Below are 43527 nucleotides of genomic sequence, written 5' to 3'. Positions count from 1 at the left end.
CCCGGCAGACGGTCGTAGACCTCCTTGCCCCGGCCCGGACGTCGCAGGCGGTTCTCTATGTCCACGAAGCGCAGAATACGCTCCTCTTCGGCAACATAGAGATCCCCTTTGTAAAAAGCGATCGCCTCAGGGTACTCGAGCCCCTTAGCGACCACGTAACGCTTGTCTACACGGCCATCGGCGTTACTGTCCGCCAAGGCCTGAATGCTGCCAGACTTATAGGAGCCGACAAACAGCGTACCCTCATCACCCAGCGCCATCTGCTTGGCATCACCGAGATCCGAGGCATATAAGGAGAGTCCAAATCCCTTGGTGACTGTGATCATGATGGGCTGCTCGGCACGTACCGTCAGGGCCACGCCCGATGCCACCATGGCAAACATCGCACTCAGAAAATAACAACTAACTCTTTTATTATGCATTATATTAAGCTTGTCTAACGATTTATCTTTTTATTTTAATGACATAGCTATAGCTGGGCTAAGTCGCCTTTGGTTTCAAGCCAGGTCTTACGATCGCCAGAACGCTTCTTGGCCAGCAACATGTCCATGATGGCCAGGGTGTCCTCGGCATCATCTATGGTTAACTGTACCAGTCTTCGGGTGTTGGGATCCATGGTGGTCTCCCTCAGCTGCAGTGGGTTCATCTCACCCAATCCCTTGAATCGGGTCACCTGCACCTTACCCTTCTTCTTCTCGGCAGTGATGCGATCTAATATCCCCTGCTTCTCGGCTTCATCCAGGGCGTAGTACACCTCTTTGCCCACATCCACCCTAAACAGCGGCGGCATGGCCACATAAATGTGTCCCTTCTCCACCAGCACCTTGTAGTGCTTCATAAACAGGGCACACAGCAGGGTGGCAATATGCAGACCATCCGAGTCGGCATCGGCCAGGATACAGATCTTGCCGTATCTGAGTTCGGAGATATCGTTGCTGTCCGGGTCACAACCTATGGCGACCGAGATGTCGTGCACCTCCTGAGAGGCCAGCACCTGCGAGGCCTCCACCTCCCAGGTATTAAGAATCTTACCCCGCAGCGGCATGATCGCCTGGAATTCACGATCCCTGGCCTGCTTGGCACTGCCGCCTGCCGAGTCACCCTCCACCAGGAAGAGTTCGCCTCGCATAGGGTCTTGGCCGCTACAATCGGTCAACTTACCCGGTAGCGCAGGCCCAGAGGTCACCTTCTTACGCGCCACCTTCTTGGCCGCCTTCAGGCGTTTCTGGGCGTTGCTGATGCACATCTCGGCCAGGGCCTCGGCCTGATCCGTATGGGTATTGAGCCAGAGGCTGAAGGCATCTCTGACGACACCCGATACGAACGCCGCGCTCTGACGACTGGAGAGTTTCTCTTTGGTCTGTCCGGCAAACTGAGGGTCTTGCATCTTGATCGACAGGATAAAGCTGCTGCGATCCCAGATATCTTCGGGTGATAGTTTGATCCCTCTGGGGATCAGGTTGCGAAACTCACAAAACTCGCGCATCGCCTCCAGCAGTCCCTGACGGAAGCCATTGACATGAGTCCCCCCCAGCGGCGTCGGGATCAGGTTGACATAACTCTCGTTGAGGGAGTCTCCGCCCTCGGGCAACCAGGTGATGGCCCAGTCTACCGCCTCGGTATTGCCCTGCATGCTGCCGATAAAAGGTTCCTGGGGCAGCGTCATGGCGCCATTGGTCGACGACTTGAGGTAGTCGGTCAGGCCACTCTCGTAGCACCACTCTTCGATATCGCCCGTCTGCTTGTTGGTAAACTTGATGCGCAGCCCAGGACAGAGTACCGCCTTGGCTCTTAGCAGATAGATAAGCTTGGGAATCGAGAAGTTAACCGAGTCGAAATAACTGGCAGTCGGCCAGAAATGGACCCGCGTGCCCGTGTTGCGTCGACCACAGGTACCTGTCACCGTCAGGTCATCTACCTTGTCACCGTGGGCGAAGGCCATCTCATAGACCTGACCGCCCCTTCGCACCGTGATCTCGACGCGATTAGAGAGCGCATTGACCACAGAGATCCCCACCCCGTGCAGACCACCGGAAAACTGATAGTTATTATTGGAAAACTTACCGCCGGCGTGCAGCTTGGTGAGGATAAGCTCTACCCCAGGTATCCCCTCTTCGGGATGGATGTCCACCGGCATGCCGCGGCCATCGTCGATCACCTCGAGCGAATTGTCCTTATGCAGTATCACGTCAATTTTGGTCGCGTGTCCCGCGAGGGCCTCGTCGACACTGTTATCGATCACCTCTTGTCCCAAATGGTTGGGGCGGGTGGTGTCGGTGTACATACCGGGGCGACGTTTTACCGGGTCGAGTCCATTAAGGACTTCAATTGCATCTGAAGTGTATTGGTTAGTCATAGCGCACACAATATATTGTTATTCAGGCCATGTTGCGGCCCTACATGTCTATTTGTCAAGAAACAGGAAATCACAGATCCCTGGCATCTGCTGCTCATAGCCGACGAAGCTATGATCGCCTCCCGCCTCGATGAGCATCTGACAACATTGGTATTTATTCACGGCTTGCCGATAATCAAGCACCTCATCCCCTGACTGCAGTAGCACCAAGAATCGATCGGGATGTGAGATGGCCGGCGTATCGTATTGTGCCACCTCTAACTTGTGCTCAGGGAGAATCTGATAATCCTCTTCTGTGTAGGGATTGTACTGGGGACCGAGGAACTCATCAAACAGCTCGAAGGGTTTCACCGCAGGATTAACCAGCACGGCTCGTCCGCCATAGTGCTCCGCCAGATAACTCGCAAAATAGCCGCCAAGGGAAGAGCCGATAAAGCCGAGGCGTTCCCCACGTGCCAGCGCCTGATCGACGAGTTCAGTCAGCAGTGCCATGGCCGCCTTGGGCGTGGCGGGGAGTTGAGGTTGAACTAAATTGATGGCGGGAAAATGCTTGGCAATATATTTGGCAGTGACCACACCTTTGTCTGAGTGCGGTGAACTATTGAATCCATGAATATAGAGCAGCATATGTCCTCGGCAGTGAATGATAAAAAGGCGATGTATCCCTTACACGACGGCTTACCGGCCAGAACGGCACTGAACCTATTCTCTGCCACCATGTCTTTGCCGCTTAGTGCCAGTCGCTTAGTTTGAGTAGCTTAGTTTCAGTCGCTTAGTTTGAGTAGCTTAGTCTCTCCAGCTCGCGTCGGGCATCCAGATGCTATCATCCACGCGGCAATTAACCAAATATTAACCCCATCGATGCTTAGCAAGCTGCCTGCCTAACAGGGCAACCGAAATGGCCGCCTAATAACCGCTGGAGTCGTGATCCGGTGAAAACTTGTTGCCGGGCACTCGATAGACGTTGGCCTGAATGCTGCCATCTGGTCTTAATTCAAGCAGGCGATAACCGGGTTGCTGGGCATCGAGGGCGAAATAGGGAGACTTGGGCTTAAACTGGATGCAGGTCGAAGGCGTAGCCATCAGCTTAACCGGGCCACTCTTGCCCTGATAGAACTGATCCAGGCTCTGATGCACATGGCCCCATAACAGGCCCTTGACCTGAGGCAAGGCCGTGACTCTATCGAGAAACGCTTCACCATTGTCCATGCAGTGTTGATCCAACCATTTGCAATCCACCAGAATCGGATTGTGGTGCATCACCAACAGGGTATGTAGCTCAGGATGAGCGGCCACCGCCGCCTCAATCAACTCCATCTCACTGTCGGCCATATGCCCGCCAGGTTTTCCCCTAACGGTAGAGTCCAGCATGATGATCTGCCACTTTCCCACCAGGATGCGCCTATCGCCATAGACCCTGGGGCCCTGCATGTGCAGATGCATGATGCGTGGATCGTCGTGATTGCCCGGCAGGTAATGACAAGGAAGGTTTAACTTTTCAATCGCCGCAACGAAGTTATGGTAAGACTGATTGGAATAATCTTGGCTAATGTCGCCAGTTGCCAACAAGAGGTGTGCCGGATACTCAACGGCCTTAATGGTGTTCAACACTGCATCTAAGCTATGTGCGGTATTCACACCCAGCAGCTGCGCCTCGGGATCGGCAAAAAGATGAGGGTCCGTCACCTGGACCAGCTTTACGCTCTCATCATGATCGATGGAATAAGAGATAGCCTCTTTTAGCACATTAAAACCCTAAGATTCGGACTGACAAATGATGCGGGCATGGTTGTCAATCTTGAGTAACTCTTCAAGAAAAGCATTTACCTGATACTTTTCGTCTCTATGGTACATACGTATATTTGGATAATCATATACTGGTCTTAATCGATAAATCTGTCGACTAGTTAACACTTCTGCTAATTTAGCGTCATGGTAAACACGCACTACAACTTTAGGAGTATCAACGTATTGCGCGATTTTTAGCGGGCGGGAGATCTCAATTAATTGGGTATATTGGGTATTTTCCAGCAGCTTAACCTCGAGGCAGCCAAAGTCTCCTTCGACCTGCCATGACTGTCCTTGCTCATACCCCGCGGGTAGCCAGCGTAATATATTGAAATAGTTGCGACTGCACAAGGCGAGAAAACGACTCACGTTTGCCTGGTAGTCTGGCTTTCTCTTATTTAACGACAGGCTCACTTGGCCGCCCTTAGATCTTGATGGTGAAGCTGTAGCCACTGCAGACCGATCACAGTGGAAGCGTTGTTGATGGTGCCGTCACACAGCAGCTGATAGGCCGCCTCACGCGGCATCACATGCACCTTAATGTCTTCGTGCTCATCGTCCAGGCCATGCAGACCATCGGCCTGACTAGCATCGACCCGTGCCCAGTAGAAATCGAATCGCTCGCTGGTGCCGCCGGGGCTGGAAAAATATTGGCTGACGTAGTGCATCTCACTGGCCACCAAGCCTGACTCCTCGAGCAGCTCACGGTGAGCCACCTGCTCGGCCGACTCCCCCTCTTCTATCATGCCTGCCACTAACTCGAGCAGCCAAGGCGTGGGCGCGGCGTTAACCACGGGAATCCGTATCTGCTCAATCAGCACCACCTTGTCACTCACAGGATCATAGGGCAGCACCACCACGGCATGGCCACGCTCGAAGACTTCGCGCACCACTTCCGGGCTCCAGCCACCGGCAAACAGCCTATGTTTGAATCTGTACTCCTCCATACGAAAGAACCCCTGAAAAAGGGTTCGTTTTCCCAGCATCTGTACATCTTCATTGGTGAATTTCTGACTCATGACTCGTCCCGCGACTCAGTTAGTAATTGCTTATCTCCAAGGGCTCTCAATATACCATGTCGACCACTAAAAAATGCAGACTTACCGTTAAAAACTGTTACACTTCCTAGTTGACTTAAAAATGGTTAATTTCTTAATATCTTAACCTTAATAAGTTTAGATGTATCGGGAAGCGTCGGGAAGCGCAAACCGCTTCGCGCAAATGATTTGCGCAGAAGCATCACTTAACTTTATTAAGTAAATGGCTCCCTCAAGGAGTGTTTATGTCTAAAAAAGGACAGCTAATGAAATTTAAGATCCGCACCTTATGTGCAGCGTTGACTCTTGCGGCAACGACTTCTGCCGTGCAAGCCGACGATCTACTGCAGATATATCAGCAGGCCCTTACTAATGATCCTATTGCGCTCCAGGCTCAAGCGCAGCGCGACCGTCTCTACGAACAGATCGAAGAGAACCGCGCTCCCTTGCTACCTACCATCAGCGCTAGCGTCGGCTATGGAAAGCGCTGGACGAATGTTGATGATAGCGTGTACAACAGCGGACTCGATGCGGGAGTGTCACTCAATCAGGTGATCTATGATCACAGCGCCTGGGTTGGACTCGACCTTGCTGAGCTGGCGGCTTCACAGGCCGATGCAGCCTATGCCTCGACACTTCAGTCACTCATCATTCGCGTAACAGGCGCCTACTTTGACGTCTTAGCCGCGAAAGATAACTACGAATTCAAGGGTGCGGAAAAACGCGCCATCGAGCGTCAGCTCGAGCAGACTAAGCAGCGTTTTGCCGTGGGCCTGACCGCCATCACCGACGTACACGAAGCCCAAGCCCAATACGACTTGGCCCGTGCATCGGAAATTTTGGCAGAAAATCAGCTCATTAACAGCTACGAAGCCCTAAGAGAGATCACCGGCATAGACCACAAGTCTATCGATGTGCTGGATACCACACGTTTCACCGCTGTACCGCCAAGCCCAGCCAAGCCAACGGATTGGTTGAAGATGGCCGAAAACAGCAGTGTGGATCTGCTAACGACGCGTATCGGTAAAGACATCGCCCAGCAGACCATCTCGCTCTATAAAGCGGGTCACATGCCATCTCTGAGCCTGAACGCAGGTTACACCACTAACCTGGATCAGAAGAATCAGACGGGTGATTTGAACGATTACGACAACGCCAACGTGGGCCTGAAACTGAGCGTGCCTATCTTCGAAGGCTTTAAGGTCAGTTCTAAAGTCAACCAGGCGCAATACCAGTATGTAGAAGCCAGCGAAAAGATGGAGCAAACCTACCGCAAGGTGGTTAAAGATGTGCGCAACAACTTCAACAACGTTGGCGCCTCTATCAGCTCTATCCGCGCCTATGAGCAATCTGTGGTCTCTTCTGAGAGCGCACTTAAGGCAACTCAGGCCGGTTTCGAGGTAGGTACCCGTACTATCGTTGACGTGCTGAACCGTACCCGTGACCTGTATGACTCTAAGCGTCAGCTCTCAAATGCCCGTTATGGCTACATCAACTCTATCCTGGCGTTGAAACAAGCCACTGGCACCCTGAGCGAAGACGATGTCATCGCCATCAACAATGGCCTGAAGGCACCCGAAGTCAGTCAGTAAGACAGCCTAGGGAAACCTACAGCCATAAAAAAACCGCCTTAATGGCGGTTTTTTTATGGCGTTTTTATATGACTATAATAAACGAGTATAAAGACTCACCCTTAAAAGACGAGCTCAACCCCGGCGAAATAGCCTTTAAACTGCATGTTGGCCGTCACACCATCAAAGTTGTTCACGTCGAAGTTAAAGTCACGGTAGCCGACACGCAGCTTGGTATCGAGCGCCACGCCATCAAACTGCCAGCCCAGACCCAATTGATAATCGTAAACGCTGCTCTCATCTATGCCCTGCATCACATCGGCAAAGCCATACAGACCCAGACCTGGAATACCCACCTCGGCATTGGCGTAAGCCATGACCACACCATCGCTAAGATCTTTTTGTGAATAGGCACCGACAACGCCAGATGGCGAGATCTGATGTACGCGGAAAGAACCATGCATCTTCTTGTAGGCGGCACCAAGATCCAATGCCACTATGTCGTTATCCAGCAGCTCATAGTAGAGCACGAAATCGGTATTGCTCAGGTTGCTCGCCGTGGTCACGTCGCCGCTAAATACGCGATCGCCGAATGCCCAATCGCCGGCCAGAGTCGCCTTGCCGTCGGCATCCAGACGGTTTTCACGGATCTTTAGGTTAGGCACTAAAGGAATAGGATGCTCGATGGCGACCCAGATACTACCCTGAGATGAAGAGCTGTAATCAAACTCCTGTTGCGCCTGGCCCTTCTGCGCGAAGGTGCCCTCCGTGTCGGCGTTCCAGTAATCGCCGCCCACTTTAAAGCCAACTACAGTAGCCGCCTGTGCAGACGTCGCTGCCAAAGACCCGAGCAGAGCACATGCAAGTAGTGTTTTTTTCATCTAATTAGCCTTGAGTCAATAAGTTAGTTAAATCGATCACCGCGGCATTTGCGCGGGAAATATAATTGGCCATCACCAAAGAGTGGTTGGCCACTATGCCAAACCCAGATCCGTTCAACACGATCGGGCTCCACACAGGCTGCTGCGTCTCTTCCAGCTCACGAATGATCTGCTGCAAGCTGACCTCAGCATTTTTCTTCTTCAGTACATCGGCAAAATCCACCTCGATCGCCTTCATGAAGTTCAGCAGTGCCCAGGTGGCGCCGCGGGTTTCATAGAAGACATCGTCTATCTGCCACCAGCTGGTCTTGATCTCCTGGCTGGCTAAGTTAGGTGTGGACTGGCTGGCCTCTGTGTCACCGGCCAGATCGGTATTGATACGCTCCTGCCCCACGCTGGCAGACAGACGCTGAGACATACTACCCAGACGTTTCTGCACCTCTTTGAGCCATTCGTTGAGGTTGTCGGCTCGGGCATAAAACTGGGCGTCTGGGTTGTTGGTATCGGCAATACGGGCACGATAGAGCTTGAGCAGCTTGATGGCGTCACGATACTCGCCCTCTGCGCTCGGTACCAACCAGCTGGTGTGTTCGATATTCAGCTTAGAGTGGGCCGCCAGCAGATCTTTATCGGCAGTCGACTGTGACTGAGAGCGGCTAAATTCCTTGCGCATGATCAGTGCCAGGTCCCTCGCCTGCTCGATGGCGCCAAACTCGAAGGCCGGCATGTTATCCATAAACAGCGAAGGCGGCATCACATCGTTGGACAACCAGCCACCGTTCTTATCGAGGAGGGTTTCCATCGTCAAAATCAGAGAGGTGGTGGTCGCGTAGCCCACTATCTTATGACCCGTCTCGTTATTGAGCTGGTAGGGCTCGATACTATCTGGCTCTATGCTCCACCATACGCTGATGATATAGCCAATCAAAAATAAGACGGCCGCCACCAGGCTGACCCGTTTCCATGTTACCTGCATACTCTTACTCCATTAATGGTGATGATGGTGCTGGCCATCATCTTGTGTCGCCATCGCTTGCTTGCTGACCGGCAGCGTTACCTGCTTCTCGCTGCCATCGCTAAACTTTAGCCTCAACACCACTTCCTGTCCTTCCGTCAGCGGCTTTTTTAATCCCAATAACATCACATGCTTGCCCGAAGGCATGAGCTCAAGGTTGCCGTGACTAGCCAGGGTAAACTTGGGTAATTGGCGCATCTTCACCACGCCTTCTTCTTCCACCAGGGTGTGCAGCTGCGCCTCGGCGGCCACCTCGGTCTCGACGCCGACAAGATCGACCTCAGGCCCGTGGTTCATCAGGGTGAAATAGGCGGCGCTATTGGGCACGCTCGGTGGCATGGCCCTGACATAGCCATCGACAAACATGACGTTTGCCAATACGGAAAATGAAGTGCATGATAGCAGGACAAAATTAAACGCATGTTTGAAAATCTGTTTCAATGCCTTAAACTCCTTTTAACCCCATTTGCCATATAAGGATTATTGACCCATGAGTAACATTCAATTTCAGGATGAGCAGGGCGTACGCATCATCACGATCAATCGCCCCGAAAAACGTAATGCGCTTAACCTTGAGATGTATACTCGGCTCACAGAATACCTTATCCAAGGGGAGTCAGACAACGGAATTAACGCCTTTCTCCTCAAAGGTGAAGGCGATTGTTTCACCTCGGGCAACGATGTTGCTGACTTTTTAAAAAATAGTGACTTAGGACCAGATCATCCGGCATTCAAGTTTCTGTTCACCCTGCTGGATCTGACTAAACCTTTGGTCGCCGCGGTCAGCGGCCCGGCCGTCGGCATAGGCACTACCCTGCTGCTGCATTGCGACCTCATCTACGCCGACAATACGGCTAAGTTTCAGCTGCCCTTCGTCAATCTGGCGCTGGTGCCTGAGGCCGGTGCCAGCCTACTGCTGCCCCGTCTAGTCGGGCAGGCCAAGGCCAGCGAACTCCTGCTCCTCGGTGAGGCCTTCGATGCCCAAAGCGCCCTAGAGATGGGACTGATTAATCAACTCGTGCCAGGCGATGAGTTAGTCAACCACGCCCTGGCACAAAGCCTTAAGCTGGCGCAGAAGCCACCGCAGGCACTCAGGGCCAGCCGCCGGCTGCTGCGTGGCGATAGGGCGCCAATAAGAGAGCAGATGCTAAAAGAGTTGGAAGAGTTTGCCGTTCGCCTGCAGAGTGACGAGGCCAAGGCGCAATTTAATGCCTTCCTGCGCAAATAGAAAAACGGGCCAGGCTAGTCGACCTGGCTGGCTTGGCCTACGCCCCAGGCGGCGAGCAATAAGAGAATAATCGGCCAAAACAACGAGAAGCCGGCAAATAACATGGCGATGGCACTCAGCACACAGAAAGAGGAGACCAGGGCGATAAAACTAAAGGCCAGGGTGAGCCAGAGTAACATAATCAATAACAGGGCACTGACCAGCGCCGTACTCCACAGGCCAATGTCGATCCACTGGGGAGACTCTAGGCTGATATAAAACCAACGCGCTTCAAAATAATGTCCTAGCGTCAAAAGCACCGCTGCAACAAAGAGGAAAACCCCCAAGGCCAGCAGGATATCCAGCGCTTTTTGTACTTTTGGAAAATTCGTACGTCCCTTCACGCTCATCATCCCTAAAGGCTAGTAGCCTGGTTTCCATTTCGGCAACACCAGCGCCAAGACAAAATAAACTAACAAGACGAAGGCCGGATTCATAAAGGCTGCCACGGCCCACACCACACGTGTCCACAGGCAAGACCAGGCAAATTTGTCTGCCGTCATCGCCGCCACACCACATACCATGCTGCGGGGATTCTTTAACCTTCTAACCAGATCATCGATATTCATAATACTTGTCCTTCACTATCAACAAAATCGTGAGCCCCGGCTATAACACCTTATGCCATTTCAGGGTACAGACTAAGGTTGCGCAGAGCGCGAAGCTCAAAACAGGGAGCAGTAACAGTGCTGCCAACTCAAACAGATAAGTCATAATGATTCCCTAATCAGTGGTATTCCTTAACCAAAGTGATTACTTAACCAGTTTATTCCTTAACCATTGCGCTCTTCATTGGCGCCTCTTCTGTCTTAGTCGCCGTTTCAGCCAGCTTAAGGTTGGTATCGAATAATGATCCGACAGCTGCGTCTGCAGTGAAAGCGTCAGCTCTTGCTGAGCGGTCACCATCATCTCCTGCATCTGAGTCGCCAAATGACGCTCCAGCTTGGCGGTGATATCTGTAGGGATAAAGTCATCTGCCGAGGCAGAGAAGCTAGCACCTACCAGTAGAGAGGCGATTAGCGATACTTTAGTTAGCTTGTTCATGATGTCTTCCTTTCCATTTCGTTTATGACATCTTGGATAATACAAGGGGTGTGCCAACTTTCTTAAAGCCACACAAGCGCTTGATAATTAATGGTTTATCAATTTACTTTGGTGAAAGACTTAGGCGAAGGCAAAGGCGGTGAGATGAGAAGATAGTGAGTTTCACCACCGGCTGGTAATTTTCACTAACTTTAGTGACAAGTCTAAAACTTAGACAAAAAAAGCCGCTAAGTTATCAGCGGCTCTTTTAGAAAATGATGAGATAAGCTTCTATTTAATCAGCAATTATTTAAGATCCATGCTAGCCCTAGCCTGATGTACCACCTCGATACCGGCGCCAGCCTTATGGGCATTCTCACTCAAATAACGACGCCAGGCTCGAGATCCCGCCTCGCCCTGATACAAACCTGTGATGTGACGAGTGATATGATTCAGGCGACCGCCGGACAGGAGATGTTTCTCTATATAGGGAATCATATTCTCCAAAACGGCATCTCTGCTCAGCACAGGCTTATCCTGACCGCAAAGCTGCTGATCCACCTGAGCCAATATGTAAGGGTTCTGATAGGCTTCACGCCCTACCATGACACCGTCTAGCTGTTTTAGGTGCTCGCCGCACTCCTCCAGGGTCTTGACCCCGCCATTGATGGAGATGCTCAGCTGAGGATAATCCCGCTTGAGGCGATATACCCTGTCATAGTCAAGCTCAGGGATCTCACGGTTTTCCTTGGGGCTCAGCCCCTGCAACCAGGCCTTGCGCGCATGAATAATAAAGGTGTCGCAGCCTGCCGCGCTCACCTTGTCGACGAACTCGGTGAGAAACTCATAGCTGTCCTGCTCGTCGATGCCGATGCGGGTCTTCACCGTTACCGGGATATCGACCACCTCATTCATGGTCGCCACACACTGGGCCACTAAATCTGGCTCCGCCATCAGACAGGCACCGAAACGACCATTCTGCACGCGATCCGACGGGCAGCCGACATTCAGGTTAACCTCATCATAGCCGCGCTCGGCCGCCAGCCTGGCGCACTTGGCCAGGTCTTCAGGATTAGAGCCTCCCAGCTGCAGCGCCAGCGGATGCTCCTCCTGGTTATAGGCCAGGTAATCGCCCTTGCCATGAATGATCGCCCCGGTGGTGACCATCTCGGTATAGAGCAGTAGCTCAGAGGACATCAGGCGCGCGAAATAGCGGTAGTGCCTGTCGGTCCAATCGAGCATGGGCGCAATGGAGAAGGTACGATTAATAGCAGTTGGCATAGTGGCAGATGACATAAATAAGGGTAACCCAAGTTTAGCAGTCGCCCTCTCTCGGGCTGGGCGCGCATTTTACACCGCATGACAACAAATGAACACTCCCCCAAGGAGGCAAGACCTGCCTCACACCTAGAAGCTCATGGTGTGGTGAGACGATAAAAACGAAAAACCCTGCCTAGGCAGGGTTTTAACACTAAAATTCGCGTTTGTAGCATTCGCGATCCGCTTAGAACGGGATATCGTCGTCCCAGCCGTCATCCAGATCCGGCGTGAAGTTCTGTTGTGGCTGAGGCGCTGGACGCTGCTGCGGAGCCTGCTGTTGCGGTGCGGCCTGTGGCTTAGGCGCATAGGCTGGTGCCTGTTGCGGCTGAGCGCCATAACCTTGCTGCTGTGGTGCGGCCTGTTGCTGGGCACCATAACCACCTTGAGGAGCCGATTGCTGAGGCTGTTGCTGACGCTGTGCCGGCGCAGATTGCTGGGGTGCGTACTGGTTCTGGTTTTGCTGTTGCGGCGCACCATAACCTTGCTGACCACCCTGACCACCTTGGCCACGGCTATCCAACATCTGCATCTCGTTAACGTTGATCTCTGTCTTGTAGCGATCTTGTCCGGTCTGCTGATCCTGCCACTTGCTGGTCTGCAGCTTACCTTCCAGATACACTTTCGAGCCCTTCTTCAGGTACTCACCGGCGATCTCCGCAAGACGACGGTACATTACAATGTTGTGCCATTCTGTACGTTCTTGCATCTGACCTTGTTGGTCTTTCCAAGACTCACTGGTCGCCACTGTAAAGTTGGCTACGGCGTTGCCGTTTGGCATGTAACGAACCTCGGGATCTTTCCCCAGGTTACCGACCAAAATTACCTTATTGACACCACGACTGGCCATTGAAATCTCCTGCGATAATCTTATAAATCTAAATTGGGTACAGATGCTCGGCCATATTCGACCGTGGATCTGTTAATTGGAAGAGCCTAACACAGCTCGCGCCTGTCTCAAATCGAAATGCTCATCAACTTTCAAATAAGCGACCTTCTCCTCAAGTACGACTATGGCTTCGGCCACGCCGGGTAGTTGCGACAGCTCGGTTGCCATGGCACGGGCCTGTTCCTTGCCTTCGACTTCGGCTTCCAGGGTATAACTCTTTAATAAAACCGGGTTTTGCATACCGAATGTCAGCAATAACCAGAGGCACATCAGACCGAGCGCCACCGTAAAGACACCCGCCGCCCCCAGCAGCTGATAGGCACCACCGCCTAACAGGCCGCCACAGAAGGCGCCGAGGAACTGACTGGTCGAATAGACCCCCATGGCCGAGCCCTTGTCGCCCACTGGGCAGAACTTGGCGATCAGGCTCGGTAGCGAAGCCTCGAGATAGTTGAAACCGGTAAAGAAGAGCACCACGGCGACGCTCAGCACCACCAGGCTATTGGCAAACAACGCCATGGCGGCCAGTGCGGCAATCATGATCAGCAGTGCAATCTGAAAGGTCGCCTTAGTATTTTTCTTCTTCACCCCTATGATGATAAGCGGCACCATGAGGAAGAAGGCCCCCACGAAGGCGGGGAAATAGAGCATCCAGTGTTTCTCTTTCGCTAGGCCCGCATCCACCAGATCCAGCGGCAGCGCTACAAACACTGCGGTCAACACCAGGTGCAAAATGAAGATACCCGCATCCAGTCTAAACAGCTGCGGATCGGTGAGCATCGCCTTGAGCTTAGCCGGCGCCGCGACGGTATCGCCCTTGGGTGCCTGACCAATAGGGTTAGGCACCAACAGCTGCACTATCACCATCCCAAGCAGCGCCAGGCCCGCAGTCATGGCAAACAGACCGGAGAGACCAAGATGCTCGGCCACGATAGGACCCACCAGCAGAGAGAGTGCGAAGGAGAAACCAATGCACATGCCTATGATAGCCATCACCTTGGTACGTTGCTCGTCCCGGGTCAGGTCGGCGGCCAGCGCCAACACGGCCGCGGCAATCGCCCCCATCCCCTGCAAGGCTCGTCCGGCGACGACGCCATAGATGGAGTCGGCCGAGGCGGCCAACAGGCTACCCAAAGCAAACAGGGCCAGACCGATGAGAATGATAGGTTTACGGCCATACTTGTCCGATAAGATCCCCATGGGGATCTGCAAAATCGCCTGGGTCAGGCCGTAGGCCCCGATGGCAATCCCCACCCACAGGGGGGAGAACCCCTCAAGATGTTGTCCGTACAACGCAAAGACAGGCATGATCATAAACAAGCCCATCATGCGTAGCCCAAATACACTGGCTAGTGAAAACGCGACTCTTTTCTCAGTCTTAGACAGTCCATTATTGGCCATTGTTCGCCCTGATCTGTATTCATAAATAAGTCGCGCAGTTTATCACGAAGCGATGAAATAGCTCAAAAAGAAAAGCGGAAGATGCGAGCAAAATGCACAATTGCCTTCTGCCCATGACCAGATCACACACTGGGCTTTTCTATGACCTGACTCAATTTTTATGCGATAATCAGTCTCTTTTTCGGCACAACCAGAGAGACAGATGGACAAGATTGAAGTTCGTGGCGCCCGTACCCACAATCTCAAAAACATCAACCTGACGATCCCCAGAGATAAGCTAATCGTGATCACTGGCCTGTCGGGTTCGGGAAAATCCTCACTCGCCTTCGATACCCTCTACGCCGAGGGACAGCGTCGTTATGTCGAATCTCTGTCGGCTTATGCGCGCCAGTTCCTCAGCCTGATGGAGAAGCCTGATGTGGATCATATCGAGGGCTTGAGTCCGGCAATCTCCATCGAACAGAAATCCACCTCCCATAACCCGCGCTCCACCGTGGGTACCATCACAGAGATCTACGACTACCTGCGCCTGCTGTTTGCTCGTGTGGGCGAGCCTAGGTGTCCGACTCACAACCAGCCCTTGGCGGCCCAGACCGTCAGCCAGATGGTCGACAAGGTACTCACCCTGCCCGAAGGCAGTCGCCAGATGCTGCTGGCCCCGGTGATCAACGACCGTAAGGGCGAGCACGTCAAGCTGCTGGACAGCCTGGCGGCTCAGGGCTTTATCCGCGCCCGTATCGATGGCGAGGTGTGCGACCTGTCCGATCCGCCAGCCCTTGAGCTGCATGTCAAGCATACTATCGAGGTGGTGGTGGATCGCTTCAAGGTACGTGACGATCTGCAGCAGCGTCTGGCAGAATCGTTCGAGACAGCGCTGGAACTCTCCGGCGGTATCGCCACCGTCGCCTCCATGGACGGCGACGGTGAAGAGCTGCTGTTCTCGGCCAACTTTGCCTGTACCCATTGTGGTTACTCTATGGCGGAGCTGGAGCCGCGCATCTTCTCCTTCAACAACCCCGCCGGTGCCTGCCCCACCTGTGATGGCCTGGGTGTGCAGCAGTTTTTCGATGCCGACCGGGTGATCACCAACACAGAACTCTCCCTGGCCGGTGGCGCCATCCGCGGTTGGGACAGACGCAACTTCTACTATTTCCAGATGCTGACCTCGCTGGCCGAGCACTATAAGTTCGATGTTGAGGCGCCATTTGAGAAGTTGAGTGCCAAAGTCCGTAACATAGTCCTGCACGGCTCCGGCAAGGAAAGTATCGCCTTCAAATACATCAACGATCGCGGCGACGTGGTGGTGCGCAATCATCCCTTCGAAGGGATCTTGAATAACATGGACAGACGCTACCGCGAGACCGAATCTAACGCGGTGCGTGAAGAGCTGGCCAAATACATCAATACTCAGGCCTGTAGCAGCTGTGGCGGCTCGCGCCTGCGTGAAGAGGCTCGCCATGTGTTTATCGAAGACCTCAACCTGCCGAGACTCACCGAGTGGTCTATCGGCGAGGCAATGGAGTACTTCGAGCAGCTGAGCCTGAGCGGCCAGCGGGCACAGATCGCCGAGAAGATCCTCAAAGAGGTACGCGATCGCCTCGGCTTCTTGGTTAACGTCGGCCTCAACTACCTGAGCCTGTCTCGCTCGGCCGATACCCTCTCAGGCGGTGAAGCCCAGCGGATTCGTCTGGCCAGTCAAATCGGTGCCGGTCTGGTCGGGGTCATGTATGTGCTAGACGAGCCCTCCATCGGCTTGCACCAACGCGACAACGAGCGTCTACTTAACACCTTGATCCACCTGAGGGATCTCGGCAACACTGTCATCGTGGTCGAGCATGACGAAGACGCCATTCGCATGGCGGATCATATTATCGATATCGGCCCTGGCGCCGGGGTGCATGGCGGACAGGTGATCTGCGACGGCCCACTAAAAGATATCGTCGCCTGCGAGCAGTCGGTAACCGGCCAATATATCTCGGGCAAGAAGCAGATCCAGATCAGCGAGAAACGCGCAGAGTACGATGCCAGCAAGGTGATCGAGCTGTTCGGCGCCTCAGGCAACAACCTGAAGAACGTCGATCTCACCATTCCCGTGGGGCTGTTCACCTGTGTCACCGGGGTATCTGGCTCGGGCAAGTCGACCCTGATCAACGACACCTTCTATAAGATCGCCCATCGTCAGCTCAACGGCGCCACGGTAGATGAGCCAGCTCCTTTCCAGAAAGTCACCGGCATGGACCACTGCGACAAGGTGGTGGATATCGACCAGAGCCCCATCGGCCGCACGCCGCGCTCTAATCCGGCCACCTACACGGGGATCTTTACCCCAATCCGTGAGCTGTTTGCCGCCACGCAAGAGGCGCGGACCCGTGGCTACAAGCCCGGACGTTTCTCCTTTAACGTCAAGGGCGGGCGCTGTGAGGCCTGTCAGGGTGATGGCCTGATCAAGGTGGAGATGCACTTCCTGCCGGATGTGTACGTGCCTTGCGATAGCTGTAAGAGCAAGCGCTACAACCGCGAGACCTTAGAGGTACGCTACAAGGGCAAGAACATCCACGAGGTGCTAGAGATGACGGTCGAGGAGGCGCGCGAGTTCTTCGATGCCGTACCGGCCATCGCCCGCAAGCTACAGACCCTGATGGAGGTAGGTCTCTCCTATATCGGCCTGGGTCAGAGCGCAACCACCCTCTCGGGCGGTGAGGCCCAAAGGGTCAAGCTGGCCAAGGAGCTGAGTAAGCGCGATACCGGCAAGACCCTCTATATCCTGGATGAGCCGACCACGGGCCTGCATTTTGCCGATATTCAGCTGCTGCTGGACGTACTGCATAGACTCAAGGCACACGGTAACACCATAGTGGTTATCGAGCACAACCTGGATGTGATCAAGACGGCGGACTGGATTGTCGACCTAGGTCCGGAGGGTGGCTCGGGCGGCGGCACCATCTTGGTCAGCGGCACGCCTGAGCAGGTTGCCGAGCATCCAAGTTCCCACACGGCGCGCTTCCTCAAGCCGCTGTTAAAGAGCTAGCAATAACCAAGTCTCGCAAAAGCCAGCCCCGACGGGCTGGCTTTTTTGTTTATTTCACACACAAACCCAGGTAGCTTAGGAGTTTTCGAACCTAAGGATAGTCTTCGTTGAAAACGCCCTTCCCCCTCGTCGAAATCAGGCGCCCGCGACCCGTACCATTTGTTGCCCTACTCACCCTGGGCCTGCTCTGTCTGATTCTACAGGGCTGCGCCGAGACTCCGGAGAGCCAGCGCTGCGATGATGACTATAGACTCGTGTGGACTGACCAAGTGCGACTGTTTTCCCATGTCGAAACCCTCAGCAGCGACCAATTCACCGGCCGCAAGACAGGCACAGACGGCGCCGCCCAGGCCCGAGACTACATAGTGAGCCAGATGCGACAGGCGGGTCTCACTCCCTGGCAGGGGCATTTCAATCACGATTTTGAATATGACTATCAATTCGGCACCCGCCTGGGCACCAATGTCATCGGCATACTGCCCGCAAGCCGTCCCAGCGATCGCTGGCGAGTCGTAGCGGCCCACTATGATCACCTGGGCAAGCAGGGCCACAAGCTCTATCACGGCGCAGACGATAACGCCTCGGGCGTCGCTGCCCTCTTGGAGATCGCCGCCCATAGCGTGAGCCGAGCAAGAGATACCAACCTGATGTTTATCGCTACCGATGCCGAAGAGCCAGGTCTGTATGGCTCCAAGGCCTTCGTAGATGGCTTGCTGACGCCCGGTGCCCCACTCAAGGCCAGTCAGATTGAGTTAATGATTAACCTGGACATGATAGGCCGACCGGCGCGCAACGCCCGCATCTACCTCGAGGGCCGCCGTGGTTTCAGTCAGTTCCAGCAGATAAAGGCCCAACTGGAGCAGACGGTAGATCTTTGTATTCGCGCCAATCATCCCCCGGAAGCGGGCAAGACACTACAGAGGGTCGATTGGTTAAGAGCTTCAGATCATTATCCTTTTCATCAGGCAGGTATCCCCTGGCTCTACTTCGGCGTCCCGCCCCACAAGGATTATCACCAGCCCAGTGACGAGGCGAGCAAGATAGATGTTAATTTTCTGGCCGCTGTTACGGAAACCGCCTATAAACTATTAATAATTGACACTTATCTCTTGAATAACTAATACAAACCACAGGGATTTTTGTATTTTTGAAAAATGTAACCCACTGTTAACTAAGTGGTTAAATTAACGACATCTGGGTTTACTGCGAAAATTATGCCAGGTGGTGGAAAGATATCAGGCTTACTGTTATAATAATCGGCTTACTGATTCGTTTTCGGTGCGGGAAGTCGACACGGGGTTGATTTTCTGTCTTTTACATCTTTTGGTGCAGTCTCTGCACTTTAGTTACACCACAAGGCTACAACCCATGTCATCCAGTGAAAAAACTTTCCGCGAACTCGGCCTGTCCGAGCCTTTGTTGCGTGCTCTCGACGAGCTAGGTTATGAAAATCCTACGCCGATCCAGGCCGCTAGTATCGACCCCCTGATGGAGGGTAAAGATATTCTTGGCCAGGCACAAACAGGTACGGGTAAAACCGGCGCCTTCGCCCTGCCCCTGCTAAACGCTATCGATCCTAGCCGCAACGTGCCGCAGATCCTGGTGCTCGCACCGACTCGCGAACTGGCGGTACAGGTTGCCGAAGCCTTCGGTAGTTACTCCAAGTTTATGAAAGGCCTGCATGTACTGCCTATCTATGGTGGTCAAAGCATGCATCAGCAGCTTAACGCCCTACGCCGTGGCCCGCAGATTGTTGTGGGTACCCCAGGTCGCGTCATGGACCACATGCGTCGTGGCACCCTTAAGCTAGAAACACTCAATGCCTTGGTGCTCGATGAAGCAGATGAAATGCTCAAGATGGGCTTTATCGACGATATCGAGTGGATCCTGGAGCACACGCCACAGGAACGTCAACTGGCGCTGTTCTCTGCCACCATGCCAGAGCAGATCAAACGCGTTGCCAACAAGTACCTGCAGACACCGGTACACATCAGCATCGCCGCCAGCCACACCACAGTTGAGTCTATCGAGCAGCGTTTCGTGCAGGTTTCTCAGCACAACAAACTCGAGGCCCTGGTACGCGTACTGGAAGTGGAAAACACCGAAGGTATCATCATCTTCGTTCGTACCCGTAACTCCTGTGTCGAGCTGGCCGAGAAGCTGGAAGCCCGCGGTTATGCCTCATCACCACTGCATGGCGACATGAACCAGCAGGCCCGTGAGCGCGCCGTTGACCAGCTCAAGCGTGGCAAGCTGGATATCCTGATTGCTACCGACGTTGCCGCCCGTGGTTTGGACGTTGAGCGTATTGGCCACGTGATCAACTTCGACATTCCATACGACACCGAAGCCTACGTACACCGTATCGGTCGTACTGGCCGCGCCGGTCGTACCGGTATGGCGATTCTGTTCGTTACCCACAGAGAGATGCGCATGCTGCGCACCATCGAGCGTGCAACCAAGAGCCGCATCTCACCGATGAACGTACCAAGCCCTGAGACTGTGGCAGAGCGTCGTCTGTCTCGTCTGGGTGAGCAGGTGTCGAACACCATCAACAACGAGTCGCTGGACTTTATGCATGGCGCCGTTGCCCAGCTATGTCAGCAACTGGAAGTCGACACCGAAGTGCTAGCCGCCGCCCTGCTAAACATGGTGCAACAGGAGCGTCCTCTACAGCTACCTCCAATCCAGGAGCGTCAACGCGATAACCGTGATGAGCGTAACTCGCGCGATCGTGGCGAGCGTAGCCCTCGTGGTCGTCGCGAATCGCGTCCGACCCCGACAAATCTGGGCAAGGCAGATACGCTGAAGGATCATCCAGACGTTAAGATGTGCCGTTACGTACTCGACGTGGGTCGTGACCATGGTGTAGGTGTAGGTAACATCGTGGGTGCTGTAGCCAACGAAGCCAACATCGACAGCCGTTACATTGGCCAGATCCAACTGTTCGATCAGATCACCTCGATCGATCTGCCCGATGGCATGCCAAAAGATGTGCTGCAACACCTGAAGAAGGTGCGCGTTTGTGGCAAACCGCTAAACATTCGTGAAGCGGGTACCGAGATGGCAAATGCTAGCGATGACAATCGTGCGCCACGCCGTCGCAAGCCAGCGGGTGAACGCAAGTCTCACCGCAAGGGCAACAGAGACAACGGCTAACGCCTGACGCTAGCTACTAAAAAAGGAGCCTATCGGCTCCTTTTTTGTTGCCTAAATCGCAGGCAGACGCCGAGAAACCAGTTCGGCAATGGCTAAACTAGCGGTGAGGCCCGGCGATTCGATGCCGATAAGGTTAACCAAGCCTGCAACCCCATGCTCTGCCTCCCCCTGAATCAAGAAGTCAGCCACCTCACTATCATCCGGTCCCTGCAATTTAGGACGGATACCGGCGTAGGCCGGCACCAAACGGTCGATTTCTACGGCGGGATAATAGCGGGATATCGCCTCGAAGAAGCCCAGGCGCAGCGCATCGGGTACCTGATAACTCTCCTGACTGCCGGGCGTCAAATATTGGGTATCCGGGCCAAACTTAAGCTGACCACCGAGATCTAAGGTGGCGTGTACGCCTAAGCCTTTCAGCCCAGGTTCGGGGACGGGATAGATGAGATGGGAAAATGGACTCTTGCCCTGATAGGCAAAGTAATGCCCCTTGCACCAATGCAGAGGTGGAATAGAAGATTTTGCCAGCCCCTCGATGCGAGCCGCTGTTTGAGTGGCATATAATCCGGCGCAGTTGATTAAGTAACTTGTGTCGATGCTCATCCGCTCACCCTGCTGCTTCAGTTCGACCCTAAAGCCATTACCACCGGCTTGGGCGGCGATAAACTCGCTATGGGGGCAAAATATCGCGCCATGTTCCTCCGCCTCGGCCAGCAGACTCAGCATCAAACCATGGCTGTCGACTATGCCGGTAGAGGGTGAGAATAAGCCACCCGTCGCCGCCAGTGTCGGCTCAAGCTCGGCCAGCTGACGACGGCTGAGCGGGTAGAGTTCTGTCACGCCATTGGCCCGGCCTTGGTCGAGCAAGACATCGAGCTGCGCCTCCTGCTCCGTCTGAGTCGCCACTATCACCTTGCCCAGGGGATTCACTGTAATGCCCCGGCGATCACAATAGGCATATAGCCGCTGCCTTCCCTCCACACACAGGCGCGCCTTGAGACTGCCGGTCGGATAGTAGATCCCCGCGTGGATCACTTCGCTATTTCGGCTACTGATACCTGTACCTATGGCCTCGGCGCGATCGATGAGCAGCACGCTTGCAAAACGCCGACTCAAGCTGGCAGCTACCGCCAGCCCTATGACTCCTGCGCCGATAACCACGGCATCGAACTTATCCATCACCCACTTCCTTAGCCTTCTTCACCATGGCCTGAACAACGTGCTTAAACAGGCCGAATGACCAGCATTCGTACAACATGTCTCAATATCGCCTAAAACTATCTATTGCCGATTCAAGCAGAAATCGGCTAAGACCACCGTGAACATTAGCACTTTAGTACTATGGCACTCGTTATTAGTTACTGATAGTAATAGTTATTAACATTTTACTAAAGGATATTGGCATGCAACGAATCGTGAATAAGCTTTTGTTAGTAGCAGCTTTGCTCGCGATAGCCCCTCTTTGCAATGCAACTCAATTGGCCCCTTGTAAATCGGCAGAATGTGAGGCCTATTTTGATGCCTACACCATCTTGACTAACCGTGGTCATTCGAGTGCCATGGCAACACTCGGTGAACTCTATTACTCAGGTTATGGCACGGAAAAAGACCTAGATAAGGCCTTTAAATGGTTTAGACGCGCCGCCAAATTTGGCCATACCACAGCACAATATAAAGCTGGGATCATGTACTTGCAATCGACTGCACACCAAGATATCGATAAAGGGATCGCTTTGTTAAAACGCAGCGCCAAGTCAACTTTCTCCCCCAGCGCGCTGGCATTAGGCAAGATCTACCTACAGAACAAGTTGATCCCAACCGATCTCGCCGAAACAGACAGATGGCTCACTCTCGCCTATAAGCTTAACAACTTAGAGGCAATGAAATTTGCCAAGGCCCTTCGAGAGTCGCCCGACACCACCACACTCCCCCTGACTAAGCTGTTTGCGCTCGTCGATGCCGAAAAACCCGTCGCAAAGGACAGTAAAACGACGATGGAAGAGATGGAGGTGATACTGGTTGAGGCCCCAGACTATGCCGCCTACTTCGACGAAGAGATCGCACTGCTTAATCAGAGTCGTCCCGACACGGCAAAAGGGACAGGTTCAAGCATTGCAGGACGAACCTGCTTAGATATCTGGGCCTGTAGTAGCGAGGGGGACAGCGAGCGCATTCGTGACCTACAGTTATCGGACTGGGGTAACATCGCGCTAGCCTTAAATTTTAGGTAATTTCATTTCAACGAGTGGTACTTCTAGCCTCCTCTAACGAAAGCGAGAAGAGTTGAGTTTTATTAAAAAATCAAGGAATTAGATGATGAAAAAGACTCTCAAAGCACTCACAGTTGGACTGGGCCTATTAGCTGTTAGCGCTCAAGGTTATGCCGCTGGGCTCCCAGAGTGCGACACCGCAGAATGCCAGGAGTATTTCAAGGCCTATACCATTTTGACTAAGCGAGGCCATTCGGATGCCATGGCAACCCTAGGAGAACTCTACTATGCTGGCTACGGCACAGAGAAGAACTTGGAGAAAGCCTTCAAATGGTTTAGGCGCGCTGCCAAATTTGGTAATACCACAGCCCAGTACAAGGCGGGAATCATGTATCTTCAAGATACAGAAAATCAAGATATAGACAAAGGCATCACACTGCTAAAACGCAGTAGCAAAGTAGGCTTCTCTCCTAGCGCCTTCGTGCTGGGCAAGATCTACCTTGGCAACGAACTGGTTAAACAAGACCTCGCCGAAGCCGATCACTGGCTAGCCATGGCCTATGAGCTCAACAATCAAGAGGCGCATAAATTTGTCAAACAATTCAAGGCGTCGACAAAGGGCCAGACAATCACACTGCCGACACTCTATGCCCTAGTTGATAAACAAGCCAGCAATAAACCAGGCAGCACCGCGCCTGTCGGTGAGATGGAAACCATTACAGTAACGGCGCCTGACTACACACAATATTTTGATGACGAAATTCTGCGATTAAATCATAGTCAACCCGATACAGAAAAAGGCACTGGTTCCAACATTGCCGGCAGAACCTGTGCCGAAATGTGGGCATGCAGCAGTGAAGGTGACAAAGATCGCATACGGGATTTCTTACTATCTGATTGGGGTGCCGTTGCGCTTTCATTCAGATAAGTTAACGATTCAACATGCTGTACCTTAAACTAATAAAGGTTAGTAGAACTGAAACATTTAAACCGCTGAAAAAATAGGATAAAAAATGAAAAGGATGATCAAAGCACTCTCAATCGGCTTAAGTTTTTGGGCTATCACATCAAGCAGTTATGCCTCAGGGTTACCTGAGTGTGACTCGGCCGAATGTAAGGAGTATTTCAAGGCCTATACCATTTTGACCAAACGGGGTCACTCTGACGCCATGGCGACACTTGGAGAGCTCTACTACGCAGGTTACGGCACCAAGAAGAACAACAAGAAGGCGCTAAAGTGGTTTAGACGCGCGGCCAAGTTTGGCAACACAACGGCGCAGTACAAGGCTGCCGTCATGTATCTGCAAGAGACCGACTATCAAGATGTCGATAAGGCTATCTCCCTATTGGAACGTAGTCTAAGAGTCGACTTTTCACCAAGTGCCCTAATACTGGGTAAGGTTTACCTTAGTGGTAATCTAATAAAACAGGATCTTGCCGAAGCAGACAAATGGTTATCTAAGGCATACGAGCTGAACAACGTCTCGGCTATAGACTTTGCCAAGAAACTAAAGCATTCAGAATTGGCTAAGACCCTGCCATTGCCTAAGTTATATGCCATGATCGACGCCGATATGAATGCCAAACCAGGCAGCAATGCACCTGTAGGCGAGATGGAAACCATTACCGTAACTGCTCCCGACTATAACAGCTACTTCGACGATGAGATCGCCCGTCTCAACAACAGCCGCCCAGATACAGAGTCAGGCACAGGCTCTAACATTGCCGGACGCACCTGCGCCGAGATGTGGGCATGCAGTAGTGAGGGAGACGGCGAACGTATAAGAGACGTGATGTTGTCAGATTGGGGAAGAGAAACTCTTGCCTTTAGACTCGAATGATCTAACTATAGCCGAGCGCTAGTTAGAGGATAGAATGAAAAAAAGAGGCGATTTCGCCTCTTTTTTCATGACAGATTGTACTTTATAGAGCGTCGAAATCGACCCGATAGGCCAGCGCATCACAACGCAAAAACTCGGCACAATCATTATTGAGCTTATGATCGACACACTCCATGACCACTATGCCGTTGGCCCCCCGTTTCTGTGCCTGATACTTAAGGTTACCAATCAACAATGACTCGGTCGGCTTCGGCTGACTGCTACGAATACGACAAAAGGATGACGAGACCTTTCCCAGAGACTCCGTCTTATAACGACCAATTTCGGCCATACTGTACTCTTCCACCTTATAGGTCTTAAGTGCTTCCTCTGGTGCCGGAGAAATATTTGTCGTCATATTTAAATTACTACATCCCCCGAGCACAAGCAGGCCTATGAGTATAGTGGCGGTATTTTTCATAAATATTCATCCTTAAATAATTAACATTAGTCGATTCGCTTAACCCCCAACTTAGCCTCTAGCCTAAGCGCCTCGGCGCAGGCCTGGCAGATACAAACATCAGCGGCTATGGCCTTAGATAGTTGTGAATTAGATAATTGGGCTTTAGGCGGAAACTCCTGATGGTGACACCAACAGGTGTCGCTCTCCCGCTGAGCCGCCAAGGCACATTGATTAGGCTGATGACACAAGGGGCAGTGACTCGCATTCGCGTGCATAAAAACCATAGAAACTGAGAGTTAGCCATTAACGTTAACACTCTGTCTCGGACGGGACAATAGCAGGAGCATTGCAACAGGTCGCCAGAGCTAAAGGCCTGTGTGAATGCTCAAATGAGTTGATGTTCAATTAAGTTGATGTTCAATTGAATTGAATTGAATTGAGGTCTAATTGAATAGTGAGCCAATACCCTGATTCGCGACACACACAAGCAACAACGGCCGCTCGGCTAGCTCTAATGGGTGTCAAATTCGATACCGACAAGGGTCAGCAGTGGCTGTAGAAAGCCCCACCTATCGGGCGGGGCTAAGCGTCTATCTTGGCAAGCAAAGTGCGCTATTTACCAGGTCTGACCCCGAGTGTGTGGCAGATGGCATAGGTCAGTTCGGCGCGGTTCAATGTGTAGAAATGGAAGTCTTTTACCCCTTCGCGAGACAACACCTTAACCATATCGATGGCCACGTTGGCACCTACCATCTGACGAGTCGACGGGTCATCATCTAACCCCTCAAACTGCCTGTGTAGCCAACTGGGGATAGACACATTGGTCATGCCGGCGAAGCGTTTGAGCTGAGTAAAGTTAGTCACAGGCAGGATACCCGGTACTATCTCCACATCGATACCGGCGGCGACACAACGGTCTCTGAATCTCAAGTAAGACTCCACATCGAAGAAGAACTGGGTAATGGCGCGGTTGGCGCCGGCGTCTATTTTCTTCTTAAGATTAATCAGATCCGCCTGGGCATTAGGCGCGTCAGGGTGTACCTCAGGATAGGCCGCCACTGAGATATCGAAATCGGCCACTGATTTCAGCAGGCGTACCAGGTCATTGGCGAAACGGGTCGGCTTAGGACTACCCGCAGGCAGATCGCCACGCAGCGCGACGATATCGCGTATGCCCGAGTTCCAGTAGTGCTTCGCCAGCTCAACCAGCTCTTCATCGCTGGCATCGACCAGAGTCAGATGGGGGGCAGCCACGAGATCTGTCTCCTTCTGGATGCGCTCGATCACCCCATGGGTACGATCGCGCACGCCCGAGTTGGCACCATAGGTTACCGAGACAAACTTGGGATTCAGCGGCTCTAGGCGTCTGATAGAGTTCCACAAGATGGTTTCCATCTCGGGGGTCGCCGGTGGGAAAAACTCGAATGACACATTGATATCACCATTAAGCTCAGACAAGCTTTGGTTCAATGAATTGGCGTGTTGTGCGTGATGAAAAGCCATCTTAATCCCTCAGACCTAGAACAAGAAACATTTAGACGTTTGGACGTCTATATGTCCATATACTAGAGAAACTCAGAGTGATGTCAAGCCCAAAAATTGTCTCATTAAGAAACAATCTGTTTATATGATAGACACTGAGTAGGACGACAGGCACAGAGGCGCCTGTCTCACCCGATTAACCCGGCGAAACCCACCAATAAGAATAGAAAAAAGGGAAGAGAGAAAGGCGTGAATAGCGGGTCGATGCGCGACATGCACATCGACCCATAAGATTATTCCTGCAGGAGATCCCGGCAGATCTGCGCCAGATCCGACTGCACCGCGGCCGCCGTCACCTCGCGCCCGGCGCCCGGGCCACGGATGATCAGCGGATTGTCCTGGTAGAAATCGCTGCGGATCACGAAGACATTATCGCCCGGTGTCAGGTTGGCGTAAGGATGGCTGGTATCCACCCACTGGATCCCCACCTTGGCCTTGAGTTGCCCTTGGTCCGAATCCAATGAAGCCACATATCTGAGCACCTTATTCTGCTCGGCCGCGGCCTGATACTGCTGCAACATCTCACCGTCGAGCTCCGCCATACGTTTGATGAAATCATCCAGCGGGATCTCGGCCATATGCTTCGGCACTAGAGACTCCAGCTCGATATCATCCAGCTCTATGTCATAGCCTATCTCGCGGGCCAAAATCAGCAACTTACGCTGCATGTCCCGACCGGAAAGATCGTCGCGGGGATCCGGCTCGGTGATCCCCAGTCCCTTGGCTTCCAGCACCAGCTCGGAGAAGGGTTTCTTGGCATCATAATGCTCAAACAGCCAGCAAAGGGTGCCAGAAAAAATACCGCCGACGGCCTCTATGCTATCACCGCTGTTATGCAGATCGTTCAGCGCGTGTTGCACGGGTAAGCCTGCACCGCAGCTGGCGTTATAACGCCAGAACAGACGACGATTGCCCAGTTGCTGTTTTAGCTCCTGGTAGAAGGCCAAAGGCCCAGAGCCTGCCAACTTGTTGGCGCTGACGATATGGATGCCGCGGGCAAAAAATTCTGGATACTGCAGAGTCAGATCGGCGCTGGCACTAATGTCCAGGGCGATCAACTCATCGCAATTTAGCGCCTGCAACTGCTCGAACAGATGGGAGTACTGCCAAGCCGTGCCCCGCTCGTCGAACGCCTGTTGCCAGCTGTTGAGATCGATATCAGTCTCGCTGAGCAGGGCCTTCTTCGAACTCAGCAGTCCCACCAACTCGACGCTGACCTCCAGCTCCTTATTGAGCACGGGACGGGCACGCTTGAAGAGATCGATCCAGGCTTCGCCTATGTTGCCTATGCCCAGCAACAGCACACCGATACGCTTACGCGGACCGGCGCAGCGTCTATGCACTTTCTGGGTTAAGAGGTTCACCTGCGCCTTTGGCACCAGGGTCACTAGGCTCAGGCCGTCGTTGCACAGAGGGTGCGCCTCACGGCTCAGCAGGCGCGAGAAGCCGCGGCGATAGAGACTGGCATCGGCGCTCACCAGAGCCACCAGGCCGAGATCGTCACGAAGCTGTAACTCGTCTATGCCCAGCTCGCTACGTTTGGCCTCGAAGATGGCCTGGGCCTGCTTCTGATTCTCATGGGTAAAGGCCAGCTCGGCGCGGCCATGCGCCAGTGACCAGTAGGCCAGCGGCGTCAAACCTGCCTGGGCAAAACAGGCCAGCAGCTGAGGCAGTTCGACCGCTATGGTCAGGCTAAACAGACTGACGCTGGACAGACTGGTGACAACCGGGGCGCTGGCCGAGGAGCTCTTAGGCGCGATCAAGGTAAAATCAGTATGGGGCGCATAGCTTGAACGCACCGCCAGGCTGACCTCGGTATCGAACAGCGGCTGCAGGGTACGGTTGTGTAGCACGGGAGAGCCAAGGTGCGCCAGGCGGTTCGCCTCGGTGAGCGACATGCTCTTGAGCAACTTGGCATCGTTAATCCGGTTAGGGTCGGCGTTAAACACCCCCTCGACATCTGTCCAGATGGTGACACGTTCGATATCGGCCAGGCTGGCTAGCAAGGTTGCACTAAAATCTGAGCCGTTACGGCCGAGCAATAGGGTATCGCCCTGCTCATTGGCGCAGATAAAGCCGGTGATAACCAGACGCTCTTGAGGGTGGGCCTCAATCAGGGCCTGTACCTTCTGGCGCGACTCGCCGATTCGGATCTGCGGCACGGCACCTTCGTCGGCCACCAACAGGGTGCGGGCATCCACATCAAGCGCCGCCACGCCAGACTCACGCAGTAATGCCGCCAGCAGACGCGAAGACCAGCGCTCGCCGAAACTCACCACCTGGTTACGTTGATAATCGTTAAGCTCATCGAGCGACAACAGGCTGCTAAGTTGCGACTTGTCGGTTGCTAGGCGCTCTCTCAGGCTACGGGCCTGCTCGTTGGAGAGCAGCTGCTCGATCAGATTCTGCTGGTAACTCACCAGCACCTGTAACTCTTCCTGCCACAGCTGATCTGTGTCGCACAGCTCCAGCAAACGATATAGGAAATTGGTACTCTTACCCGCGGCCGACACCACGATGAGATCATCGCTATGGCCATGGGTCAGTAAAATGTGGGCGACGCGGCGGTAACAATCTGCATCCGCTAAACTAGAACCACCAAACTTATGCAAATGACATCGTGTCATTATCTGCTCCTCAAACCCTTTAACTACTTACCGCGATAGCCGCTTCTAAACCCGCAAGAATATCTGCCACCAGATCCTCGCCATCTTCAATGCCCACTGACAAACGGATCAGGGTATCTTTAACGCCCGCCTCGCGGCGCGCCTCTGGGTCCATGGCTCTATGGGTCATGGTTGCGGGCACCGCCACCAGACTCTCAACGCCCCCCAGGCTCTCGGCTACCGAGAAGTATTGTAACGCATCTAAAAAGGCAACGAGTGCCGATTCGCCACCTTTTAATTCAAAACTGAGCATAGCGCCGAATCCCTTCTGCTGTCGGGCAGCAATTTCGTGGCCAGGATGCTCGGCAAGCCCCGGATAATACACTTTTTCCACCGCCTTGTGGTCACAAAGCAGCGCCAATACCTTCTGAGCGTTGGCTTGATGTTCACGAATACGTACCGACAGGGTTCTCAGTCCTCTCAGGGTCAGGTAGCTGTCGAAGGCCGACCCCGTCAGGCCCAGGGTATTTGACCACCAGTGCAGTAGCTCACCGATCTCAGGGTCTTTCGCCACCACGGCGCCGCCCACCACGTCACTGTGACCATTGATATATTTAGTGGTCGAGTGCACCACAATGTCGGCACCAAGCAGTAATGGCTGTTGTAATACGGGAGAGAGGAAGGTGTTGTCCACCACGACCTGGGCGCCGACCTTATGGCTCGCCTGGGCGATGGCCTGAATATCCACCACTCTCAGCAGCGGATTAGAAGGCGTCTCCAGCCACACCATCTTAGGCGACTGAGCCAGTGCCAGCTCAAGCGCTCGCTCATCGGTTTGATCCACCACCAGAAGCCTAAAGGCGCCCTTTTTAGCCAAATTGGTGAAGAGTCGATAGCTGCCGCCATAGCAATCGTGTGGCACCACCAGTAGATCCTCCGGCCCAAGCAGGCTGGTCACTAGGGTGATGGCCGCCATGCCAGTACAGGTCACCACGCCGCTCGCCCCCTGCTCCAACTCGGCAATTGCCTCCCCCAGAATAGAACGGGTCGGGTTGCCGGAACGGCTGTAATCGAAATCCCGCGGTTGCTGATGCCCTTCAAACGAGTAGTTTGTCGACAGATAGATAGGCGGCACCACGGCACCGTGCTGAGTGTCTGACTCTATGCCTCGTCTTACGGCGGCGGTGGCTAGTTTACGCGCTGTCATCTTCAACTCCTCAATATGAATCCGGGCAGGCATCTTAGACAAAAGGGATGTCTGGACGTCTAAATGTACCTAAGCAGATAGTGAGCGTCAACAACTTTTAGACGTTTAGACGTCCAAACATTTAGAAATCTATTTGCATTTACCAAAAATTCGAGGCAATAATTTGACTGTAATTTGTAAGGGTTTAAAATCTGCACCGAATTTTAGAATTTACAGGTGAGTCAATGACTGAGTGGAATGGCGATTATATCAGCCCCTATGCTGAACATGGTAAGAAGAATGAGCAGGTAAAAAAAATTACTGTCTCCATTCCTCTAAAGGTGCTTAAGGTGTTAACCGACGAGCGCACTCGGCGCCAGGTCAACAACTTGCGTCACGCCACCAATAGCGAGCTGCTATGCGAGGCCTTCCTGCACGCCTACACTGGTCAGCCACTTCCCCAAGACGATGACCTGTCTAAAGACAAACCCGATAGCATCCCAGCCGAAGTCAAACGCCTGATGACCGAGATGGGCATAGAGTGGGAAGAGATGGAATAATCCACTCATACACGAATCGATAGAGGGATCGCTTAGCGATCCCTCTTTAGTTTTCAACTTTTATCTGGAACATCCCAGTGCCTGCACTTCCACTCGATCCCCATATTCTGGCGCTCTCCTCACTCATCGTCTTCGTCGGTGCCCTTACCCAGAGCCTCATCGGCTTTGGCATGGCGGTAGTTGCCGCGCCGCTCCTCTATCTTATCGAGCCGTCACTGGTGCCGGCCCCCGTCATTCTGATGGGCTTCTCTATTGCGCTGCTGACCCTGCTGCGCGAGCGTGGCGCCCTGGAATTCAACGGGCTACAGTATGCCCTACTGGGGAGGATCCCCGGCGGCTTTATCGGTGCGGGCCTGCTCCTGCTCGCGCCTCAGGCCATACTGGGCATAACCATCGCCATCATAGTGGCCATCGCCGTGCTGCTCAGTCTGCTGCGGCTCAACCTGGTCGTTAACCGTCGCAGCCTGTTTATCGCCGGGGTGATCTCCGGCATCTTCGGCAATGTTGCTGCCATCGGCGGACCACCACTGGCCATTTTGCTCTCGGGCAAAGACGCCAAACAGTTTCGGGCGGCACTATCGGCCTTCTTCATCTTTAGTTCCACCATTGCGATTGTTATCTTAGGCCTCACCGGCCTGCTGACCCTGCACCATTTCTATTGCTCGGCGCTGCTGCTTCCCTCAGTGCTGCTCGGTTATCTGGTGGCTAATCGCCTGGTAGGACGCATAGACAAAAACAAGACCCGCATCATGACTCTGGTACTCTGTAGTCTGAGCGCTATCTTGCTGGCGCTAAAATCCCTTAGCGCCCTGCTTTAAAGAGAAAGGAAAAAGATAAGGCCGGCATCATCGCCGGCCTTTGACATTATTTAAAGATGAGTCGTTAGAAATGATACGAGGTCTGAATCACACCGCCAACGGCGTCATCTGTACCCACTAATCCGGTAAGGTCCAGATTAAAAGAACGGCCTATGGTAAAGCCTGTGCCCAGGGTATAGAGGTTACTGCTGGTATCTTTCATGTCGTGGCGATAGCCGACACGCAACGCCAGCCAATCGGTCGCCCGCATCTCACCGCCCAGTCGCCAGTATTGAGTTTCGCCTATCTCATCGAAACGTTTATGACTATTGAGATCCACATCTGTGGTCAGGCTGAAATTGTCCCAGTCATAGGCAACACCTAAGGTATATAAGGCCTCGACCCGATAGGTAAACTGACGTCCCAGAGCCTCCACGGTATCGACCTTCTGACTCACCAGGTTGCGCCCAGACAAGCCCAGAGTCACGCCATCCATGGGTTGAATGGCAACGCCAATATCCAAGTTTGCCACGGTATCATCGTTGCGGTACTTGCTGTCATCGAAATCATCGGCATCGAAGTTGTTGGCACTCACCACATAGTTATAGGTATCGATACGCTGTAGCTTGGGGGAGATACCGACGGCCACCGGCATGTTCACAATCGATAGCGGGAAGCTCAGGGCTACCCCGATCTCTGAGATAGCCCCGGCAACCACGGCCCCTTGAGAGTCCAGATCCGTCACCTGGGGCGGGTTGTTGGGATCCAAATCGGTCAGGGTATCGATATCACTCTCCTCGATCACCGCCACACTCACCGCATCGATATAGGTCTTATAAAAAATAGACATAGGCATGCGCTTGGTTGGCAAGACCACAGAAAACCCCAGGCCCACGCTGGCATAGGCATTTTCACCATCGAGAGATCTTAGATCGGCAACCAGCATGTCGCGATAATTGGTAATGCCCGCCACATCACTGGCATTGATGGCCGCCTCTAGGCCGTCATAGGAGTCCTGCAGGGCATCGAACTTGTCGGTCAGGTTATCGACATCTGCCACCTCGGCACCGAGCACGGGCAACATCACCGCGCCGCCGGAATACTTGGGCGCATGAATGGCTAATAAGGCGGGGTTAATAAAGGCGGCCCCCTCACGGTTTGAGGCCGCCACCCCGGTTCCGCCCATGGCATCACTGCGAGCCTCGTTGTAGAGAGAAGCGGCAGACGCCAGAGAGGCACTACCAGACAATAACACCGCGATGACCAAGCTAAGGTATTTCATCTCATTCACCCTGTTCATTATTTTTGTTCTCGCTCAGGAAGCTACCCGAGTCGTCTTTAAAGATAGACTAAGACAACAAAAAAGTGCGCTCCAAACCTGAGGTTTAAACACTTTTTTTCAAATTATTTTGTCGCGCCTATCCACACATATAAATCCTGTCGATTCGGTAGGCAGCCTTATCCCCTACACAGACGCCTATGCAATACAAACACAGCCAAGAATACCCATTTAGAGATAACTTAAATAATAAAGTGTGATCTGCCTTGGCACTTTTATAGCGATACCAGAAACACAGCGCACCAACCAACAAAGCACAAAACCATTAAATTTCATAACCTTATAAAATATTCATTAGATTTATATCCATGATATTTTTATCAATTAGATTTTTTTCATGAAAGTGATCAACATCAAGTTTACAACTACTCCCTTTTGGTAAATTTTCCAACAAGAAACAAGCATTTTGTTTCAGGTTAATAAATCGCTCAGAGTAGCGATTAAGGAAAATGATGATGAAAAACGTTGCCAAAATAGCTACATGCATACTCCTCGCCCTCACAGTTGGCGGACAAGCCTACGCCGTCGACGGTGGTAACCCTAAGAAAGGGAAACACCTGTATAAAAAAGAGTGCAAAGCCTGCCACAGCAAGGGCGATGCCGCCGGTGAACTGACCCCTATGAGCAAGACCATGAGCCAATGGGATCGTTACTTCAAACGTGACATGCATAAAGTAAAGCCGGAAGTCTTCGAGAAGCTCTCTGAAAAGGATCGTTTAGATATCCAACAGTTCCTCTATGACCATGCGGCCGACTCAGATCAGCCACAGACATGCGGTTAACCACGGACTTGTTATCGGTGCGCTCGTCAACAACCCCAACGAGCGCATAAGGAGAGATTCACATGCGTACTCTACTATCCATACTCATCGCAAATGCACTCGCCATCTCTGGCTCAGCCTATGCCGCCGATAGCGATGCACAAAAACTAGCCGAGCTTAAACAACAGCTTGCCGATCTCACCGAAGAGATTGAAGACATCAACAGTCGTGTCGACAAAAACGAACGCCATAGCGCGCTCGATAGAATTCAACTCACTGGCGATTTCCGTACCAAGGCCCATTCATTGCACTATCAAAATGTCACCTGGAACCCTGCAATCAAGGTAGACTTCAATGATTTTGGTGCAAAAGCTATGTCTGGTGCCTTTGGTATGCCCAACGATCCCAACTCCCCCTTGGGACAGATGATGCAGGCCAACCCGGATCTGGCCGCCGCCTTCCAGAGTGGTATGCTGCAAGGCGTGATGCCCTACGTCTTGGCGCCCAAGACCACTCAGGACATTAACAACGACATCTTCTACACCACACGCCTGAGACTAAACCTCAAGGCCAAGGTATGGGATAACGTCAACTTCGCCGGTCGTCTCAGTATGTATAAAAACTGGGGAGACTCTACCGGCGTGCAGGTGTTCGATTCCTGGCGTTCATTCACCATGGATGGCACCAACAGTGGTAACACCAGCGGTGACTGGCTCCGCGTAGAACGCGCCTACTTCGACTGGAAAAACATTGGTGGTTCAAAAACCTACCTATCTATCGGTCGCCGTCCATCAACCTATGGCCCACCAACCCAATACCGTGAAAATGAGATGCGTGGCGGCACGCCATCTGGCCATCTGGTTAACTTCAACTTCGATGGTCTGACCCTGGGATACAAACTGGGTGAGATCACTGGTATCGACGGTCAAGTGGTGCGTTTCTGTTATGGCCAGGGCTTCGAGTCACAGTGGGGCAACGGTGAGATGTTTGGCGATATCGTCACCAAAGACACCCACCTGGGCGGCTTTAACATCGACGCCATCAACGACGGCAACCACTTCCTGCAAATCACCCTGTTTGGCGCCAAAGATATCAACGACGGCTTCAAGGGCACCATGGCCTTCCCCACACAGCTGGCTGGCATCTTCGCGCCGACCATGTACCAAGATATGCAGAAGTTCAGCAACTTCAACTTCCAGACCCGAGTACAGCCTAGCGGCGTGATCGGCGACATGTACCTGGGTGGCATAGGTTACGCCTACGAGAGCGATGAAGACTTCAAGGCCTTCGCCTCATTCGGCTGGACCCGCGCCGAAGGCAACGGTAACGCCGGTATGTTTGGTGGCATGCTTAGTGATGCGGTCTTCGAGGCACAACTCAATGCCGACGGCAGCGAGATCATCATGATGCCTAGCGCCGCCGACGAAGCCGACACCAAAGATGGTTACGGTATCTATGTGGGTATTCAGGTTCCGGCGCCATACGGCAAGTTCGGTCTGGAATACAACTATGGTTCCAAGTACTGGACACCATTCACCCAGGCCCAGGACGACCCTATCGGCAGCAAGCTGGCTACCCGTGGTCATGTGGCCGAGGCCTACTATATGTTTGATATCAACCCCAGGATGTTCATCAAGCTCGCCGGTCTCTATTACGACTACGAATATACCGGCAGTGGCACCCCAGTGGGCGCGCCGCAAAAAGTGGATGACGTGATCAATGGTTCGGCTTTCTCCATGTTGCCTGTGGTCGATACCGCCTATGACCTCAACGCCTCACTCGTCGTCAACTTCTAACTAAAATATCTCCCCCGGCCGCGGCCGGGGGTAGGGAATGCACCATGAAACACTCACTTTCTCTCACGGCGATGTTTGCCGCCGGAGTTCTCGGCCTGGCTAGCCTCAATGCCATCGCCGATAACCCCCATAAGGAAGCCATTCAAGGCCCCTTCACTCAAGGCTCTCAGGTGACCGAGCAGTGTATCGAATGCCATGAAGATCACGCCAAAGACTTCATGAAGTCGTCTCACTGGACCTGGGAACTGGAACAGAAGCTCCCCGGCCGCACAGTAAAACGCGGTAAGAAAAACGCCATCAACAACTTCTGTACCTCAATCGCGGGTAACGAGCCCAGATGTACCAGTTGTCACGCCGGCTACGGCTGGAAAGACAACAGCTTCGACTTTAGCGACATGACCAAGGTCGACTGTCTGGTTTGTCACGACACCACAGGTACCTATATCAAGGATCCCGCCGGCGCCGGCGAGGCCCTGGCCAAGGTCAACCTGGAACGCGTGGCACAGAATGTTGGTATGCCGGTACGTGACAACTGCGGTACCTGCCACTTCTATGGTGGTGGCGGCGACGCGGTCAAGCACGGAGATCTCGACTCCTCTATGGCCTACCCCGACAAGGCGACCGACGTACACATGGATACCGACGGCAATGACTTCCAGTGCCAGACCTGTCACACCACAGAGCAGCACCAGATCACGGGGAATGCCATGGGCGTATCGCCAGGCGGCGACAACGATATTGGCTGTGAAAACTGCCACGATAGCGCGCCACACGCCAACAAGCGCCTCAACACCCACACCGCCAGCGTTGCCTGTCAGACCTGTCATATTCCTTTCTTCGCCCGCAACGAACCCACTAAGATGAGCTGGGATTGGTCAACCGCCGGTAGCGATCAGGAGGAGACCGTCGACGAGTATGGCAAGCACACCTTCATGAAGAAGAAAGGCAGCTTCGTCTGGGGCAAGATGGTTAAGCCGGAATACGCCTGGTACAACGGCAAGGCCGATGCCTACATGGTGGGCGACAAGATGGATCCGACTAAGGTCACTAAGCTCACCACGCCACTGGGTGATATCGCTGACAAGACTGCCAAGATCTATCCCTTCAAGGTGCATCGCGGCAAGCAGATCTACGACAAGAAGCAGAACATCTTCGTGACCGCCAAGGTCTATGGCAAGGGGGGTTACTGGAAAGAGTTCGACTGGGATAAGGCCGCCAAGCTCGGCATGGAGGCTAACCAGGCACTGGCCCAGCAAGGTATTAAGTACAGTGGCGAGCATGGTTTTGCCGAAACCGAGATGTGGTGGCGCATCAACCACATGGTTTCACCCAAAGATCAGGCGCTCAAGTGTAACGACTGCCACAACAAGGGCACACGTTTAGACTGGCAAGCCTTAGGTTACGACGGCGACCCAATGAAGAACAAGAAAGGCCCTAAACACGCTAAATAGTTTTCCCATCGTCATCTCCCTGCAGCAAAGAGGTCTGGTCCGCCAGGCCTCTTTTTATTTTCACTTTGCCTTCGAACCAGCCATCGACATGGGCATCATGACGCCATCTGAACTCTCTGTAACGGCTTAAGCCACTTCTGCACAGCTCCTTTTGGTCAGCCCCATTGGAGTATCCCAAATAGACTCAAGTTGGCGCGAGGTTACTTTATTTACAATAGAGTAAATCCAAATGCATCAAAACAACGTATACCTTTTAAGTAAAGGTAAAAGCTAGGCAGAATCTAAAGAAAAGCAGTAACAAGTGTAGAAATTTGTCTTATATCTAAAGTGAAAAGTAACTGCTAACTTCATTCAAGTGACACTGAGCTACACTCTTGTTTAATAATTGATTAATTAATGAGGAGCGGTATCGATGGTCAAATCTTTTCGCTTAATAATGCAAAACCCATCATTTAATGAACTACTGCTATCGTCAGTTTTTATTAATCTGTTATCCCTCGCCCTCCCCTTTACCATGCTACAAATTTATGACCGCATTCTGCCTAACGAGGCTCATGGTACGGCGACCGTACTCGTCATAGGTGTTGCTATCGCAATCTTACTTGAGCTCGCGCTGCGTTACACTCGCAGCTGGTTACTGGGCGCCTCGGCGGCCAACTATGAACTTCAGACCATCACTCGTGTGGTAAATCGCCTGCTTAATGCCGATTACCACCATATCGAGAACCTCGGCACGGGTAAGATCTCACACGGTATCCATAGCATCGCGGCAATGCGCGACATCTATTCTGGACAAGCCGCTGTCGCACTGATGGATTTTCCTTTCGTGGTTATCTTCCTTGCTTTAGTCGCCTACATAGGTGGACCACTGGTATTTATCCCCCTACTTGTCTGGCTAATCGCTGGCATAAGAGTATGGCAACTCGGACAAAAACTTTCTCTAGCCACCAAGGAGCTGAGCCTAACTCAGGATGAGCGTACCCGTCTCTTGATGCTAGTGCTGTCGGGTCTATCGACCACTAAGGCAATGGCTCTCGAATCCCGCATGACTTACGCCTACAAGAAGATCAACCATCAGCGCCTTGCTCAACAAGAAGAAGTCGATTGGCTATCAGCCAAGTTACAGGAACTCATACAGGGAACCGCCCAAGCAACGACCCTATGCCTGGTGATGATAGGCTGTTTCGAAGTGCTCAACGGAAACCTGACCACAGGGGGATTAGCAGCTTGTTCCATCCTGGCCGGACGCGCCGTCGCCCCCCTAAGTGCCATCGGCAGTCTAAGAGCGAAATATGTTAGCGCTAAAGATGCCATGGATCAGGTAAATTCCCTTATCGATACCCCCCAAGAAACGTTTAACGGTCAAACCCGTTATCAACAGAAACTCCCCCTGGGCCCTATCAGCCTCGAAGGCGTTTGCGCCGAGAAAACCAGTGCACGCCTCCAAAATATTAATCTGACAATCCCTGCCGGCGCCATCGTCCGTGTCACCTCCAATCCAATGACCCACGCAAGCCTTCTGCTAAGCGCAATAGGAGCATATCACCGACTGGATAGCGGACAGATCACCATTGCTGGAGTTGCACAGCAAGATCATGATGGCTTCGAATACCGTCAGTCTATCTGCTACGTCCCTCCCTGGGCCAGCCTCTTTAGCGGCTCAATCTTAGACAACATGACGCTGTTCCGCCGCGAGCGAGAGGCCAATGCGATGCTGATTGCCGACAAACTTGGCCTCTCCGCAACCTTGGCTCAACTCCCAGCCGGTTACCAGACTCAAGTGGGCAGCAACGAAAATCAGATACTCAACAAAGGGGCGATCAAACTTATCGCACTTGTACGCGCCTTAGCGCAGTCTCCATCAGTTTTGCTGCTGGACGAGCCGATGGTCTCACTGGATGCCGACTCCCAGACGCGTCTGCTACAACTCTTAGCCGAACACCGCACACAGATGACGGTGATAATCGCCTCCTATTTTGAAGAGGTCGCTGCGCTAAGCGATATGCAGATCTCATTAGGAGAAACAGGTGAACAAGTCAGTCATGACCATGGAGGTGTTCGCACATGAATCCATCCCAAGATCCGATACATCTGCCCAAGTCACTGCTGATTGCCCTGTTCCAGCAACTTGGGCTCAGTGTTCAGGCCAGTAATATCGACAAAAGCGATCTCAACGACAGGCTCACTCATCTTGAAACTTATATTCTGCTGAAAAAGCATCATGTGGGCGTCAATGTACAGGCTCTGGACACTAACCTATTGGTGCATAGTGTCTACCCCTTCATATTGCTACCACAAGATGGCAACCCTATGGTAGCCCGCCGAAGTAATCACAGCTTTCAATACTTAAGTGAAGATAATCAATGGATAAAGCTTGATAACCTACCTAATTCCGGCCATCTGTTTCTGGTGGAAAGCCTACCAGCGCAGAGCCGCAGCAGCACTTTTTCCTCCCACCTCGCCAAGCTCAGATCCTGGTATCGCCCCATCTTCTGGCTGAGTCTGCTCTCCAGCCTCAGCGGATTGGCAATTCCACTTTTTACCATGGCGGTATATGACAGAGTGATCGGAGGCCAAGCACCGCAGATCCTACCCGGCATAGCGCTAGGAGCGGCGCTTGCCCTGGGGATATTTGTTGCCAGTAGGCTACTAAGGGCACAAGCACTGGCCAATGTTAGCAATCGCTTTGCCAGAGATCTTTCGGGCATCACCTTCAACCGCCTGCTGAGCATGCCTCTTAGTCTGCTTTCTCGCGTCGGGCTTTCCAGTCATATCGCTCGAATGCGCAACGCCGAAAAAGTCCGTAGCCTTGTCGCAGGTCCTGGTGGTGCAGGCCTAATCGATCTGCCCTTTACCCTCGTCGCCCTCGTCGCCATCACACTATTAAGTGGTTATCTGGTTCTGGTGCCTCTGGGCATGCTGCTGCTGTTTTATCTGATCATGAAGGCGCTAGAAAAGTATACTCAGGCTGCAGCCCCCACTATTAGCGGCGAGTATCAAAATAGCCTAAACGAACTCTCGACCCACCTGTTACCACTCAAGAGCGCGGGAGAAAACAGCGCTTGGTACGAGCAATTTATGCGCCGGGCCAGAGAGCATTGCAGGCAAAACTTTCTTTACAGCAAACGCGCGGGTCTCAACGCGGCGGTAGCCCACGCCATGGGGTTGCTGACAGCCTTGACGACAGTCTTTAGCGGCATCTTCCTCGTCCTCAACCAGAGTATTACCCCCGGCGCACTCATTGCGAGTGTCATGTTGATCTGGCGCATCACTGGGCCAGCACAACTGGCTTTTGCCTCGCGGCAAAAATTTACACTACTCAAGGGAGCGATCGACCAATTCGATCGTTTCATGGCGGTCACGACAGAGTTCAATGAACTCAGACTCGACTCACCGGACCTTAACAAAGCACCAACGCTCTCCTTCAAACACGTCACCCTAAGATACAGCGGCGACAGTGAGCCAGCACTTTCAGGCGTTACTCTCGATATAGAAGCAGGCGAGACGGTAGCTATCATTGGCCCAAACGGTAGTGGTAAAACCTCCCTACTTCTCACCGCCATAGGTGTTATCGAGCCTCAGGCTGGCTTCGTCACCATCAATGGCAAAAACCTAAAACAATTCGACCCAGAGATCTTCCGTCAATGGGCCGCCTTCAGCCCCACCAATAGCGAACTGTTACCCGGCACCTTGGCCGACAACCTTCGCTTGGCAAAACCTGAAGCCAGTGATGATGAACTCAAGCAGGCCCTTAAAGATGCTGGAGGTGCCTCGTTGCTACAGGCGCTAAAACAAGATATCGACGCTAACCTATTTTCCCGCGGCACGAGTATGTTCTCAGCCGTAGAGAGCAGCTATATCAGCCTGGCTCGAGCCCTGTTGAAAGGCTCCCCGTTACTGGTTATGGATGAACCGATTGCCAATCGCAACCCCTTCGCCAGGCAAGCCTTTATTCAGACGCTCAATCGTCTCAAGGGTAAGAGCACTATCTTGTTTACCACACACGATCAGGCACTGATTCAGCAAGCCGACAAGGTAGTGATTCTCGACAAAGGATCTGTGGTCTATGCAGGCCCTCTACCAGCTCAGGACACCGTGCCCACTCAGGATTCAACTTCTACCTTGGAGGCCTCACAAAATGAATGATAGCCAACTTTCCCAACACTCCTGGCCTGAACACGAATTTACCGAGGCCGTCGAGGCGCCAGCTGAAAAACGTGCCATTCGCCGAATCACGCTATTTATCACAGCGGCCGTCTTTATCCTCCTTATCTGGTCAGTCTTCACCAACATTGAGGAGATCGCCAAAGCTAAGGGGCAAGTGGTTCCCCTAGGGCATCGACAAGTTATCCAAAGCCAGACCGGAGGCACTTTGGCATCGATTGCCGTAGCCGAGGGAGATTTGGTAAGGAAAGGCGATCTGATAGCCAACTTTATCGCCACCGACAGCCAGGCGTTAAAAGAGGAACTGCAGAGCAAGCAAGCCAACTTAGAACTAAAAATAGAACGATACAATGCCTTTCTGGAAGGGCGAGAAGCAGACTTCAATGCCTATCAACTCAGCTTCCCGGCCCTGGTGGTACAACATGTCAACGCGCTGGCGCGAATGAATCAAGAAAAACAGGCAATTATCGCCCTCTCCGAATCTGACGTGGCGAAGTCAGAGGCTGAACTTGCCAGCGTCGAACAGGAAATTAAACCGCTCAAAGACCAAATTCGCTCGGTCGAACAAACGCTTAAGATGATGAACTCGGTAAAAGAGCAGCAGGCAGTCTCTAAGCTCAGGATGCTGGAGTCACAACAGAAACTTGATGCCTACATCCGAGAGCTAAAGGCACTGGAGGGACGTAGTAACGTCTTGCAACGTAATATCGATAATCAGCAGAAACAACTGGCTCAGAGAGAAGCGACTCTCTTTAACGAAGTGGGTGAGAAACGGACCGACGCGCAGGCAGAACTGCTTGGCATCATAGCGAGACTCAAATCGTCTGACTCCCAGGTGCAACAGAACAGGGTTACCTCACCGGTAGATGGCATTATTCAGTCGATCCCCAACAACTCATCAGGTAGCGTTATTCAGCCGGGAGGTACAGTCGCAGTAATCGTTCCCACCACTCCAACAGCGCTACTAGAGGCCAAGCTATCGCCGCGAGACATAGGCTTCGTGACAGTGGGACAGAGCGCCCGCATCAAGATAGATGCCTTCGACTACAGCCGTTATGGGGCGATAGACGGAATCGTGAAAAAGATATCCCCCAGCACGGATGCCGATGAAAAAGGTGGGGTTTTCTACAAGGTACAAATTGCCATCGATAAACCTTATTTTGGCGATCAACCCGATAAGCTTGCACTGATCCCAGGTATGACGGGAGAAGCAGACATAGTGACTGGTGATAAGACCATCTTTCAATATCTGTGGAAACCGGTGTTTACCAATGTGACCGAAGCCTTTGGCGAACGTTAGGAGAACGCAATGAGTCAAGATAAACGCCCAAACATGCCTCCTCAAGAGAAGCCAAGCCAGACTAAGCCGCTCACCAATTCCCAAACTGTGGACGAGCCGGAGCAGTTAACAGAGGCTCAGCGACGTGAACGCGAGGCTAAACGTCTCGCCAGGGCGCAGGATAAGGCGGTCGATCAGCTCAAGGCCAAAGAGTACCGGGACGGCAAGACATCTAGCCGCTTCAATCAAGATCTGGTGGCGGACAAACCTTGGCACACGGCCTCTATCGCTGGAGCGACGCCAGAGGAACAAGCCTCAGAACTGGAAAGTAAGCCAGATCTCGCCCCAGCTGCGCAGGGCGAACAGACACTTGACTCAACAGAATTAGACGATGGGAAAGCACCAGCGGCGCAGTCACAGGAAACACAAGCCTCCCAAACTATAGCCGCACAAGGAAATGCAGCGCAGCCGCAAAATAAGTTGGTCCATCGCTCAGCGCAGACCACGGGAATAGAGGAGTTTAGCGGCTTCGAAAAAAGTACTACCTCGACTCCAAACCTGACTCCCGTCGCCCACGCTCTTACCTCAAGCGGCAAGCCGCCGGCCTTTCAGGTGACCCTGACCACCAGTGAGAGCCCTGCTCATAAACCACCTCTGCCAAGCACAGGATCAACACAGCAGCCAACAACGGAGCGTCCCACTGTCGACCCTCAAGTCTCGCAGACTGGCACTGGCACTGGCACTGGCACTGGCACTGGCACTGGCACTGGCACTGGCACTGGCACTGGCACTGGCACTGGCACTGGCACTGGCACTGGCAC

The 43527-nt window shown here is 53.0% G+C and carries 39 protein-coding genes; 17 read left to right on the top strand and 22 right to left on the bottom strand.

Going from position 1 to position 43527, the window contains the following annotated elements:
• The 6 genes from DB48_RS00320 to nudF form a co-directional block, all read right to left on the bottom strand.
• A partial coding sequence (locus DB48_RS00320; RefSeq protein ID WP_443018599.1) for a DUF7133 domain-containing protein occupies positions 1-383 on the bottom strand: 383 nt, incomplete at its 3' end.
• Between the two features lie 86 nt (positions 384-469).
• Positions 470-2356, bottom strand: a complete 1887-nt coding sequence (gene parE / locus DB48_RS00315) for a DNA topoisomerase IV subunit B (protein ID WP_041508348.1) — start codon at positions 2354-2356, stop codon at positions 470-472.
• 48 nt (positions 2357-2404) lie between these two features.
• Entirely contained in the window at positions 2405-2983 is a 579-nt protein-coding gene (locus DB48_RS00310; protein ID WP_041508347.1) for a YqiA/YcfP family alpha/beta fold hydrolase, read from the bottom strand.
• A 279-nt stretch (positions 2984-3262) separates the two neighbouring features.
• Positions 3263-4102 (bottom strand): 3',5'-cyclic-AMP phosphodiesterase, encoded by an 840-nt coding sequence (cpdA, locus tag DB48_RS00305; protein ID WP_041508346.1) that lies wholly within the window; start codon positions 4100-4102, stop codon positions 3263-3265.
• Positions 4103-4111: 9 nt separating this feature from the next.
• Positions 4112-4558, bottom strand: coding sequence for a DUF1249 domain-containing protein (locus DB48_RS00300; RefSeq protein ID WP_011864352.1), 447 nt, complete (start codon positions 4556-4558; stop codon positions 4112-4114).
• Positions 4555-5163 carry an ADP-ribose diphosphatase gene (gene nudF / locus DB48_RS00295; protein ID WP_041508345.1) on the bottom strand — a complete coding sequence of 203 codons (609 nt, stop codon included), beginning with the start codon at positions 5161-5163 and terminating at the stop codon, positions 4555-4557. The genes DB48_RS00300 and nudF overlap by 4 nt, the downstream gene beginning before the upstream one ends.
• Before the next feature lie 284 nt (positions 5164-5447).
• On the opposite strand from nudF, the gene tolC reads away from it, so the two are divergent.
• Complete coding sequence (tolC, locus tag DB48_RS00290) at positions 5448-6773, top strand: outer membrane channel protein TolC (protein WP_041508351.1); 1326 nt, start codon at positions 5448-5450, stop codon at positions 6771-6773.
• Between the two features lie 101 nt (positions 6774-6874).
• On the opposite strand, the gene DB48_RS00285 is transcribed toward tolC, so the two are convergent.
• From DB48_RS00285 to DB48_RS00275, 3 genes are read right to left on the bottom strand one after another with little or no spacing between them, the layout of a single operon-like run.
• On the bottom strand, positions 6875-7633 hold the full coding sequence (locus tag DB48_RS00285; RefSeq protein ID WP_041508344.1) for a TIGR04219 family outer membrane beta-barrel protein: 759 nt from the start codon (positions 7631-7633) through the stop codon (positions 6875-6877).
• Between the two features lie 4 nt (positions 7634-7637).
• On the bottom strand, positions 7638-8609 hold the full coding sequence (locus DB48_RS00280; RefSeq protein ID WP_041508343.1) for a DUF2333 family protein: 972 nt from the start codon (positions 8607-8609) through the stop codon (positions 7638-7640).
• A gap of 12 nt (positions 8610-8621) precedes the next feature.
• A complete protein-coding gene (locus DB48_RS00275; protein WP_041508342.1) occupies positions 8622-9089 on the bottom strand; it encodes a copper chaperone PCu(A)C in 468 nt (155 codons plus the stop codon).
• 49 nt (positions 9090-9138) lie between these two features.
• Between DB48_RS00275 and DB48_RS00270 the strand changes: the two genes are divergently transcribed.
• Positions 9139-9876, top strand: coding sequence for an enoyl-CoA hydratase (locus DB48_RS00270; protein WP_041508341.1), 738 nt, complete (start codon positions 9139-9141; stop codon positions 9874-9876).
• Between the two features lie 14 nt (positions 9877-9890).
• Here DB48_RS00270 and DB48_RS00265 read toward each other — a convergent pair whose 3' ends face one another.
• The 6 genes from DB48_RS00265 to DB48_RS00240 form a co-directional block, all read right to left on the bottom strand.
• Positions 9891-10265 (bottom strand): hypothetical protein, encoded by a 375-nt coding sequence (locus tag DB48_RS00265; RefSeq protein WP_235375297.1) that lies wholly within the window; start codon positions 10263-10265, stop codon positions 9891-9893.
• A 12-nt stretch (positions 10266-10277) separates the two neighbouring features.
• On the bottom strand, positions 10278-10484 hold the full coding sequence (locus tag DB48_RS00260) for a PspC domain-containing protein (RefSeq protein WP_011864344.1): 207 nt from the start codon (positions 10482-10484) through the stop codon (positions 10278-10280).
• Positions 10485-10704: 220 nt separating this feature from the next.
• Complete coding sequence (locus DB48_RS00255) at positions 10705-10959, bottom strand: hypothetical protein (RefSeq protein ID WP_041508340.1); 255 nt, start codon at positions 10957-10959, stop codon at positions 10705-10707.
• A 285-nt stretch (positions 10960-11244) separates the two neighbouring features.
• Positions 11245-12234, bottom strand: coding sequence for a tRNA dihydrouridine(20/20a) synthase DusA (dusA, locus tag DB48_RS00250; RefSeq protein WP_041508339.1), 990 nt, complete (start codon positions 12232-12234; stop codon positions 11245-11247).
• A 208-nt stretch (positions 12235-12442) separates the two neighbouring features.
• Positions 12443-13105: a single-stranded DNA-binding protein gene (locus tag DB48_RS00245; protein ID WP_041508338.1), complete on the bottom strand. Its 663-nt coding sequence runs from the start codon at positions 13103-13105 to the stop codon at positions 12443-12445.
• 72 nt (positions 13106-13177) lie between these two features.
• The gene (locus tag DB48_RS00240; RefSeq protein WP_041508337.1) at positions 13178-14545 is read right to left on the bottom strand and encodes an MFS transporter; all 1368 of its coding nucleotides are present in this window, start codon (positions 14543-14545) and stop codon (positions 13178-13180) included.
• A gap of 202 nt (positions 14546-14747) precedes the next feature.
• Here DB48_RS00240 and uvrA point away from each other — a divergent pair, with 202 nt between their 5' ends.
• From uvrA to DB48_RS00225, 3 genes are all read left to right on the top strand, one after another.
• Positions 14748-17573, top strand: coding sequence for an excinuclease ABC subunit UvrA (gene uvrA, locus DB48_RS00235; RefSeq protein WP_041508336.1), 2826 nt, complete (start codon positions 14748-14750; stop codon positions 17571-17573).
• A gap of 107 nt (positions 17574-17680) precedes the next feature.
• Entirely contained in the window at positions 17681-18694 is a 1014-nt protein-coding gene (locus tag DB48_RS00230; RefSeq protein WP_041508335.1) for a M28 family peptidase, read from the top strand.
• A gap of 247 nt (positions 18695-18941) precedes the next feature.
• On the top strand, positions 18942-20732 hold the full coding sequence (locus DB48_RS00225; protein ID WP_041508334.1) for a DEAD/DEAH box helicase: 1791 nt from the start codon (positions 18942-18944) through the stop codon (positions 20730-20732).
• Positions 20733-20783: 51 nt separating this feature from the next.
• Here the strand turns inward: DB48_RS00225 and DB48_RS00220 are convergent, their stop codons facing one another.
• Positions 20784-21911: an NAD(P)/FAD-dependent oxidoreductase gene (locus DB48_RS00220; protein ID WP_041508333.1), complete on the bottom strand. Its 1128-nt coding sequence runs from the start codon at positions 21909-21911 to the stop codon at positions 20784-20786.
• A 299-nt stretch (positions 21912-22210) separates the two neighbouring features.
• Here DB48_RS00220 and DB48_RS00215 point away from each other — a divergent pair, with 299 nt between their 5' ends.
• The 3 genes from DB48_RS00215 to DB48_RS00205 all read left to right on the top strand — a co-directional run bounded on the left by DB48_RS00215 (position 22211) and on the right by DB48_RS00205 (position 24783).
• Positions 22211-22963: a tetratricopeptide repeat protein gene (locus DB48_RS00215; RefSeq protein ID WP_235375296.1), complete on the top strand. Its 753-nt coding sequence runs from the start codon at positions 22211-22213 to the stop codon at positions 22961-22963.
• Between the two features lie 82 nt (positions 22964-23045).
• Positions 23046-23870: a tetratricopeptide repeat protein gene (locus tag DB48_RS00210; protein WP_041508331.1), complete on the top strand. Its 825-nt coding sequence runs from the start codon at positions 23046-23048 to the stop codon at positions 23868-23870.
• A gap of 85 nt (positions 23871-23955) precedes the next feature.
• The gene (locus DB48_RS00205) at positions 23956-24783 is read left to right on the top strand and encodes a tetratricopeptide repeat protein (RefSeq protein ID WP_041508330.1); all 828 of its coding nucleotides are present in this window, start codon (positions 23956-23958) and stop codon (positions 24781-24783) included.
• Between the two features lie 82 nt (positions 24784-24865).
• On the opposite strand, the gene DB48_RS00200 is transcribed toward DB48_RS00205, so the two are convergent.
• From DB48_RS00200 to metB, 5 genes are all read right to left on the bottom strand, one after another.
• A complete protein-coding gene (locus tag DB48_RS00200; RefSeq protein WP_235375295.1) occupies positions 24866-25180 on the bottom strand; it encodes a hypothetical protein in 315 nt (104 codons plus the stop codon).
• An 89-nt stretch (positions 25181-25269) separates the two neighbouring features.
• The gene (locus DB48_RS19780; protein ID WP_235375294.1) at positions 25270-25500 is read right to left on the bottom strand and encodes a cysteine-rich CWC family protein; all 231 of its coding nucleotides are present in this window, start codon (positions 25498-25500) and stop codon (positions 25270-25272) included.
• A 337-nt stretch (positions 25501-25837) separates the two neighbouring features.
• Positions 25838-26728, bottom strand: coding sequence for a methylenetetrahydrofolate reductase (gene metF, locus DB48_RS00195; protein WP_041508328.1), 891 nt, complete (start codon positions 26726-26728; stop codon positions 25838-25840).
• A gap of 272 nt (positions 26729-27000) precedes the next feature.
• Positions 27001-29394, bottom strand: a complete 2394-nt coding sequence (locus tag DB48_RS00190) for a bifunctional aspartate kinase/homoserine dehydrogenase II (RefSeq protein WP_041508327.1) — start codon at positions 29392-29394, stop codon at positions 27001-27003.
• A gap of 19 nt (positions 29395-29413) precedes the next feature.
• Positions 29414-30580, bottom strand: a complete 1167-nt coding sequence (metB, locus tag DB48_RS00185; protein WP_041508326.1) for a cystathionine gamma-synthase — start codon at positions 30578-30580, stop codon at positions 29414-29416.
• Between the two features lie 224 nt (positions 30581-30804).
• Here metB and metJ point away from each other — a divergent pair, with 224 nt between their 5' ends.
• Complete coding sequence (gene metJ, locus DB48_RS00180; protein ID WP_011864325.1) at positions 30805-31119, top strand: met regulon transcriptional regulator MetJ; 315 nt, start codon at positions 30805-30807, stop codon at positions 31117-31119.
• 77 nt (positions 31120-31196) lie between these two features.
• Positions 31197-31937: a sulfite exporter TauE/SafE family protein gene (locus DB48_RS00175; RefSeq protein ID WP_041508325.1), complete on the top strand. Its 741-nt coding sequence runs from the start codon at positions 31197-31199 to the stop codon at positions 31935-31937.
• 64 nt (positions 31938-32001) lie between these two features.
• On the opposite strand, the gene DB48_RS00170 is transcribed toward DB48_RS00175, so the two are convergent.
• Positions 32002-33198, bottom strand: a complete 1197-nt coding sequence (locus tag DB48_RS00170; protein ID WP_041508349.1) for a conjugal transfer protein TraF — start codon at positions 33196-33198, stop codon at positions 32002-32004.
• Between the two features lie 509 nt (positions 33199-33707).
• Between DB48_RS00170 and DB48_RS00165 the strand changes: the two genes are divergently transcribed.
• The 7 genes from DB48_RS00165 to DB48_RS20005 all read left to right on the top strand — a co-directional run.
• Entirely contained in the window at positions 33708-34037 is a 330-nt protein-coding gene (locus tag DB48_RS00165; protein WP_041508324.1) for a c-type cytochrome, read from the top strand.
• A gap of 62 nt (positions 34038-34099) precedes the next feature.
• Complete coding sequence (locus DB48_RS00160; RefSeq protein ID WP_041508323.1) at positions 34100-35812, top strand: DUF3373 domain-containing protein; 1713 nt, start codon at positions 34100-34102, stop codon at positions 35810-35812.
• Positions 35813-35856: 44 nt separating this feature from the next.
• A complete protein-coding gene (locus DB48_RS00155; RefSeq protein ID WP_082035552.1) occupies positions 35857-37263 on the top strand; it encodes a tetrathionate reductase family octaheme c-type cytochrome in 1407 nt (468 codons plus the stop codon).
• A gap of 436 nt (positions 37264-37699) precedes the next feature.
• Positions 37700-39331 (top strand): ABC transporter transmembrane domain-containing protein, encoded by a 1632-nt coding sequence (locus DB48_RS00145; protein WP_235375292.1) that lies wholly within the window; start codon positions 37700-37702, stop codon positions 39329-39331.
• A complete protein-coding gene (locus DB48_RS00140) occupies positions 39328-41409 on the top strand; it encodes a peptidase domain-containing ABC transporter (RefSeq protein ID WP_041508319.1) in 2082 nt (693 codons plus the stop codon). Before DB48_RS00145 ends, DB48_RS00140 begins: the two co-directional genes overlap by 4 nt.
• Positions 41402-42727 (top strand): HlyD family type I secretion periplasmic adaptor subunit, encoded by a 1326-nt coding sequence (locus DB48_RS00135; RefSeq protein ID WP_041508318.1) that lies wholly within the window; start codon positions 41402-41404, stop codon positions 42725-42727. Before DB48_RS00140 ends, DB48_RS00135 begins: the two co-directional genes overlap by 8 nt.
• Before the next feature lie 9 nt (positions 42728-42736).
• Positions 42737-43527: hypothetical protein (locus tag DB48_RS20005; RefSeq protein ID WP_041508317.1), on the top strand; the 791-nt coding region annotated here is incomplete at its 3' end.

It is taken from the genome of Shewanella sp. cp20 (assembly GCF_000832025.1).
GTDB lineage: Bacteria > Pseudomonadota > Gammaproteobacteria > Enterobacterales > Shewanellaceae > Shewanella.
The sequence above is the reverse complement of the archived record's forward strand: the minus strand, read 5'-3'. Positions and strand labels throughout refer to the sequence as shown.

Coding starts and splice junctions, on each gene's coding strand:
- parE (WP_041508348.1), bottom strand. CDS start 2,356: ATGACTAACCAATACACTTCAGATGCAATTGAAGTCCTTAATGGACTC.
- DB48_RS00310 (WP_041508347.1), bottom strand. CDS start 2,983: ATGCTGCTCTATATTCATGGATTCAATAGTTCACCGCACTCAGACAAA.
- nudF (WP_041508345.1), bottom strand. CDS start 5,163: ATGAGTCAGAAATTCACCAATGAAGATGTACAGATGCTGGGAAAACGA.
- tolC (WP_041508351.1), top strand. CDS start 5,448: ATGAAATTTAAGATCCGCACCTTATGTGCAGCGTTGACTCTTGCGGCA.
- DB48_RS00285 (WP_041508344.1), bottom strand. CDS start 7,633: ATGAAAAAAACACTACTTGCATGTGCTCTGCTCGGGTCTTTGGCAGCG.
- DB48_RS00280 (WP_041508343.1), bottom strand. CDS start 8,609: ATGCAGGTAACATGGAAACGGGTCAGCCTGGTGGCGGCCGTCTTATTT.
- DB48_RS00270 (WP_041508341.1), top strand. CDS start 9,139: ATGAGTAACATTCAATTTCAGGATGAGCAGGGCGTACGCATCATCACG.
- DB48_RS00265 (WP_235375297.1), bottom strand. CDS start 10,265: ATGAGCGTGAAGGGACGTACGAATTTTCCAAAAGTACAAAAAGCGCTG.
- DB48_RS00260 (WP_011864344.1), bottom strand. CDS start 10,484: ATGAATATCGATGATCTGGTTAGAAGGTTAAAGAATCCCCGCAGCATG.
- DB48_RS00255 (WP_041508340.1), bottom strand. CDS start 10,959: ATGAACAAGCTAACTAAAGTATCGCTAATCGCCTCTCTACTGGTAGGT.
- dusA (WP_041508339.1), bottom strand. CDS start 12,234: ATGTCATCTGCCACTATGCCAACTGCTATTAATCGTACCTTCTCCATT.
- DB48_RS00245 (WP_041508338.1), bottom strand. CDS start 13,105: ATGGCCAGTCGTGGTGTCAATAAGGTAATTTTGGTCGGTAACCTGGGG.
- DB48_RS00240 (WP_041508337.1), bottom strand. CDS start 14,545: ATGGCCAATAATGGACTGTCTAAGACTGAGAAAAGAGTCGCGTTTTCA.
- uvrA (WP_041508336.1), top strand. CDS start 14,748: ATGGACAAGATTGAAGTTCGTGGCGCCCGTACCCACAATCTCAAAAAC.
- DB48_RS00225 (WP_041508334.1), top strand. CDS start 18,942: ATGTCATCCAGTGAAAAAACTTTCCGCGAACTCGGCCTGTCCGAGCCT.
- DB48_RS00220 (WP_041508333.1), bottom strand. CDS start 21,911: ATGGATAAGTTCGATGCCGTGGTTATCGGCGCAGGAGTCATAGGGCTG.
- DB48_RS00210 (WP_041508331.1), top strand. CDS start 23,046: ATGATGAAAAAGACTCTCAAAGCACTCACAGTTGGACTGGGCCTATTA.
- DB48_RS00205 (WP_041508330.1), top strand. CDS start 23,956: ATGAAAAGGATGATCAAAGCACTCTCAATCGGCTTAAGTTTTTGGGCT.
- DB48_RS00200 (WP_235375295.1), bottom strand. CDS start 25,180: ATGACGACAAATATTTCTCCGGCACCAGAGGAAGCACTTAAGACCTAT.
- DB48_RS19780 (WP_235375294.1), bottom strand. CDS start 25,500: ATGCACGCGAATGCGAGTCACTGCCCCTTGTGTCATCAGCCTAATCAA.
- metF (WP_041508328.1), bottom strand. CDS start 26,728: ATGGCTTTTCATCACGCACAACACGCCAATTCATTGAACCAAAGCTTG.
- DB48_RS00190 (WP_041508327.1), bottom strand. CDS start 29,394: ATGACACGATGTCATTTGCATAAGTTTGGTGGTTCTAGTTTAGCGGAT.
- metB (WP_041508326.1), bottom strand. CDS start 30,580: ATGACAGCGCGTAAACTAGCCACCGCCGCCGTAAGACGAGGCATAGAG.
- metJ (WP_011864325.1), top strand. CDS start 30,805: ATGACTGAGTGGAATGGCGATTATATCAGCCCCTATGCTGAACATGGT.
- DB48_RS00170 (WP_041508349.1), bottom strand. CDS start 33,198: ATGAAATACCTTAGCTTGGTCATCGCGGTGTTATTGTCTGGTAGTGCC.
- DB48_RS00165 (WP_041508324.1), top strand. CDS start 33,708: ATGATGAAAAACGTTGCCAAAATAGCTACATGCATACTCCTCGCCCTC.
- DB48_RS00160 (WP_041508323.1), top strand. CDS start 34,100: ATGCGTACTCTACTATCCATACTCATCGCAAATGCACTCGCCATCTCT.
- DB48_RS00155 (WP_082035552.1), top strand. CDS start 35,857: ATGAAACACTCACTTTCTCTCACGGCGATGTTTGCCGCCGGAGTTCTC.
- DB48_RS00145 (WP_235375292.1), top strand. CDS start 37,700: ATGCAAAACCCATCATTTAATGAACTACTGCTATCGTCAGTTTTTATT.
- DB48_RS00140 (WP_041508319.1), top strand. CDS start 39,328: ATGAATCCATCCCAAGATCCGATACATCTGCCCAAGTCACTGCTGATT.
- DB48_RS00135 (WP_041508318.1), top strand. CDS start 41,402: ATGAATGATAGCCAACTTTCCCAACACTCCTGGCCTGAACACGAATTT.